This window comes from Dactylosporangium sp. NPDC005555, from assembly GCF_040605635.1.
Lineage (GTDB): Bacteria > Actinomycetota > Actinomycetes > Mycobacteriales > Micromonosporaceae > Dactylosporangium.
In genome coordinates this window covers 1-56,095 of sequence record NZ_JBEXDG010000015.1, presented here as the reverse complement: position 1 = coordinate 56,095, position 56,095 = coordinate 1, and the positions used below count along the sequence as shown (strand labels likewise).

Genomic DNA, 56,095 nt, shown 5'->3' with positions numbered 1-56,095 from the left:
AGCCGCCCAGCGTCAGCACCTGCCCGCGCAGCACGGAACGCTCCAGCATCAGCGTCCCGACCTCGCCGATCAGGGCCGCGGCGGCGCCCGCGACCGGCGTGAGCACCTCCATCCGCGCCGTGGGCTGGCCGTAGCGCGCGTCCGGCGAGCGCTGCAGGACGGCGACGGGCGCACCGTCGTACGTGAACAGCCGCAACCCGAACGACACCGCCTGCCGCGACGTGTCGGGGCCGGTGGCGATGCTGGCGTAGTCGACGGCGGCGGTCCCGAACTGCCCGTGGCGACCCGCGTTCTGCAGGATCTCGCTCAGCGACTGGTGCCGCCGCTGATCCCCGCCACCGACCCCGACGAGCTCGTGCCGCTCGGCCCGGCGCTGGATCTCCTCCAGGGCGATGTCGAGGTCGACGAACTGGTGCGGCGGCAGGTCCTCGGTGACGACGGGCAGCTGCCGCGGATCGGCGCCGAGATGCTGCTTCAGTACGGGGACGAGCTGCCCCTCGGCGTCCTGCCTGGCGCGGTGCTCGCTGACGACCTCTTCCAGGAACGCCTTGAATGCCGTGACGAAGTCCCCGGTGCGCTCATCCATCGCAGCCTCCCGATCGGGTTGCCGCACGGCGGCCCATTTGGACGATCAGGTCGCCGGTGATCTCGACCACCGGAGGCAAGGCGCGCAGGATGCGGTCGAAGACCTGTTCCTGCTGCGAGGCCAGGAGCTCGAGGTACGCCGAGACGGTGGAAAGATAGCCGACGAACTCGTCGGCGGTCATCGTCATGCGGCGCTCGATCACGGTCTGCCGGACGTCGTGGAACCATCCGGACCGTTGCATCTCCTTGCCCGGCCACTGCAGGGGATCCTCGGGTGGGGTGCCGTCCGGGGACGGGATGTCGTCGGTGTCCAGGAAAGGGGATCTGGCCGCTTGTACCGCGGCGACCACGGCCGGGTCGGCCAGCTGGACCGGGCCGCCGATCGACGCGAACACGCCGCCCGGCCGCAACAGGCCCGCCATGCGGGTCCACCGGCCCTCGGGCGCCGTCCAGTGCAGGGCCGCCGCGGCGAACACCAGGTCGTGGCGTTCACTCAGGGGTACGTCCTCGAAGGCCACCTGCATCGTCCTGACGTCCGCAGGCACATGACGGCTCAGCTCCGCGAGCATGGCAGGGTCAGGGTCGGTGGCCGTCACCCGCACGCCGGGCCGGGCGAAGAGGCGGGTCGCCTTGCCCGTCCCGGCGCCGATCTCCAGGACGGTCCGCGGTGGTTCGCCGGCGTACGACGTCACCAGGTCGACGATCTCGCCGGGGTAGCCCGGACGGAACCGCTCGTATGCCTCCGCCACCGCTCCGAACCGCAACGCTCTCACGCGCCTAGTATTGCCGGTCATGGGGCTTGCGGTGAGCGTCGGGAACCCGTGTGTCGGCTACGACGCGGAGGGCGAGGAGCACTACCGGCGGCAGTTCGCCGGGCTCGCCGCCGCGCTCGCGGCTTCGGGACACCGGTGGACACCGCCGGCCGGGCCGCCACCGTCGGGTCAGGCCCGGCGGTATGTGAGCAGCTTCCCGTACTCGTGCCTGCACTACCTGCGCCGCGCCTACGCCCTTGACGCCGAGGGCCAGCCGGTGACACCGGTCGTCGACGGCAACCTCAAGGACGCGGACGGGTTCGTCGACGATGCCTCCTCGTAGTTCCATCCTGAAGTTGCAGGTCAGGGTGCTGGGGTTGGTGGTGCTCGTACTGCCCGTCTGTTCGTCGCCGCGGTGATGAGTTCGGCGAACTCGCGATCACGCAGAGCCATCTGCAAGGCGGCGGTCATCATGCCCGCGGCGAGGGGCGAGGCGAGGTCGGCGGTCATGCGGAGGAGCGCAGTCCCGGCCGCGATCGCGACACCGAGCAGCGAGAAATCGAGGGCCGTGTCGGACGACGCGAAGGATGAAAGATTCTTTGGCTCTGATGTCGAAACGGCGCGCTGTCGCGCGAAGGACGGGTGCGGGCCGGAAAAGCCGGCCCACCACCAGGGGAGACCCGATGCGACGCATCATCGCTTCGACCTACACCACTGTCGACGGCTTCATCGACAACCCCCACGAGTGGTCGCTGGCATACAACGACCCGGCGGCCATGCGGTACGCCCTGGACCTGACGCTCAGCGCCGATGCGCTGATCCTGGGCCGCGGCACCTACGAGGGCATGGCGCAGGCGTGGCCCAACATGGGTGGCAACCCGTACGCCGACCACGTCAACGCCATGCACAAGTACGTCGCCGCTGCCCAGCCGGTCGACACCAGCGCCTGGAACCCGACGACCGTCATCGCCGGCGCCGAGCTGCTGACCGCTGTCAAGGCACTCAAGGAGAACGATGGCACCGACATCCTGATCTGGGGCAACGGCCGGTTGACCGATGCACTCGCGACGGCCGGCCTCCTCGACGAGTACAAGATCTGGACCTACCCGGTCCTCAAGGGCAGTGGCGAGCCGCTGTTCCGCGCCGAGAGCCGAACCGGCCTCCAGCACTTCGACACCACCACCTTCGAGTCCGGGGTGGTCGTATCGACCTACCACGTCACCACCGCCTGAACAGGAGCACCGAGATGAGCGACGACATGAGCCAGGACGTCACCGGTTACCTCGCCAAGACCAAGCCGTGGCAGCAGGACCTGTGCGCAACGCTGCGCCAGACCGTTCTCGACACCGTCCCCGGCGTCGAGGAGGTCATCCAGTACGGCAAGCCGCACTTCAACCTCGCCGGCCAGAACACCGCAGTGCTGCACGTGGCCGCCGCCAAGGTCTCGTTCATGGTGTTCGGCGCTGGTGAGGTCGACCCCGTGCCGGGCGTGCTGCGGTCGATGGGCAACGGCGACCGCAAGGTCGTCGACCTCGCCGAGGGCGACACGGTCGACACCGACTTCATCGCCGGCCTGCTGCGCCGGACCACCGGCCTGGACTGAGACCAGATCAACCGAGAGGATCTTTCTCATGCGTGTGATGGTGATGACCAAGGGCGATGCCGCCGACGAGGGCAACGGTGAGCCGACGACCGAGATGTTCGAGAAGATGCGGGTCTTCAACGAGCAACTCGTCAACGCCGGCATCATGCTCGGCGGCGAGGGACTCCAGTCCAGCGCCGCCGGGGCGAAGGTCGCGTTCTCGACAGCGGGCACGACAGTGGTCGACGGCCCGTTCACCGAGTCCAAAGAGGTGATCGCGGGCTACTGGATCTGGGAGGTCAGCTCGCTGGCCGAGGCGATCGAGTGGGCGAAGAGGTGTCCGTTCGACCCGTCCTACGGCGACTCGCAGATCCTGGAGATCCGGCCGTTGTTCGACATGGCCGACTTCGCCCAGACTGTCGACGCTGACGCGCTCGCCAAGAGCGAGCAGTTGCTCGACCCGACCTCGGACTGAACCGGACCCGGCCATGGACCTGCGCAAGTCGGTCGAGGCGCTGTGGCGGATCGAGGCGCCCCAGTTGATCGCGACACTCGCCCGCCGGATCGGGAGCCTCGACATCGCCGAGGATCTTGCGTCCGAGGCGTTCGTGTCGGCACTGGAGCAGTGGCCGGCTGACGGCATCCCGCCGAAGCCGGGTGCCTGGCTGATGAAGACCGCCTGGCACAAGGCGATCGACCGCGCCCGGCGCGAGGAGACGGCCCGCAAGAAGGCGCCGCTCCTCGTTGCCGGGCACGGGGGCGAACTGGCCGATGTCGCGGACGAGGCACTCGATCCGATCCCGGACGACCTGCTCACCATGGTGTTCACCACGTGCCATCCCTTGCTCTCACCCGAATCCCGGGTCGCGCTCACACTGAGGCTCTTCGGCGGACTGACGACCGACGAGGTCGCCCGTGCTTTCCTCGTGCCCACTGCGACGATCGGGCAGCGGATCTCACGCGCCAAGCGGACCCTGGCCGAGGCACGGGTGCCGATCGAGGCCCCGTCAGCCGAGGAACTCCCCGAACGCCTGCGCGCGGTGCTGGATGTGCTCTACGCGATCTTCAACGAGGGCTATTCGGCCTCCTCAGGCACGAACCTCGTCCGCGCCGACCTCGCCGTCGAGGCGATGCGGATGGGACGGGTCCTCGCAGGACTCTCCCCGACCGAGCCCGAAGTGTTCGGACTGGTCGCCCTCATGGAGCTGCAGGCCTCCCGCTTCCGGACCCGTGTCGACGCTGCCGGCATCCCGGCCCGGCTCGAGGACCAGGACCGCCGACGCTGGGACCGCACGCTGATCGAGCACGGCCTCAGCATGCTCGACCGCGCTTTCGACCTGGCCCGGCCCCTCGGCGTGTTTTCGCTTCAAGCCGCCATCTCCGCCTGCCACGCCCGCGCGGCGACGTTCGCAGTCACCGACTGGGTCGCCATCCTCGCGCTCTACGACGCCCTCACCCAGATCACCCGGTCACCCGTCGTGGAGCTCAACCGCGCGGTCGCCGTACTCCACGTCGACGGACCCGAAGCCGCACTCGCCACGACCCGACCACTGCTCGCCGACCGCCGGATGGCCGGCTACCACCTGCTGGGCGCGGTGCGCGGGGACATCCTCACCCGGCTCGGCCGCCACGCCGAGGCCGCAGCCGAGCTGGAACGCGCGGCCGAACTCGCACCGACCAAACAGGAACGGCAGCTCCTTCTCAGCCGCATGGCGCAGGCGCTCGCCCCCCGCAACGCCGGCGGCCAGTCCAGCGAGGAGCCGCCAGCGGAGTGAACCGGAAACGCGCCCGACAGCATCTCCTCGACGGGGCCGCCGACACCATCCGGTTCAGCCAGGACACCGACCCGGCCGTACTCGACGTCACCGACCACGAGGCATGGGCGTTCCCCGGGTACGGCACGAGCCCGAGCACCGCCCCGACGATCGCGTGGCTGCCGCACTCGGCGAGGGCTGCGACGTGCAGTTTCTGGTACGCCGACGCCTTCGGCCCCGACCCCATCCGGCCGAAGCGTTCCACGGGCACATAACCGCATCGGTCCATGAGGTCAGCGGCCGCGACGCTCCGGACGGCGCCTGGTCCGGCCCCATGACACGAGCCATGCCCGGTTGACGCGGTGCACCGCCCGGTCCCAGCGGTGGACGGGCGCGGGACCGTGGCGGCCGGCCGAGGGCCGTGCCAGCCGTGCCGCCGTCGGCGAGGGGCGGCAGGTGACCGCCGGGCCTGCCGGGACGGGTGCCGGCGGGGTCCACGAGCCCCGGTTCGAACACGTGCACTGCAGCCACTCAGTCATCCGGGTCCCATTCCACGAGCCGGTCGAAATGTCGGCGGTCGCCGTCGAGCTTCAGGTCGTCCAGCGGTATGCGGCCGTACAGGGCCAGGACCAGGTCACTGGCCGTGCCGTGCAGGGAGGCGTCCGGCGCGGAGAGGGGACCGAGCCGCACCCCGTCGGCGGCCAGTGACAGCTGCCAGGACGCACCCTCGGTGGTGCAGTAGGCGACGGCCGCGGGCTCGTACGGCCAGCGGTACGCCCCGGCGCAGCAGGTGGCCAGGAACTCGTCGACCCCGTCGAGCGCCACCGCGGCGGGCAGCGGCATCGGCGCGCCCAGGGTGAGCTGCGCGTCATACGTGTGCACCGCGACCTCCTGGAGCTGGTGCCGGGCGACCGCACCGCACGTCTGCGGCGACTCCGACGCCGCCCACCACGTCCAGCAGGCCCTGTCCGGTCCGGCCTGCCGCAGCTCGTCCAGGAGCGCTTGCGTCGAATCGGCCAGCCAGTCCGGCAACGCCTCGCACTCCACGGGAGCACCCTGCACGGTGGCCTTGCCTGTGGCGTCAGGTCCGGCGGCGACGGTGGCCGCCCACGCGAAGCGCCCCTCGCCCACATGCCGTGCCAGATCGAGCAGCGTCCACCCTGGGCACGTCGGCACCTGGACGTCGAAGCCGGGCGCGGCCGCGACGGCGGCGCGGAACGCGGTCGACCGTTCATCGATCAGCCGCAGCACCTCGGGGAACTCCACCTCGGCTGTCTACCACTGTGTTCCACCGACCGGACACCGATTTTCCCGCCGGCAAGCCGTACACCCGGCACGAGACCTGCCGGATCAGCGGCGCGTCAGGCCATCCCGTCGTCTTCCACTGATCGACCCCTGGCGATTCCAGGGCACATTCCGGCGCATCGGATCACGAGATCCGGCCGCACCGGCAGCGGATGTCCTCATCGAGTTCAGCGGCGAAACGGTGCCGCAGAGTATGGCCCAGCGCGAGAAGCGAGTCGGTCTGCTCGATGGTCAGCCGACGGCCCTCCCACACCAGTTGGGCGAGACCCTCGGTGTACTTGGGCGCAGGGGGGACCCGGTAGTGTCGACGTCGCACAGCAGCGCGAGGTCACCGGCGGGCAGACCGAGGAAGCGCTCGAACCCGCTGACGAGTTGCGGGTCGAGCGCCTTGCCCCCAAGGGCGATCTGGTTGATCGTCGGCCTCGACAGGTACGGACCGCCGGTGTGGCCCAGCAGCTCAGCCGCGGACGTGCCGTGGAAGTTGCGGCTGTGCAACAGCCTGCCGATGATCCCGGCCGCGCTGTCCCGTGGAAACGGCCGGAGCGGCGGCGGCAGCGGTCCGACCAGCGGTTGCTGCGGCATGGCCCTGGCCGCGGCCAGCAGGATCGGCCGGGCGGACGGCACATTGACGTAGTCCCAGGCGATTCGACCCGGGTCAGCCTTGGGATCCGTAGGAGTCAGATCAGCGGGCAGGTCCTGACCGGCCAGCGCGAAAACGTCGGCGGCATGCCAGCCCAGCTTGGCCGCCAGAAGCCGCAGCGCAGAAGGGGCGGTGACGGCACCGCCGCGCCGATCCGACAGTCGACGGAGGAGAACCTCCATACATCCTCCTCCACCCAACGTGATCATAACCGGCCGTGCGCTGCGTCATCACAGAGCCGCGGAGCAGGCGACGACCGCGACGGGCAGCGCGCGAGGACGTCGGGACTCTAGGATTTCCGCGGTGACCGTCGATGCTTCCGCCCCCGCGCCGGGGCTCGTCCGGCTGGCCAGGTGGGCGCCGGCCGTCTCCGGGCTCGCCCTGGCGCTGGTGCCGCTGCTCGGGGTCGTCGCTGCGACGTTCGCTCGTTCCGGTGTACGGGCAGCGCCGGGCGACCTGTGCGGCCTGGTGCCCGCCGGACTGCTGGGCCGGCTGGTGCCGACGCCTGGCGCGCCCCAGCGGGAGCCGTCGCGCGTCGATCTGGCCCGCTGCATGGTGTCGACGGACCGGCCGCAGCCGTCGGCCGGCTACGGCGCGCTCGTGCTGGAGGTCGAGCGCCACGGCGGCGCAACGCTGCAGAGCCCTGCGGACCGCGCGCAGGACTGGTACGCCGGCCTGAAACGCACCCGCCTCGAGGGCAGGGGCGTGAAGCCGCAACGCGTCGTCGACGTGCCCGGCCTCGGCGACGACGCCTACGTCACCACCGACGAGCCGTCAGCGGACCGCGACGGCGACCCGCGGGGTTTCGCCATCGCCACCGTCCTGGCCGGCGACACCGTCCTGACGGTCTCCTACACCGCGGAGCCGTCCACCGACGCCCTCGCGACGGCCGCCGCCGTCTCGGTCGCCCGCGCCGTGCTCGGCGGCGTGCGATGACCCGCCCGGCCATGACGCGCCGGCGGGCGTGGACGATCCTGACCGTCCACGCGGGGCTGGTCGCGCTCGCGGTCGTCCTTGCCGCGCTGCTCTGGCTCTGGACCCGCCCGGAGCGCGTCCCGGCGGCCCCGGCGGGCCCGGTCGCCGAGCTGACCGCGGATCCGTTCGTCAGCCCTCGCTGAATCGGACAGTGGCTGTACAGGGCCCCTCGACATGAGGAGTATACCGAGTATTATACCCGTCATGATATCGAGGAAGTCGAAGCGATGAGCATCCGGCACGCGTTGCTGGCGTTGCTCAGTGAGGGGCCCAAATACGGGCTCCAGCTGCGGGAAGAGTTCGAGGCGCGCACCGGTGAGGTGTGGCCGCTCAACGTCGGGCAGGTCTACACCACCCTGCAGCGGCTGGAGCGGGACGGTCTCGTGGAGTCGGACGACGACGGCGAGCCCGGGCCGCAGCGCGGGTTCCGGATCACCGACGACGGTGCCGACGAGCTGTCCGGCTGGCTGCGCACCCCGCCCAACCTGGAGTCGCCGCCCCGCGACGAGCTGGTCATCAAGGTCCTCGTCGCGATCCGGCTGCCCGGCGTCGACGTCCACGACGTCATCCAGACGCACCGGCGGTATCTGGTCGAGCTGATGCAGCAGTGGACCCGGCTCAAGGACGAGGAGGCCGACCTCGACCTCGGCCTGGCGCTCGTGGTGGACGCCGAGCTCTACCGGCTCGACTCGGTCGTCCAGTGGCTGGACACCGCCGACGGGCGGCTGAAGCGGGCCGCGCCGGAGCCGCCGCGACCAGTAAAAGGGCCGCAGATCAGAAGGAGAGCGGGGGTGCGGCGGTGAGCCCGGTGCTGGAGCTGCGGACCGTGTCCAAGACATACCTCGACGGCACCGACGAGGTGCACGCGCTGCGCGAGGTGGAGCTGGAGGTCGAGGCCGGCAAGATGGTCGCCGTGATGGGGCCCAGCGGCTCGGGCAAGAGCACGCTGCTGACCATCGCCGGCGCCCTCGAGACGGCGACCAGCGGCGAGGTCCTCGTCGCCGGGCAGCCGCTGAGCGCGATGTCCCGCGACGACCGGAGCCGGCTGCGGCGCCGCGCCATCGGCTACGTGTTCCAGGACTTCAACCTGCTGCCCGGCCTCACCGCGGCGGAGAACGTCACGCTGCCGCTGGAGCTCGACGGGGTCAAGGCCGGGAAGGCGCGCGGCGCCGGGCTGCGCGCGCTGGAGGACCTCGGCCTCGCCGACCGGGCGTCGCGCTTCCCCGACCAGCTCTCCGGTGGCGAGCGGCAGCGGGTCGCGATCGCCCGCGCGGTCGTCGGCGACCGGCGGCTGCTGCTCGCCGACGAGCCCACCGGCGCCCTCGACTCCGCGAACGGCGAGGCCGTCATGCGGATGCTGCTCGCCGCCTGCAAGCGTGGCCTGGCCGCGGTCGTCGTGACGCACGACGCGCAGCTCGCCTCGTGGGCCGACCGGGTCGTGTTCATCCGCGACGGGCGCATCGTCGACCGTACTGCGCCGCGGCCCGGACCCGAGTCGCTGCTCAGCGAGACCGGGGGGCCGACGCGGTGAGCGTCGCTGTTGACGACAGGCCGCTCGTGCTGGGCGGTGGCCACGGCGGGATGCCGGCACGCAGGGCCGTCGTGCGCTGGGCGTGGCGGCTGTTCCGCCGGGAGTGGCGCCAGCAGTCCCTCGTCCTGGTGCTGCTGACGACGGCCGTCGCGGCGACAACCGTCGGGCTCGGCCTCGCCGGTGCGGCGGCGGACCCGCAGGCCGCGACGTTCGGCACGGCGACGCTCCGGGCGTCCCTGGGCACCGCCGGCGGGGCCGCCGACGCCGACGTGGCCACGCTGCGGACCTCCTTCGGCACGGTCGAGGCGATCGACCACCAGAAGATCCCCGTGCCCGGCTCGGCGAACTCGGTGGACCTGCGTGCGCAGGATCCGCGCGGCCCGTACGGGCGGACCATGCTGCGACTGGTCAGCGGTCGCTACCCGCAGGGCCCCGGGGAGGTCGCGGTCACCGAGCCGCTCGCGAAGCTGTTCGGTCTGCGCATCGGCGGCACCTGGGACGCGGCCGGGCCGGGGCGCACGGTGGTCGGCCTGGTCGAGAACCCGCTGGACCTGCGGGAACGCTTCGCGCTCGTCGCCCCCGGGCAGCTCACGACGGCCGACCAGACAGTCGTGCTGATCCAGGCGACCCGGGCCGAGTTCGCCGCGCGGGCCAGGCCGTCCGGGATGTCGGTCGACCTCCGGGACGCGGGACAGGACCCGGGCAGCGTCCTCGTGCTCATGCTGACCACGGTCGGCCTGCTGTTCGTCGGGCTGCTCGCCGTCGCCGGGTTCACCGTCATGGCGCAGCGGCGCATGCGGTCGCTCGGCATGCTCGGCGCCATCGGTGCCAGTCACCGGCACATCCGGCTCGTCCTCGTCGCCAACGGCGCGGTCATCGGCGGTGTCGGCGCGCTCGGCGGTGCCGCCGCCGGGCTCGCCGCCTGGCTCGCGGCCAGCCCCCGGCTGGAGCCGCTGCTCGGGCACCGCATCGACCGGTTCGACCTGCCCTGGTCGTCGCTGGCGGCCGCGGTACTGCTGGCGTTCCTCACCGCGGTCTGCGCGGCGTGGTGGCCGGCCCGCGCCGCCGCGAAGGTCCCGGTCGTCGCCGCCCTGTCCGCGCGGCCCGTGCCGCCCCGGCCCTCGCACCGCTTCGCCGTGCCCGGGGCGGTGCTGCTCGCCGCCGGGCTCGGCGCGCTCGCCGTGTCGCACCAGACGAAGCCGCCGTACATCATCGGCGGCGTCCTCGGCACCGCGCTCGGGCTGCTTTTGCTCGCCCCGGTCGGCATCGCCGCCGCGGGCCGGGTGGCGCGGTCCGCCCCGCTCGCGCCACGGCTCGCGCTGCGGGACCTGGCCCGCTTCCGGGCCCGCTCCAGCGCGGCGCTGGCCGCGATCACCCTCGCCGTCGGCATCGCCGCCGCCATCGCGCTCGGCGCGTCCGTCAGCGTCGCCAAGGCGGCCGCGCCCGCCGGCGGCAACCTGCCCGCCGATCAGCTGATCGTGTGGCTCGGCAAGGCCGGGGTCAAGGGGCCGGTGCCGGAGCTCACCGCCGACCAGGCGGTCACCACCCGCCGGCAGGTCGACGCGATCGCCGCCGGGCTGAACGCCACGTCCGTGCTCCCGCTGCAGGTCGCCCTGGACCCGGACTCCCCCACCGAGCGCGGCAGGGAGCAGGGCCGCCTGGTGTCCCAGATGGGTCCGCCGCACACCAGCACGGTCGACGGGCGCACGATGACCGAATACCGCGGCGACGATTCCGACACGCTGTTCGTCGCGACCCCGGAACTGCTCGCCCACTACGGGATCGACCCGGCGGGCATCGCCCCGGACACCGACATCCTCACCCGCCGCGCCGACTACGACGGGTACGACCTTTTCACATCCAGGAACCTGACCTGGCGCCCGAAGGTCCAGCACGTGGACCTGCCCACCTTCCCGTCCCTGCCCGGTGCCCTCATCACCCCTCACGCATTGCAGACCCTGGGCTTCACCGCGATCCCCGGCGGCTGGCTGCTCAAGGTGCCACGGCCGATGACCCAGTCCCGGATCGACCGCGCCGGAGCGGCGGCACTCGCCGCCGGCCTCGAGGTGGAGACCCGTCCGACCGGCGCGGACATCACCCGCGTCGCGGCGTACGCCACCGGGGTCGGCATCGCCGTCGCGCTGGGCGTGCTCGCCATGACCGTCGGCCTGATCCGCAGCGAGACCGCCCGCGACCTGCGCACCCTCACCGCGGCCGGGGCGCGGCGCGGCACCCGCCGTTCGCTGACCGCGGCCACCGCCGGTTCGCTGGCGTCGCTGGGCGCGGTGATCGGCACCGGTGGCTCGTACCTGGCCATGCTCGCCTGGCACTTCCGTGCTCCGCACTGGCTCGGCCACCCACCGGCCGCCGCTCTCGCCGCGATCCTGGTCGGCCTGCCGGTGGTCGCGTACCTGGGCGCCTGGCTCCTCGCCGGGAAGGAGGTGTCCGCCCTGGCCCGCCAGCCGCTCGACTGACGTGCCGGCTCCGCGGCGATATCAGCCCTGCTCCCGCACGATCGCCGCCGGGTTCGGCCTCGACGACACGAGGCCGCACCCGGCGGCGGCGTCAGTCTCCGGTTCATCTACCTGCTGCTCTTCGACGACTTCGCCCGGCACGCCGGCCACGCCGACATCCTCCGCGAGCAGTTCGTCGCGCGGGGGCCGGGGATCGGCGCGTAATATCCTATTATCCAGATAGGATTGATAGCTTAATCTGGGACGCATAACGTCAGCTACGACGCGCCCCGGCACCTTGAATCGCTTACCCGGGGCCGACTCTGGACCTAATTCCTATTAAAGCGGTCGTTTGTGTGTAGATTACGGAAGGAGCGTCCGTGGCTGTCAGTCAGGTCAGTGCGCCGCCGGCGGCGCTGCGCGTCGCGGCCGGGCTGCGGCGGTTGCGGCCGCCCATCAGCGGGCGGTATCTCGGGGGGAGGTTGCTGACCGGGCTGATCGCGGTCTGGGGTGCGGTCACCCTGGTCTTCTTCGCGCTCTACTCGACCGGCAACCCGGCGGTCCTGCTCGTCCCGCCCGACGCGCCCCGCGACGAGATCGACCGGCTGACCAGGCTGATGGGCTACGACCAGCCGCTGCCGGTGCAGTACGCGAAGTTCCTCGGCAACGTCGCCACCGGGAAGTTCCCCGACTCGATCAGGTACGGGTCCGACCCGCTGCAGATCGCCCTGGCGAAGGTGCCGGGGAGTTTCGCGCTCGGGGTCACCGCGCTGCTGATCGGGGTGGTGCTCGGCGGGGTGCTCGGTTACGTGGCGGCGACGGCGAGGTCGCCGGTGGCGCGGCGGCTGCCGCTCGGGTTCGCGGTCGGGCTCGAGGCCATCCCGACGTTCTTCATCGGGATCCTGCTCATCATGGCGTTCGCGGTGCAGCTGCGCTGGTTCCCCGCCACCGCCGACGGCATCGGCGCCGCCGGGATCGTGCTGCCCGCGATCACGCTCGCCATCGCGTTCGTGCCCGTCATCGCCAGGGTGTTCCGGACCGCGCTGATCGACGTGCTGCAGGCCGAGCACATCCGCACCGCACGGGCGAAGGGGCTGCCCCGGCGCGTGATCGTGCTGCGGCACGTGGTCGCCAACGCCCTGGGCACGACGCTCAACGTCGTCGGGATCCAGGCGGGCGTCCTGCTCGGCGGCGCCGTGGTGACCGAGTCGGTCTTCAACTGGCCCGGCATCGGCCAGCTGTCCATCAACGCCGTGCAGAACCGCGACTACCCCCTCGTCATCGTCTGCGTGCTGGTCATCGCGGTCGGTTTCGTGCTCATCAACCTGCTCGTCGACATGCTCGCCGCCGTCATCGAACCGAGGTTGCGGTCATGACCGTCATCGACAAGCCCGCCGGCACCCGGACCAGACGCACCATCGGCGTCGCAGGGTGGATCGGCGCGGGAGTTCTCGCCGCCGTCGTGCTCGTCACGCTGTTCGCGCCGCTCCTCGTCGGCGACCCCCTGGAACAGGACTTCACCGTCATCCTGCGGGCGCCGTCGCACGCGCACCCGTTCGGCACCGACGACCTCGGCCGCGACGTGCTGACCCGCACCGTCTTCGGTGGGCGGACCGGCCTGGCGCTGACCGCCGTCGCGGCGGCCGTCGCCTCCGTGCTGGGGCTCTCCCTGGCGCTGCTCGGCGCGCTCTACGGCGGCTGGATCGACGGGCTGACCGCACGGCTCGCCGACATCCAGCTCGCCGTGCCGTCCATCGTCCTGGCGATCGTGGTGCTGTCGTTCATCGGCAACTCGTTCGTGCCGATCGTCGTCGTGCTCGTCCTCGGCTCGTGGGTGCTGACGTTCCGGGTCATCCGCGGGCACGCCCGGGCGGTCGTGCAGCAGCAGTACATCGAGGCGGCCCGGGTCGCCGGCGCCGGGCGCGGTGCGATCGCGTGGCGGCACCTGATCCCGAGCGTGCTGCCGCTGTTCTTCGTCGCGGTCACGCTCAGCGCGGCCTCGGCGCTGCTGCTGGAGTCCAGCCTGGGCTTCCTCGGGCTCGGCGTGCAACCGCCGGAGCCCGACTGGGGGCAGATGGTCGCCGCCGGCCGCGACACCCTGTCGACATCGCCCTGGATCGCCGTCTTCCCCGGCCTGGTCGTCGTGGTGACCGCCGTCGCCCTGCAGCTCCTCGGCGACGGCCTGGCGGAACGGTTCGTCGGCGGCCAGACCGTGCAGAGAGGAATCGCCAGGTGACCACGGCAACCGAGGCACCGAGCACAAGACGACAACCGACGAGCGTCGACACCGTCCTCGACATCCACGACCTCAGGCTCGCCGTCGATCACGGTGCGCCGCTCGTGCACGGCGTGGACCTGCGCGTGCCGGCGGGCCGCGCCGTCGGGCTGGTCGGCGAGTCCGGCTCGGGCAAGACACTGACCGCGCTCGCCGCGGCCGGGCTGCTCCCGCCCGCGATCCACGTCACCGGCGGCACGATCGCGGTCGCCGGCCGTCAGGTGCGGGACCTCACCGAACGGCAGGGCCGCGCCCACCTCGCCGCCCACGTCGGGGTCGTGTTCCAGAACCCGACGCCGTCACTCAACCCTCGGCTGCGGATCGTCAAGCAGCTCGTCGAGGCGCTGCCCGCCGGCACGCCCCGCGGCGAGCGCCGCGACCGGGTCGCCGAGCTGCTGCGCCTCGTGGGCATCGACGACATCCACAAGACCCTCGCCGCGTTCCCGCACGAACTGTCCGGCGGCCTCAACCAGCGGGTCGTCATCGCCATGGCCCTCGCCCGCTCGCCGCGGCTGCTCATCGCCGACGAGCCGACCACCGCCCTGGACGTGTCCGTGCAGAAGCAGGTGCTCGACCTCGTCGACGACCTGCGGGCGCGGCTCGGCCTCGCGGTGCTGCTCGTCAGCCACGACATCGGCATCATCTCCGACCGCACCGACGACGTGTACGTCATGGCCGACGGCGAGATCGTCGAGTCCGGCGCGACCGCCGAGGTCCTCGGAGCGCCGCGGCACGAGTACACGAGACAACTGCTGGCGGCGATGCCGGACCGGCTGGCACCGGCCCGCGCAGCGGCGAACGCCGACGACACGACGGAACTGCTCCGCGTGCACGAGGTCCGCCGGTCCTTCAAACAGCACGTGGCGCTCAAGAGCGTCGACCTGACCCTCCACAAAGGACAGGCGCTCGGGCTGGTCGGCGAATCCGGATCTGGAAAGACGACCCTCGCCCGGATCATCGTCGGCCTCGAACACGCCGACACCGGCACCGTCACGTTCGACGGCCTGCCGGTCCACCGGCAGACCCGCGAGCAGCGCCGACGCTGGCGCCGCGAGGTCCAGTACATCTTCCAGGACCCCTACAGCTCGCTCGACCCGCGGCTCACCGTCGCGCAGACCCTCCGCGAACCCCTGGAGCTCAACCATGTCGGCATCGCCCGCGGCCGGATCAGCGGCCGGATCGACGCGCTGCTGGACGAGGTCGAACTGCCCCGCGACTTCCGTGACCGGCTGCCGTCGCAGCTGTCCGGCGGTCAGCGCCAGCGGGTCGGCATCGCCCGGGCCCTGGCCAGCGAGCCTTCGCTGATCGTCGCCGACGAACCCGTGTCCGCGCTCGACCTGTCGGTCCAGGCCCGCATCCTGCGGCTGCTCGCCCGGCTGCGGGTCGAACGCGGCCTCACCTACCTGTTCATCTCCCACGACCTCGGCGTCGTGCGCCACCTGTGCGACGACGTCGTCGTGCTCCGCGCCGGCGAGATCGTCGAGCGGGGGCGGACCGACGAGGTCCTGCACAACCCCGCGCATCCCTACACCCGGTCGCTGCTCGACGCCGTCCCCGGCCGCGCCACCGCACCCCGCTCCCTCAAGTCCCTCAAGTCCCTCAAGGCAGGAACCCCGCAATGAAGGATCTCAGACGCACCCTGCTCGCCGTTTCCGCGTCGGTACTGGTAGCCCTCGCGAGCGCGTGCGCCGGCAGCGCCACCGCCGGTGACGCGGGGGCCGCACCCAAGGCCGGCGACGTGCTGCGGCTGGCGCTCTCCCGGCAGCTGACGAACATCAACCCGCACAAGGGCGGCTCCCCCGACAGCCAGGGCGCCGTCATCGGCTCGATCTACGAGTCGCTGACCCGCATCTCCCCCGACTTCAAGGTCACCCCAGGCCTGGCGACGGCGTGGAAGACCGTCGACGACCACACCTGGCAGTTCACGATCCGCACCGACGCCAGGTACTCCGACGGCACCGCGCTGACCGCCGACGACATCGTCTGGAACTTCCAGCAGCTGCTCGACCCCAACTACGCCGGCACGTCCGGCGCGCCGCTGCGCAAGTACCTCAAGTCGGTGGAGAAGACCGACGACGCCACGCTCACGTTCCGCCTGTCGCAGCCGACGCTGGACCTCCCGGGCCGGCTGTGGAACATCTACATCGTGTCGCCCGCGTTCGCGAAGACGCACAAGCTCGACACCGAGGCGCTCGGCAGCGGGCCGTACAAACTGGACACCCTCGACCTGGAGAACGGCGCGACGCTGTCGCTGAACCCCTCCTACGCCGGCACCGGACCGGCCTTCGCGAAGGTGAAGTACACGGTCCTCGCCTCCGAGGCGCAGCGCATCGCCGCACTCAAGACCGGTGAGCAGGACATCGTGCTCAACATCGCGCCGCTGTCGCTGGAGCAGTTCAAGGACTCCAAGACGTACACGACGATCCTCGGCGTCGGGCCGCAGCCGCTGGTCCTCGCCATCAACGAACGCAAGCCCGGCACGCCGCTGGCGAACGCGCAGGTCCGGCAGGCGCTCAACTACGCCACCGACAAGGAGTCCATCATCCACGGGCTGCTGAAGGACTCCGTGAAGCCGCTGCCCGGGCAGGTGCTCTTCGAGCCGTTCAACCGGGAGAACCCGAACCTCAAGGCGTACCCGTACGACCCGGAGAAGGCGAAGTCGCTGCTGGCCGCGGCCGGTTTCGGCGGCGGGATCACGATCAGCCTCGACGTCCCCGCCGGCACCTACGTCTCGGCGGAGAACGCGTCGCAGGCGATCGCCGCGCAGTGGGCCAAGGTCGGCGTCACCCTGAAGATCACCACCACGCCGTTCCCGGCCTGGCTGCAACGCCAGTACGGCAAGGACGACCAGGCCTCCGACCTCGTCTACATCATGTGGGGCAGCCAGTACCCCGGCGACACCACCGGCAACTTCGGCCCGTTCCGCAGCGACCACATCCAGAGCCACGTCGCCGCCCCGAAGTTCGACGCCCTCGGCGACAAGGCGCTGACCGCGACGGACGAGGCGACGAAGAACCAGTACCTCAACGAGGCCGCGCAGGTGTACTTCGACGAGGCGCACACGATCTTCCTCTACCCGTCGCCGTTCACCGCCGAGGTGTCCAAGGCGGTCACCTGGACCCCGAAACCCAACCGCTACCTGTACGCCCAGGAGGTCGGACGCGCATGACCGAACGGCAGCTCTTCCTCGGGGGATACGTCCTGTTCCCGAGCGGCCACTACGCGGGCGCGTGGCGGCACCCGTACTCCTCCCGTGACTGGCTCGGCCGCGGCTTCGTCCACGACCTGGCGCGCACCCTGGAGGCGGCGAAGTTCGACCTCGCGTTCGTGCCGGAGACGGTCAGCTACCGCGACGGTTTCGAACGGCACGGCCTGTCCAACGCGATCAAGCACGACCCCGCGCAGATCGCGGCGCAGATCGCCGCCGTCACCACCCACCTGGGCGTGGGCGTGACCCTGTCGACGAGCTTCAACGAGCCCTACAACCTGGCCAGGACGCTGCTGAGCCTCGACCACCTCAGCGGCGGCCGGGTGGCGTGGAACGTCATCCAGTCCAACGGTCCCGCGAACTACGCGAACTTCCCGCACGTGGAGCAGCTGTCCGGGCCGGAGCTCTACGACCGCGGCGACGAGTTCGTCGAGGCTGTCACGGCGCTGTGGCGGGCGTGGGACGGCGACGCGCTCGTGCAGGACCAGGAGACCGGTGTGTTCGTCGACACGGCCAAGGTCACCGCTCCTGACTACCGGGGCAAGTACCTGGCCGTGCGCGGGCCGCTGAACCTGCCGCCGAGCCCGCAGGGGCACCCGGTCATCATCCAGGCCGGCGACTCGCCGCGGGGCCGCCAGTTCGGGGCCCGCTGGGGCGACGTCATCTTCGCGATCGAGCGGACCCCGGCGGACCTGCGGGCCAAGAAGGACGACCTGAAGGCGAAGGCGCGGGCGCTCGGCCGCGACGCGGAGAAGATCCGGCTGTTCGCCGCCGTCCAGCCCATCATCGGCGAGACCACCGAGATCGCCCACGCCCGGCGGGACTTCCTGCGGACCCGGATCACCCCGGAGGCCGGCGTGGAGTTCTTCGCCCTGTTCTCCCGGCTCGACCTCAGCGGCGTCGACCTCGACGCGCCCTACCTGCGGGTCGTCGAGGAACGGGCGACCGAGGGGCAGGCGGAGAACCGGGCCGTCGTCCAGCTGACCGAACTGCTCGGCGCCCGCGCCGGCAGCATCACCATCGCCGACGCCGCGGTCGAGTTCTCCACCAGCGAGCTGACGCCGCAGATCGTCGGCACCGGCGAGGAGGTCGCCGAGCAGCTCGCCGACATCTTCGGCTCCGGCGCCGCCGACGGCTTCCTGATCACCCCGACGCACTTCCCCGGCTCGTTCGACGACTTCGGCCGGGCGGTCGTGCCGCACCTGCAGCGGCTCGGCGTGTTCCGCAAGGACTACACCGGCTCGACCCTGCGCGACCACCTGGGGATCGCATGACCGACCTCGTTCTTCGCAGCCGCTGCGGCACGAGCCTCGCGGCGACGTTCACACCCGGCACCGGCGACAGCGCGGTCGTCCTGCTGCACGGGTTCCTGTCCGACCGGCGGGCCGGCGGGCGCTTCGACCGGCTCGCCGACGCGTACTCGGCGCTCGGGCACGCGGTGCTGCGCTTCGACTTCAGCGGCTTCGGCGACTCCGGCGGCGACGTCGTGGACGCCGACCGGCTCCTGGAGGACGCGCACGCCGCGCTCGACCACCTCGACGGGCTCGGCTACACCCGGCAGATCCTGCACGGGCAGAGCCTCGGCTCGGGCGTGGCGCTGCGGGTCGCGCCGCAGCGGCCCCGGGTCGTCACGCTCGTGCTCACCGGCGCCCTGACCGGCGCCGGCAGCGGCGACGCGCCCTACCCGTTCCTCACCGGCGAGCAGGTCGCCGCCTGGCACCGCGACGAGGACGTCCACCTGCCGGTCGAGGGGTCGGCGGTGCGCACCCACGTCACCGTCAACCGGCGCCGGCCCAAGCTCGGCGCCACCGGCACCCAGGAGGAGCTGCTGACCGCGCTGGGGGTGCCGGCGCTCGTCGTACACGGGGACACCGGGGACCAGGAGCAGGCCCTCGCCGCGATCACGGCCCGCGGCGCGCACCTGCTGCCCGAGGGGTCGCAGGTCGTGGTCATCCCCGGCGCCACCCACACCTTCCACGAGAGCCAGGACGCCCTCGCCGAGCTCGCGACCGCCTGGGTGCGCTCGCGTGTCACCGTCGTCAACGTCGTCACTGTTGGAGCCGCCGCATGACCGCCGTCCTCAACCAGGATCTGACCGTCCTCTCCCAGGGGCTCACCGTGCCGAAGGGGTTCGGTGACACGACGCTGGTCGCCGCGACTCCCGGCGCGATCCGGCTGCTGGGTGGCATCCCGGCGCCCGAGGCCCTGCCCGTGGAGGACATCGGCCGGGCGTCCGCCGAGCTGTGGCAGGACCGCGACGCCGCGGTCGCCGGCCTGCAGTACTCGCAGTCGCACGGGTTCCTCGCGCTGCGCGGCTGGATCGCCGCCCGGGAGGGCGTCGACCCGCGCCGCATCGTCATCACCAACGGCGGCATGCACGGGCTCTCCCTGGCCGTGCTGACGGTCGTGGAGCGCGACGCCACCGTCGCCGTGGACGACCCGGTGTTCCCGCTCTTCCTGCGGGCGCTGGAGCTGTCCACGACGCGGACGCTGCCGGTGCCGGTCGTCGCCGACGGCTTCGACGTCGAGCACCTCGCCGCCCGGCTCGCGGCGAGCGATCGCATCGCCGCCGCCTACACGGTGCCGGACTTCCACAACCCGACGCAGGTGACGCTGTCGGCGCAGAAGCGCCGGGCGCTGATCGAGCTCGCCGAGCGGTACGGCTTCTACGTCATCGTCGACAACCCCTACCGCGAGCTGCGCTTCGCCGGCGAGGACCAGGGCGTCGCCGTGTTCAACGACTCGGACCGCTCGATCCACGTCAACACGTTCACGAAGACGCTCGGCCCCGGCTGGCGGCTCGGCTGGCTGGTGCTGCCCGACCACCTCGTCGACCCGGTGATCCGGCTGCGCAACCGCGTCGACGCGCACAGCGCCACGGTGACGCAGACCCTCATCGAACGGCTCGTCACCGGCGACCCGCAGTGGTTCGACCGGATCGTCGGCGCCGCGAACGCCCTGTACCGCGACCGCGCCCAGATCCTCGTCGACGAGCTGCACGCTCAGCTGCCGGGCGCGTTCTCGACCCATGCCCCGGAGGGCGGCCTGTTCCTGTGGCCACGCCTCACCGACGACACCGTCGACCCGGCGGCGCTGTACCAGCGCGCGGCCGCGAACGGCGTGGTCTACCAGCAGGGCGAGTTCTTCGCCGCGAGCCCTCAGCGCGAGTCGGCCCGGTATCTACGGTTCGCCTACGGCGACCGCACCCCGGACGAACTGCGCGAGGCGGTCCGCCGCCTGGCCCTGGCGTTCTGAGACGCCCACCCGCAGGCGCCGGCCCGGGCAGGTGCCACAGGTGAACAGGCACACGCTGCCTGGTCACCGAGCATCAGCCCGGCGGGCGCCGCCGAACACGGTCAGCTCTGCTGGAAGTTGACGGCGGTGTACCCGCAGGATGCGTGCAGGTGCAGGTAGAAGGCGCCTTCGCAGTACTCGGCGAGGTCTCCGCCGTACAGCAGGCCGATGTAGTCCATCGGCTGCTCGCAGCCGGGGCAGTCGAGGTGCTCGGCGTCCTGGATCCAGCCGGGGTGGCCGCCGAGCGTCGAGCCGCCCCACGACCCGGCGCACCACGTCGTCGCCGGCTCTCCGGTACAGCTGCGGCGGCCACAACAGGTCGAGGTCGAGCAGCAGCCCGTGATGCGGCACCAGCCGCTCCGGCGCGGCGGCGGCGATCGCGGCCAGCTCCTCGACAGCACCCTCGCGGATCAGCCCCTCGATCATCCGGGCATCCTACCCAGCGTTGATCATCCGGCCGGGCCTGTGCCGGACCGCGGCTGTCGGATCAAGGCCGGTGCGTTGCCCGCGCCGGCGTGCGGCCCTACCGTCTGCCCCATGCGGTGGCCACGGCACATCCTGACGGCCTGCCTGGCGTTCGCCGGGGCCCTCGTCCCGCTCGGCCCTGCCTCGGCGGCGCCCTGCACGGTGAACGAGTACGACACCACCAACAACCGCACCTCGATCACCTTCGACGTCCGGTATCTGGCGTGACGGCAGCCCAGCGGGATCAACGCATCCGGTCCAACCGCAGTACCGTCCGTTACGTCCGGTGACGCCCGACCTAAGATCTGCGGATGCCTGCTGAACGGTTCCGCGTCGCCGCCGCTGTGTACGGAATCCTCCGTGACGACGACGGCCGGGTGGTGCTGCTGCGGCGGGCCGGGACGAGCTTCCGGCACGGCCAGCTCAGCCTGCCCGCCGGGCACCTCGAGGGCGGTGAGGACGCGGTCGCGGGGCTCGTGCGGGAGCTGCGGGAGGAGCTGCGCGTCGAGGCCGCTCCGCACAGCTGCCGCCTCGCGCTGCTGCTGCACTCCGCACCCGAGGACGCCGACGACAGCGAGTACTTCCACCTGTTCTTCACCGTCGGGCGCTGGTCCGGCGAACCGGTCATCGGCGAGCCCGCCAAGTGCAGTGAGCTGCGCTGGGCCGACCCGGCCGCCCTGCCGCCCGACGTCGTCGACTACGTCGCCGACGCCCTCGCGGCCGTCGCCCGCGGCGAAACCCTCGCCCTGCGAGGCTGGCACTGAGCGGCCATGGCCCTGGCTGAGCGTCAGACGAGTCCGGCCTCATAGGCGGCGATCACCAGGTGGACCCGGTCGCGGGCGCCGATCTTGGCGAACAGGCGGGCGACGTGGGCCTTGGCGTGCCGCAGTCGTTCGCCACCTGGCGGCGTGGGCGGCGGCCGCCGCGGTGCTCTCCCTGCTCACGATCCGCCGTCGCGACGTGTGACAGCTCGACCTGTGGGCCGGTGGGCCGGGAGTCAGCGTGCGGCGGCCTCCGTCAGGGCGGCCGCGAGGAGGGCCCGGGCGGTGCGCCGCACGGTCTCGCCGGCCTCCTGCCTGCTCTGCCCGGCGATGTCGACCAGCCAGATCAGCGTCTCGATGCCGGTGGCGGAGCGGACGGCGATCGCGAGCGCGTGCACGTCGATGCCGGATCCGTTGCGGCGCAACGGCTCCAGGGCATGCTCGAGCCAGCCGATCGCCCGGCCCTGCCGCAGCGCCGGCCTGTCACCGCGAGGCTCGTCGAGGGACAGTCGCAGCGAGGTGCGCAACTGAGGCTCCCAGTCCAGGTTGTACTGCGTGAATGCCGCCATGAACGCGTCGAGCCGGGCGTAGGGCTCCACCGGCGCGTTTTGTCCGAGCAGGGTGTCCGGCGAGATCTGCGGGTGGGCGGCCATGAGCAGCGAGCGTTGGTTGGGGAAGTAGCGGTAGGCGGTGGTCCGCGACACGCCCGCCCGCTCGGCTGCGTCCTCGACCTGCGGCGTCGAGCCCTGCGCGAGCAGCTCCCGGGTCGCCTCGACGAGCACCTGCCTGGTCCGCGACTTCTGCCGCGTCCGTCCGGTCGTCTCATATGGTATCGCCATTGCCATGATGGTACCGTAGTCCCATAAAGCTCGCCGAGGAGGGTGCCATGATCGGCCAGGATCCCGTCGTCACCGACCCGGAGCTCTACAGCGTGCTGTTCGAGAACGATCGGGTGCGGGTGCTGCAATACCGCGACCACCCTGGCGACCGGACGCACCCGCACCGCCACCCGGACAGCGTGATGGTCACCCTCAGCACGTTCCAGCGCCGCGTTTCCAGCGGTGACCGCCGGGCCGACATCGAGCTCCCCGCCGCCCACGCCCGCTGGCTCGGCGCCCAGGAGCACACCGGCGAGAACATCGGCACGACCGACACGCACGCCGTCTTCATCGAGCTCAAGGAGCCCTCGCCCGTCCCGCCGGTGACCGCCCCGCTCGGCCCGACCCTGCGGTAGCGGGGTCCGTGTCGCGGCGCCGCCGGCCGCGAAACGCATCGCGCCGGCGAGGTCTCGTCAGGCGATGAGCAGGCGGAGACCGAGCTCGGCCGCGTCGAGGGAGACGAGCTCGGCGTTGCGTTCGGCCCACCGGCCCGAGAAGAGGTCGTCGTGGAGCGCGGCCACCGCCCGCTGCTCGGCCTGCGGCCCGACCCTGGTCCACACCGACACCGCGCGGCGCACCTGTTCGTCCAGGTACGCCTCCGGCCGGCGCCAGTGCGCCTCGAAGAAACCGTCGGCGCAGTCCCACGGGATGAGCACCGGCTCCAGGCGGGCGCCGATCGCGCGGGCCAGCTGGTCCACCGGGGGCCGGTCGGCGACCAGACCGGCAACCTCGGGCAGGTAGTCGCGGGTGAGCCAGAACCGGTGCAGCCACCCGGCTTCGCCGGCGTCGTGCGTGAACACCACCACCCGCCGGGCCACCCGTCGCATCTCGCGCAGCCCGGCGATCGGATCGTGCCAGTGATGGATGGTGCTGAAGGCCATCGCGGCGTCGAAGGACCCGTCCTCGAACGGGAGGCTCTCCGCCGCGGCGGCCAGACACGGCGCCGAGCCCGCGGGGCGCTGCGCCCGCATGACCGCGGACGGCTCGACCGCCGTGACGTCACGGTCCGGGGGTTCGTAGGAGCCGGTGCCGGCCCCGACGTTCAGCACCGTCCGCGCGTCACCGAGCGCGTCCCAGACCCGCGCGGCGATCCGCGGCTCGGTGCGCCGCGTCGCCGGGTAGGCGGATCCGATGGCGTCGTACAGCTGCGCGCCGAACATCTGCAGCTGCTCCTCCGGCGTCGTCCTGATCCCCATCGCTCGTGCCTCCAGTTCCCTGTCGATGGCCGTGACCATGGCGGCAGCGCGGTCGCGCTGGTCCAGCAGCAGGCCGCGCAACCGGCGCAGGCGCGCCACCGCGTCGGTGGCCGGGTCGTCGACCAGATCCGCGATCTCGCGCAGCCCGAAGCCCAGCCGCCGGTACGCGAGCACCTCCCGCAGCCGGTCCACGTCGCCCGCCGAGTAGGCCCGGTATCCGGCCGCGGTCCGCGTGGACGGCCGCACGAGGCCGATCTCGTCGTAGTGATGCAACGTGCGGACGGTCACGCCGGCCAGCTCGGCCGTGCGTCCCACGGTCAGGTTGTCCTCCACCCCACCGACTATGTGGCATGACGCCGCGTGAGGGACAACCCGCTTCGTTGCCGGTGCCGTTCGACGCCGAGGGGGAGGTCACGTCGGTGGTCGTGAAGACATCCGGCGTCGGCCAGACTCCGGCGACGACGGCGACGCCGACGTTCAGCGACTTCGGCGGTGCGGAGGATCGGGAGGGCGGCCGGCGCCCGTTGGCGGGTGGGCGCCGGCCGTGGCTTCTCAGGTGGTGATGCGGAACGTGGCGTCGGCGCGGCCGGTGGCGTCGGTGATCGGGTCGAGGCGCAGCAGGTAGTTGCTGTGGCGGATGTACCGGTCGGGGAAGTTGTACGACTGCAACGACGTCCACGCGCTGTTGGCCAGGCCAGCGACCTGCCGGAAGGTGGCGTCGCCGGCGAAGGTGGCGCTGCCGTCGTCGGCGGCGAGCTGGAAGTCGTAGCTGTAGTGGCGCAGGTAGTGGCCGGGGAAGTTCACGGACTGGAAGGAGACGGTGCCGGAGCCGGTCAGGCCGGGCACGACCCGGAACTGCGAGTCCGCGAGAGGGCTCACGTTCGCGTCGATGCGGACGTCGTAGTTGCTGTGCCGCACGTACCGGTCCTGGAAGTTGTAGGACTGGATGCGGTTGATCGTGCTGGTGCTGGGCCAGCGGTTCAGGACGCGGGTCTCCTCGGCGGCGGTGAGGTTGAGGATCGCGCCGTGGCGCTTCTTCGTGCCACCCATGGCGTAGGAGCCGGACGCCGCGAGCTGGTAGGCGGACGGGCTGGACGGGTTGCCGGTCAGCACCGGCATATAGCCGCGGCCCGAGGCGTACTGGTCGAGGTAGAGCGCCCACGAGGTGCCGGTGTTGAACCTGACCCACATGGGGCCTTCGACCTGTGCGCCGGTGAGGCCGATGCCCGACAGGTTGCCCAGCGTCGTCCACGTGCCGAGGATCGAGTTGCTGCCCTCGATGGTGATCTGGCCGTCGCCGGACGTGCGGACGTAGCGGTAGCCGCCGACGCCGGCCGGCACCTCGACGATCTGCGTGTCGATGATCTCCTGGCTGCCCGGCCGCGTGATGTACGGCTGCGGCGTCGTGATCGTGCGGAAGTTCGACGTGCGGGCGGAGTAGATGCGGTGCTTCGTGGCGCCGTTCAGTGGCACGTTCGTGGCCCAGTAGAGGACGTAGTCGCCGGTGGCCGGGTTCCAGATCGCCTCGGGCGCCCAGGCGTTGCGGCCGTCGGGGATCGCGCCGGCGACGTTGAGCAGCCACGGCGCGGACCAGGTGACGAGGTCGGTGGACTCCCACACGACGAGGTTGCGGCTGCCGTTGTTGATGGACGTGGACCAGTCCTGGCCGCAGCCGATGCACAGGTCCGTCGCGATGATCCAGTACCGGTCCCCGGCGGGCGAGCGGACCAGTGCGGGGTCGCGCACGCCGCGGGTGCCCACATTGGACTGCAGGACGGGGCCGCCGTTGTTGAGGTCGGTCCAGCGCAGGCCGTCCTTGCTGTGCGCGAGGTGGATCTGCTGGGCGGTGGACGACTCGCCGGTGAAGTGGGCCATCAGGTAGCCGGTGAACGGGTCCAGCGCGGCGGCAGGCTGGGGAAGGGCGAACAGCAGGCCCGCGGCGAACAGGACCGCGACGGCCCGGCTGAGCAATGCGCGCATGACGCTCCTACAGGGTGGGGATGACGGCGCGGACAGCGCCGTCGGCATCAGCGGCTGGAACGAGGCATCCGCCGCGAACGCCGGCAGCGCCCGCTTCACGACGTGACCTTGAACGTCGCATCCTGACGGTCGGACGCGCTCGAAGCGCCGCTGAGCGGGTCGATGCGCAGCAGGTAGTTGGCGTGGCGCAGGTAGCGGTCGGGGAAGTTGTACGACCGGAACGACGACCACGTCGGGTCGGCGAGACCCGCGACGCGGGTGAACGTGGCGTCGGCGCGGAAGGCGGCGGTGTTGTCGTTGGCGTCGAGGCGGACCTCGTAGTTGAAGTGGCGCAGGTAGTGGGTCGGGAAGTTCACCGACTGGAACGACACGCCCGCGCTGTCGGCGAGGCCGGGGACCATCTTCCACAGCTGGTCCTGGTAGGGGTCGAACGGGTACGCGTCGAGCCGGGCGACGTTGTCGGCGTGCCGCACGTACCGGTCGGGGAAGTTCGACGACTTGAGCCGCACCCAGGCCGGCAGGCCCCACCGGGAGACGAGGCCGTTGTACTCCGCGGCGGTGACGCCCACGATCGAGCCGTGCTTGGCGTTCAGCGGGGGCGTGTAGTCGCGCTGGTTGAGCACGGTCCAGGCGCCGCCGCCGACGTTGCTCGTCGACCAGGCGTAGTAGTCGTTGTTGACGGGGCTGAACGAGTCGCCCCACAGCCACCACCCGGCGCCGCTGTTGCTCCTGACGAGCATCGGCGCCTCCATGGCGTTTCCTTGGCGGAGGCCGCCGGTGTACGTGGTGAAGCTGCCGGCCGCACCGGTGGACGAGCGGGCGCCGTAGGTCAGCCCGTTGCCGAGGTTCTTGTAGTACAGGTAGAAGGTGGAGCCGTCCACGACGACGTCGCCGTCGAGCACGGCGAAGCCGGGGCTGAAGTAGACCTGGTTGGCGCTGACAGTGCGGAAGTCCGAAGTGTAGTTGACCATGAACACGTCGCTGCCGTTGTTGGCGGAGTAGACGATGCCGTACTGGCCGCGCGCGGCGTCCCAGAACGCGGTCGGCGCCCACGTGTGCGTCGCGAGGTTGTGCATCTTCACCCGCCGGTAGCCGGTGAAGCTGGTCAGGTTCGCCGAGTCCCACACATGCAGGTACTGGTTGTTCTGCCCGAAGTCGGTGCCGTTGAGGTCGGTGGCGAGGATGACGAACGTGCCGTCCTGCTTGCGCAGGATGAACGGGTCGCGCAGGCCGAGCGTGCCGGCGGTCGGGGTGACGACGGGGTTGTTCTGGTTCAACGGCGCCCAGTTGAGCCCGTCGGTGCTCACCGCGACGTGCAGGCCGTAGTTGGCGCCGCTCTGGTTGGGCGTCTCGGTGAAGTAGACGAAGACGTAGGCGGCGTTGGCCGCGGCGGCGGCCGAGGGCGTCGCGGCGACCCCGACCGCGGCGGCCGCCACTGAGAGCCCCGAGAGCCCGGTGAGCTGGACGAAGGTGCGTCGACGAAGGTGCACGATGGCAGACCTCTCCCGCAGGATGTGAGCGCTCACAAGTTGAGTCTGACTGAACCCCGCGCGCGCGGCGGCACGGGCGACTCGTGCGAGCAGGAACGACGAAAAGGGTGTCATCGACGGCCGAGTTGGCGGAACGACCGTCGATGCGTGATGCTTGCAGCAGATGTTAGCGATAACACATCGACTGTCAACCCCCGGCCGGGGCGCTCAGCAGTCGCGCCACACCGCCAGCTGGGCGCCGAGGTCGTCGTGGCGGACCGTGCCGATCAGCGTGTGGCCGTCGGGGCCGACCCAGTCGATGACGCTCGGCGCGGGGTCCGGCATCGGCATCGGCAGCACGAAGGGCACGCCGTCGCGCCACACGGCAGGGCGGCCCGTGCCGTCGATCGCGCCGGCGGTCACGCCCGACGCGCCGACCGCCATCGGGTTCACCATCCTGTCGAGCGCCTCGACGGCGCCGGTGTGCAAGTTCCACCGCACGCCACGGCTGGGGTGGGCCGGGTCGTCGACCAGCTTCCCGTCCTGCTCGACCCCTTCAGCCTCGGCCCAGCCGAGCACCCACCCGCCCGACACCGCTCTCGCGCCGGCCTTCAGGTAGCCCGCCGGCACCGCGAGGGCCGTCTCGGCGCCGTCCGCCGCCCAGCGGAACCCGTGCGGGAGGTCGCCCGCGTTGCCGACCACGACGCCGTCGTCGGTGATGCCGACCGCCTTGGTCGAGCGGGTGCCGACGGTCAGCAGCGTCGCGGTGGGCGCGCCGGCCGGCCACAGCACCGCCCGCTCACCGCCGGCCTTGAGCCCGGCAGTACCGACGACGTCGCCACGCGCGTTGATCCCGGTGGCGGACGTGAAGGCAGCGGTGCCGGGCGTCGGCAGCGCGACCACCTTGCCGTCGCGGATCACGACCGCCTGCTGGCCGGAGACCCCGGCCGTGCGGCGCGTCCCGGCGATCACGCCGGAGGCGTTGACGCCCGCGACCGTGACGTCCTTCGCGGCGGTCAGGAGCTGCGGCTGCCCGCCGTCGGTCCACAGCATCGTCCCCATCTCCTCGGCGTTGTGGTTGGGGACCGCGACCACCAGCCGGCCCGCCGGGTCCACGGCGCGGATGTCGAGCCCGTTGGCGCCCGGCGGCAACGGCAGCGGCGACGACGCGCAGGCGCTCGGCGCCACCGTCGACGCCGCGGCCGGCCCGGCCGGCACGGCGGCCTTCCGGCTGTCACAGCCTGTGAGCACCGTCAGCAGCGCCACTGCGGCCAGCACCTGTCGGCTCCTGCCCATGCGTGTCGTCTCCTCTTCCTCGCTTGCCATCAACAGGTCCAGCGGGTGTTGTCGAACTCGTCGTGCTTGTCGCCCTCGACCATGCCGGCCACGATCGTTCTGCCGTCGGCGGTGATGCCCGCGCGCCACACCGCCGGACGCGCCGGGTCCAGCAGCGGCAGCGACGTGACGCCGCCGTCGTGCCAGAGGGCAAGCCCCGACGAGTGTTCCGTGGCTCTGCCGAGCACGGTCCCGCCGGCGCTGACGGCGTACGGCGTGAACAGCCCCAACGGCTCGACGGCACCGGTCCGCAGATTCCACCGCGCGTGCCACGGTCCGAGCTCGTCCGGGTCACGGGGGCGGGTCAGCGGCGCCGCGCCGGCCGCCCAGTCGCCGCCGCCCGTGGTGGCGGACCCGGCCGTGCCCTTCGCCAGCGGCGCGCCGCTGCCGCCGTCGACGCTCCACCGGTACGCGACGGTCGCGCCGTCGGACGCCCTGGCCGTGCCGACGACCACACCGTCGTCGGTGACGCCGGCGACCTGCGCCGTGCGGCCCTCGCCGGCGGACGGCTCGACGAACCCGCCGCCGGCCGGCCAGATCAGCCCGACTCCCCCGCTGTCGCCGAGCATCGCGTAGCCGACGGCGTCGCCGCGGGCGTTGACGGCGAACACGTCGCTCGACGTCGCGCCCGCCGGCAGCGGCAGCTGCGCGACCGTGCCGTCGCGGAACCGGGCCGCGCGCCGTTCACCGCCGGCGCCGCGGGTGCTGCCGACGGCGGTGCCGTCGCGGTTGACGGCGTTCGGCGAGAACTCCGCCGCCGCGGCCGGTCGGCTCGGCACGCCGTCCTTCCACAGGACCAGGCCGGTCACGGACTGCGCGGACCCGTAGCCGCCGACCATGAACCGCCCGGTCGGGTCGATCGCGTGGACCGCCCACTGCCCGGCGGACAGGCCCGGCGGGGCCGGCACCGCGGCGGCCACACACCGCAGCGGCGCCACCGACCGGCTCGGCAGGACCGGTGGCTGGGTCGGGGTCACCGCGGGCGGCCCGCCGTCCGGCCGCCGCAGCGGCGACGCGAACGCCACCCCGGCGATCAGCGCGACCGCGACCGCGACCCCGGCGACCAGCCGGATCCGCCCGCGCCTGACCCGCCGCCGGGCGGTGACGAGCACGTCGTCGGCGAGCAGTCGCACCGGCGGCACCTCCCGCTCCGCGTGGGACCGCAGCACCTCTTCGGGGTTCACGCGGGCCTCCTCATCGGCAGTCCGGCGCACGGCGACGCGGGGTTCACGCGGGCCTCCTCATCGGCAGTCCGGCGCGCGGCGACGCCTCGAACAGCTCGCGCAGCGTCCGCAGCGCCGTCGACGTCTGCGCCTTGACCGTGCCTTCGGAGCGGCCCAGTACCGTGGCGACCTCGGCGACCGACATATCGCACAGGAACCGCAGCGCCACCACGATCCGCTGCCGCTCAGGGAGCCGGCGCAGCGCCTGACCGACGAACAGCCGCTCGTCGACCTGCCCGATCGCCGCCTCGACCGCGGTGTCCGGCGGCGTGTCACGCAGGAACACCCGCGTCCACGGGCGGCGCTGGTCGCTCAGACAGGCCCGGACCACCATCGAGTGGACGTACGCGTCGAGGTTGTCGACCTCACCGCGTCTGCCCCAGCGCTTGTACAGCGTGGTCAGCGCGTTCTGCACGGCGTCCTCGGCCCGGTCCCGGTCGCCCAGGACCAGCCACGCGACCCGGTGCAGGCGAGGCAACTGCGCCCGTACGTAGTCGACGTACTCGTGCTCCTCGTCGACCCGCACCCGCGTCGTCCCCCTCCGGTGGCCCACGTTCCACCCCGGTAGACGCAAGCGGTGGCCACGGAGGTTTAGACGACTTTTCAGCAGCGGATCACAGGCCGGGCAGCGTCTGCTCGGCGTCGTACACCGGCCAGCCGTCCTCGCCGCGGCGGACCCCTTCGGTCAGCCGGTGCGGCTGCCGCGCGCCGGCGTCGAGCAGGTGCTCCACCACCGCGCCGCGCATGACGAGCGCGTCCGCGACGAGCATCCGGTGACAGTGCCACCACAGCGTCTCGGCACAGAGCACCGCCGGCAGGTCGGTCGCCGCTCCGCCGATCAGCTCGTCGACGGCGGCACGGAACGCCGGGGTGTCCATGTGGTCGGCGTACGCGGCGAACTGCGCGCTGCGCAGCGCGGTGTGCCGGGTGCCCGGACCGGCACCGCGCCGGCCACCGAGCGTCTCGCCGCGCCAGGTGTACCGCAGCCCGGCGCCGGTCACCGCTTCCGCGAGCGCGTCCCGGCCGAACTGCGGATGCCGCCGCGACCCCGGAAACCGCCGCACGTCGACCACCGTGCCGACGCCGGCGCCGGTCAGGATGTCCAGCAGCGCCCCGATCGGCCGCGCCCCGTGCCCGACCGTCCAGATCCGCACCGGATCGCTTCCAGTCCTGTCCACCGAGGGCAGGCTACCCCGGCCCGGGGTGATCGATGAGGCGGCCGATGCCGAGCACGGGCAGGACGGTCAGCAGGAACGCGACCGTCGCGGCCGCGGCGAGGAAGCCGACGTCACGGTTTCCGGCGTGCGGCGACTGCACGGCGACGACCGGCATGCCGAACGCGCCGATCCGCGACCCGAACTGGGGCATGGTCTGCCCCAGCCAGAACCGGCCGAAGGGTGTCACCGGGGGGCGCGGCCCCACGCCGAGATCATGGGTGAGGTGGCGAGGTCGAGGAGGCCGGCCTCGATGTTGGCGAGATGGGCGTCGATCTCGGCGTCGGTGGCGAGGCCGGCGACGGTCAGGTGCCGGCGGATCTGGCGGACCGTGGCGTGCTCGAGGGCGGCGCAGGCGGGCCCGGTGACCGGGAAGTACGCGTCGGCGGCGACGTCGGTGAGGCCCGCGGCGCGCAGGAGTGCCGGCAGCGTGCGGCCGTAGCCGAGGTCGACGCCGCGGGCGGCCATCAGGGTGCGGAAGTCGTGCTTGAGCTTGTTGGCCAGGCGCTGCGCCGGGCCGGACTCGTCCGGGCAGACGAGAGGCTGCAGCGCCGGGTCGGCCTCTTCGATCAGCAGCCAGCCGCCTGGTCGCACCGACGACGCCATCGCGGCAAGGGCACGGTCACGCTGCGGGACGTGGACGAGGACCAGGCGGGCGTGCACGAGGTCGAACCGCTCCTGCGGCGGCGGGTCGACGCCCACGTCGTGGCGGGCGACCTCATACCCGGCGCCGCCCGTGGTCCAGGAGACGTCGATGTCGGTGGCGAGCACGTGGCCGGTGGGACCGACCCGCCCGGCGAGCCACGCCGGCACGCTCGTGCCGCCGGCGCCGACCTCCCAGCACCGCCAGCCGGCACCGATCCCGAGGGCGTCGATGTGCCGGAACGTCGACGCGTCGAACAGGGCCGCGAGGGCGCCGAACCGGGCGCCGGCCTCCTGCTGCCGGTTGTCGAGCAGGTATCCGCCTTCATCGCTCACCACAGCATCATCGCAGCAGGAGCCCCGCATCGGTCGGGTGCCGGCAGCCGCTGTCGTCTGCGAGGCCGGGTCGGTGCCACCGCTCGCGCACGTGACGGTCCGGGCGGCAGCGGCGTGGCCCCGAGATGTCCGGGCCGTGCGAGAACGAGGTCCGGGCGGTCGCCGGTGACCTCGTCCCCCCGACACCGTCAAGGCCGGGCCGCACCACACGCAGCGGCGCTGGACCCGAGGCCGGCTCCGGTCAAGGGATCAGGGCGACCTTGCCGCCGGGGTGGCCGGTGCGGACGAGGTCGAGCGCGGCGAGGGCCTCGGTGAGCGGGAACGTCCTGGCGACCGGGACGACCAGCTGTCCGGCGGCGGCGAGGGACAGCAGCCTGGCGCGGACGCCGTCGCGGAAGGCGGCGCTGGCCGGCTGGTTGCCGCCGATCGCCGGGATGCCCGCCGCCATGGACGCCTCCGAGGCGACGATCGTCACGGACCGGCCGCTCGGCATGGCGTGCGCGGAGGCGATGGCGTCGTCGGTACCGACGGTGTCGATGACGGCGTCGATGCCCTGCGGCGCGGCGGCGGCGACGCGGTCCTCGAGGCCGGGACCGTGCGCGACCGGGACGGCGCCGAAGTCGCGCAGCAGCTGGAAGTTGTGCGGGCTCGCCGTGCCGATGACGGTGGCGCCGAGCAGCCGGGCCTGTTGCAGGACGCTGACGCCGACCGCGCCGGACGCGCCGTGCACGAGGATCGTCTCGCCTGCCGCCACGCCGGTGACGTGCAGGGTCTCGGCGGCGGTCGTGCCGGCGAGCAGCAGGTTCGCGGCGGCGGGAAAGTCGAGCGCCGCGGGCTTGCCGAAGACGTCCTTCGCGGGCACCGTGACCTGGGAGGCGTAGCCGCCGCTGATGCGGAACGCGACGACCTCGTCGCCGACGGAGCCGACCGGTGCGTCCGGCGCGTCCGGCGCGTCCGGCGCGTCCGGCGTGCCGGGGCCGACGGCGCTGAGGACGCCGGCCACCTCGAAGCCGATCGGCAGCGGCAACGGGCGGTCGGGGCCGCGGGCGGCGTCGAGGTGCTTGTAGTCGGCCGGGTTGACGCCGGCGGCCCGCACGTCGATCGTCACCTCGCCCGGGCCGGGCGGTGGGACGTCGGTCTCGACCAGGACGAGCGGCCCGCCGAACTGGGGCGCGATCCATCTGACTGCCACGGCCGCACCCTACCCAGCGTCCGACGGACTACGCAGCACCGAGAACAGCACCTCGCGGCGCAGTTCGAAGCCCATCGACAGGTACAGGCCGACGGCGCCGGCGTTGTCGCGGGCGGCGTGCATGAAGGGGGTCTCGCCGCGGTCGCGGATGTTGTGGGCGACCGCGCGGACCAGGGTCGTCGCCAGGCCCTCGCCGCGGTGCGCCGGGTCCGTGCAGACGGCGCTGATCTCCGTGAAGCCCGTGGGGTGGAGCCGTTCACCGGCCATCGCGACCAGCGCCCCTTCGCGGCGCACGCCGAGGTAGGTGCCGAGCTCGTGCGTGCGGGGCTCGAACGGACCGGGCCGCGTGCGGGACACGAGGTCCAGCATCTCCGGGACGTCCGCGGCGCCGAGCGTGACGAGGCCGTCGCCGGGACGCGACTCCAGCGCACCGGTGGCGATGAGCTGGACGCCGGGCACGGCGAGCTCGACCTGCCAGCCGTCCGGCGGCGTGAACGGGTCACCCGACAGCATCGCGGCCCCGCCCGGTCCGACGAGCGCGAGGACGTCGGCCCAGACCCGCTCGTCCACGACGGGCGGCACGGCCATGATGGGCGAGACGCCGACCGGGTACCGCAGCGCCCTTCCGGGGCCTTCGGCGAAGCGGGCGTGCGGGCCGGTGAGCGACGCCCACGCCGCCTGGTCGAGCAGATGGATGTCCGTCGACACCCGCGGGCGGAGATCCGATGCCGTGCTCATGTGCGTCCTCTGCTCAGGGTGAAACACTGGTCTGGTCTGGTGCCGTCGACGGCGAGGTCGGCGAGGACCCGCCCGATCGCCGGGGCGAACTTGAAACCGTGGCCGGAGAATCCGGTGGCCACGACGACCGGGCCGTGCCGGTCCAGGACGAAGGTCGCGTCGGGTGTCGTGGTGTACGTGCAGCTGATCGGCTCGAACTCGTCGGCGTCGACGCCGGGCAGCCAGCGGCGGACGTACTCGCGGAGCGCGGCCAGCTGGGTGGGTTCCGGGGTGAAGTCGCGGTGGTCGGGGTCGACCTCGGGGCCGACGCCGTGGAAGCCGACCTTGATGCCCTCGCCGGGGGTGGCGAGCCCGTAGATCCCGCCGTGGAACTGGCCGGCCGCGGCCGACCCGGGCGCGAACCGGTGACCGAAGCTCGGCCACCCGTCCGCGGACGCGTCTCCGCCGGAACTCGGCCGGCCGGCGGCGGGCGCTCGAAGGGCGAAGTGCGCCGGTTGCTCCTGCGTGACCCGCAGCGGCGGCAGCGGCGCGAGGTGGCCGACGAGCTCGGCCGCCCAGGCGTTGACCGCCGCCACGACCCGGCGGGCGCGGTACGTGCCGGCGTCGGTGTGGACGAGGACCGCGTCGTCACCGAGGACCTCGATCGCCGTCACGGGTGTCGAGTGCCGCACGAGTGCGCCTTCCTTCCGCGCCGCGGCCTGGAAGGCGGCGACCGACCGGTCGGCGGACAGGCGTCCGCTGTCCGGATGGAAGAGCGCCGGGGTCGTGAACCGCATACCCGGCCAACGGTCCGCGGCGGCCTCGGGCGGGAGCCAGCTGTGCGGTACACCCGCCGCGGCCAGACCATCGGCGAGGTCGTGCAGCAACGGGTGGTCGCCGTGGTCGACGCCGCCGGTGACGGTCAGCAGCCGCTCGCCGGTGACGTCCTCCAGCTCGCGCCACAGGTCGCGGGCCTCCCGGGCGAGGCCGATGTGCACGGGGTCGGGGTAGGACAGCCGGAAGATCCGGGACGCGCCGTGCGACGCGCCGTTGGTGTGGCCCGCCTCGAACCGCTCGAGCAGCGCGACGTCGGCCCCGCGGCGGGCGAGCCGCCAGGCCGCGGCCGAGCCCATCGCCCCGCCGCCGACCACGACGACGTCGACCGGGGTCGCCGGTGTGCCGGATGCCATCGCCTCAGCCCAGGATCCGCGCGGCGCCGAAGCCGCTCGCCAGCGCGGACCCGGCGGCGAACCGGCCGGGTGAGAACTGCTCCAGTCGCGGGTCGGGGTCGCCGGCGAGCAGCCTGGCGACATGATCTCCCCACACCGGTGCCAGTTTGAAGCCGTGCCCGCTGGTGCCGGCGTCGACGTACACCCGGTCGCTCACCTGTCCGGTGACCGGCTGCCAGTCCGGGCTGACGTCGTACAGCGACGCCCAGCCGCGATCCGCGACCGCCCGCCCCCGGACCGGTGTCCGCTGCGCGGCGCGGGTGGCGAGCCAGTCGATCTCCGCGGCGGTGACATCCGTGGCGAAGTCGTCCGGGTCGGTGGGGGTGGCCGGGGCGAGCGGGCCGAGCAGGAACCGGTCCGCGCCGGACGGCCGGGAGTAGTAGCCGCGCTGGACGTCGATCAGCACGTACGGCACAGCCAGCGGAACATCGTCCGGCTGGTGGATGAGGCCGGCGACGACGTGACGCTCGGCGGTCAGCGGCAGCGCGGCACCGACCTGCGCGAGCAGCGGCCCGGTCCACGGTCCCGCGGCGACCAGCAGGCGGCCGACCTCGTGCCGGGTGCCGTCACCGAGCAGGACGACGACCCTCCGGCCGTCGTCGGTGATCTTGACGACCTCGGCGTGCTCCAGCAGCGTCGCGCCGTGCCGTTCGGCCGCGGCCGCGTAGCCGAGTGCGGTGCCGTGCGGGTCGGCGTGGCCCGCGCGCTCCTCCCACACGCCGATCGCGGTCCCGTCGAGGTTCAGGTCGGGGAAGCGCGCCGCCAGGTCCGCCGGCGTCAGCACCTCGTGGTCGGCCCCGGTCTTCCGCACGTCGTCGATGTCGTCGGCACCGTGCAGGTACAGCCCACCCGTCCGGACGAAGCCGCTGTCACCACCGACCTGTGCGGCGAAGTCGGCGAGCACCGCCGTGCTGTCCCGGGCGACCTCGGCCAGGAACCGGTTCGTGTAGTAGGACCGGACGACACCGCTGGCCCGGCCGGTCGGGCCGCCGGCCCGGGTGCCACGCTCGAACACGACCGTCGGCACGCCCCGCCTGGCCAGGTGATACGCGGCCGCGACCCCGTGCACCCCGGCGCCGACGATCCCAACACTGTCCTCACTCACGGAACTAATCCTATCGCTTGAGTAGGAAATGCGCTACGCTGCATCGTATGGCGTTCGCAGGAGAGCTCAAGCACCGGTTCCTCGCCGGGCAGGCCGTCACCCGCGTCACGAACCGGGTGATCGGGATCAGCCACCGCATCATCGGGTTCGGTCTCGCGCCGGCCGCACTGGACCTGTACTGCCGGCCCGACTTCCACGACACCTCGACCTGGGTGGAGATGGCGCCGGAGCTGCGGCTCCGCGAGATCTCCCGGCAGGCCTGACCGTCATGGAGACCAGCCGCCCCTTCGACGAGGTCATCCACCACGGCACATTCACCACCCCCTGACCACGCCGTCGACGACGTGGTCCCACGAGGTGCGCCTGGTTCAGCCGGCCTGGTACCGGAGCTTGGTGGGGCTGACGACCAGGTTGAGCTCGGTGATCCGGCCGGCGTCGAGCTCGACGCCGAGCACGCCGAGCAGGGTGCCGTCGAGTTCGAGGGCGAACCCTTCGCCGGAGGCGAGGCGCAGCGGGCGGGCGTGCACCCCGGCGTACCGGCGACCGAGGCCGGACAGCAGGGTCAGCACGCGGTCCGGGCCGTGCACCGGGACGCGGGCGGCGGTGACCTCGCCGCCGCCGTCGGAGCGCAGGACGACGCGCGGGTCGAGCAGCGGGATCAGGTCGGTGAGGTCACCGTCGGCGGTGGCCTTGAGGAACGCTTCCATGACCCGCCGGTGCTCGGCGGCCGGGACGGGCGTGCGGGGCGGGGCCTCGGCGCGGACGCGGCGGCGGGCGCGGGACGCGAGCTGCCGGCACGCCGCGGGGGTGCGGCCGACGACGGTGGCGAGGCGGTCGAAGTCCATGCCGAACACGTCGTGCAGCACGAGCGTCACCCGTTCGGCCGGTGACAGGCTCTCCATGACGAGCAGGACGGCGGTGCGCACCGACTCGCGCAGCGCGACCGTGTCGCCGAGGTCGGTGTCGTCGTAGCCGGCCAGGGGCTCGGGCAGCCATGTCCCGGCGTAGGTCTCGCGGCGTACCCTGGCCGACCCCAGCTGGTCGAGGCAGATCCGTGACGTGACGGTGGTCAGCCACGCCCGTTCGTGCTCCAGGTCGCCGACGCCGCTGGTGTACCGCCGCAGCAACGCCTCCTGGACGGCGTCCTCAGCGTCGGCGGCGCTGCCCAGCAGCCGGTATGCGACCGCGAACAGGTAGCGGCGGTGCTGCTCGCCCTCGTCCATGTCACATGATTGTGGCGTATGTCGTCTCCCTGTCATGCAGAGGATCACCGTAGTCGGCGGCGGGTTCGCCGGCCTTGTCGCCGCCATCACCTGCGCCGAGGCCGGGGCGGCCGTCACGCTCCTGGAGGCGCACCACACGCTGGGCGGGCGGGCCCGGGCCACCACCGGGCCGTACGTCGCGCACGACGGCCCGCACGTGCTCTACCGCGACGGCCCGTGGTGGCGGTGGCTCGCCCAGCGCGGCCTGATCGGCGCGGCGCGCGGGGTGCCGGCGCGGGGACTGACCGGGTTCCGGTTCCGCCACGGCGGCCGGCTGCGTCGCACCCCACCGGCGGCGCTGCTGCCCGTCCTGGCCCGGCGGCGCCGCACCGCCCCCGTCGACCGCGACTTCTTCTCGTGGATCCGTGACCAGCACGGGGACGCGGCGGCGTCGGCCGCGTCGAACCTGATGGGTGTGGCGACGTTCGACGCCGATCCGGGCCGGCTCTCCGCGGCGTTCGTGTGGCCCCGGCTGCTGCGGGTGTTCGCGCCGAGCCCGCCCGCGCGGTACGTCAGCGGCGGCTGGAACGGGCTCGTCGACCGGCTGTCCGCCCACGCCCGCGCGGCCGGCGTGGCGATCGAGACCGGCGCCCGGGTGACCGAACTGCCACCCCCGCCGGTGATCGTGGCAACGTCCCTGGACGCGGCCGGCCGCCTGCTGGGCACCGCCCTGCCGCACGTGGAGAGCGGCCGGACGGTGCTCCTCGACGTCGCGGTCCACGCCCTGCGGGGTGACGCGTTCGTCGTGTCGGACCTGGACGAGGCGGGGTGGCTGGAGCGGTACACGCTGCCCGACCCGACCCTGGCCCCGCCGGGCGAGTCCCTGATCCAGGCCCAGCTGCCGCTGCGTCCCTCGGAGAGCAAGGCCTCCGGCCTCGCCCGCCTGTCGGCGCTGACCGACGCGGCCCTGCCGGGCCGGCTCGCCCGGACCACCTGGAGCCGCGACGGCGTCGCCAACCGCCGCACCGGCGCCCTGGATCTCCCCGGCCAGACCTGGCACGACCGACCGGCCATCGCCCGCGGCGACGGCGTCTACCTCGCCGGCGACATGGTCGCCGCCCCGGGCCTGCTCAGCGAGGTCTCCTTCCACAGCGCGACCACCGCCGCGACCGCCGCCCTCCGGTGACGGGTCCACCGGCCCCGGCGGCGCGTATGCCGTGCTCGCCGGGTTCGTCGCCGCCCGCGGCGCGCTCAAGCCGGGGATGGACGTCGAGCAGGCCCGCGACATCGCCTTCATCGTCACGAACGTGGAGAGTTACCTGCAGTTCACCGACGTCTGCGGATGGATACCGCGGCAGGAGCGGACTGCCTGCTGGCTCGGGCGCCGGAAAAAGTTTGAGCAGGCTGTCGGATCGGGCCGGGCGTGTTCGTTGCAGGGATGAGCGTCGCCCATGAGGGGCGCGCCGCAGCACAGGAGATGATCTGAGGATGCAGTACCTGGTTTCCGTGATCTTCGAGGCCGACGACACCCTGGCCACGCCGGAGGAGATGGCCGCCATCGACGTGTTCAACGAGCGGGTCACCGCCGAGGGCCACTGGGTCTTCGCCGGCGGCCTCGCGGCGCCCACCGCGGCGACCGTCGTCGACAACCGGGGCGACGGGGCACTCTTCACCGACGGGCCGTTCGTGGAGGCGAAGGAGTATCTCGCCGGCTTCTGGGTCTTCGAGGCGCCCGACCTCGACGTGGCGCTCAAGCTCGCCGCCGACGGGTCGAAGGCCTGCAACCGCAAGGTCGAGGTGCGCCCGTTCCTGTGAGCGCCGCCGATGCACGGGACGCGATCGTCCGGGCCCACCACGAGGAGTGGGCACGGGTGGTCGCCGCCCTCACCAGACGCTTCGGCGACCTCGACGTCGCCGAGGAGGCCGCCGCCGACGCGTTCGCGACGGCCGTCGAGCGGTGGCCTGCCGACGGCGTACCGCCGAACGCCGGCGCCTGGCTCACCACCACCGCGAACCGCAAGGCCATCGACCGGCTCCGGCGCGAGGGCAAGCGCGACGAGAAGCACAAGGAGGCTCAGATGCTGCGCGACGACGACCCTCCCGAGCCGACCGGCCCCATCGACGACGAGCGCCTCCGCCTGATCTTCACCTGCTGCCACCCCGCGCTGGCGACGGAGACCCGTGTGGCGCTGACGCTGCGCATGGTCGGCGGCCTCACCGTGGCCGAGATCGCCCGGTCCTTCCTGGTCCAGGAGACCGCCATGGGCCAGCGGATCACCCGGGCCAAATCCAAGATCAAGGCGGCGCGAATCCCGTACCGCGTCCCGTCCTCGGACGACCTCCCGGCCCGCGTCTGCGCCGTCCTCGCCGTCCTCTTCCTCATCTTCAACGAGGGCTACCTGGCCACCGGCCCCGACACCGACCCCGTCCGCCCCGGCCTGACCGCCGAGGCGATCCGCCTCGCCCGCCTGATCCGCGCCCTGCTGCCGCACGACGGCGAGGCGGCCGGCCTGCTGGCGCTGATGCTCCTCATCGACGCCCGCCGCACCGCCCGTGTCTCGGCGACCGGCGAGCTGGTCACCCTCGCCGAACAGGACCGCGGCGCCTGGGACACCGCGCTCATCGCCGAGGGCCACCGCCTGGTCCGCGAGCGTCTCCGCTCCGGCGAACCGCCGGGCCGCTACCAGATCCTCGCCGCGATCAACGCCGTGCACACCTCCGCCCGCGACGTCCGCGACACCGACTGGTCACAGGTCGTCGCCCTGTACGACCAGCTCGTCCACCTCGACGCCTCGCCGATCGTCGCCCTGAACCGGGCGATAGCGGTCGCCGAACTCGACGGCCCCGAGGTGGCCCTGGCCGCGGTCGACCGCCTGTCGGACCGGCTGGCCGGCTACCACGCCTACCACGCGACCCGCGCCGACCTCCTGCGCCGCCTCGGCCTCGGCCGGCAGTCCCGCCTGGCGTACGACCAGGCGATCGCCCTGGCCGGCAACACCGCCGAGACCGCCTACCTCACCCGCCGCCGCGACCAGCTGGGACAGGCAGGGCCGGGCGATCCCCGGCAGCCCTGACCGCCGCGGCCCCCTCGAAGACCGTTGCGTCACTGGAGGTCGAGGACGACCTTGATGTCGTCGGGGTGCGACTCGAGGGCGTCCGCGAACCGCGCCAGGGGGACGCGGCGGGTGATGAGGCGGGCGAGCCAGGCAGGGTCGGCGGCGAGAAGGGCGTCGGCGGCCGCGGCGTAGTGGGACAGGTTGGCGTTGACGGAGCCGACGACGGCGTCGTTCTCCAGGACGATCTCGCGGTTGAGGGCGCCGGCATCGACCGTGATCCTCCGGCCGGCCGGGGAGACGCCGGTGAGGCAGACGACGCCGTAGGCGGCGGTGCCGGCCATCGCCTCGAAGACGACGCTGGACACGCCGGTGGCCTCGATGATGACGTCCGGTTTCGCCTTGGCGGCCACGTCGGTGACGCTGCTGCTGTGGTACCGCGCGCCGAGCGCCTCGGCGGCGTCCTTCTTCGGGCCGGACGTGACCTTGTCGAGGACGTGGACCTCCAGGCCGCGTCGCACGCCCAGCATCGCGGCGAGCAGGCCGATGGGGCCGGCGCCGGTGATGAGGGCCCGGCGCGGCTCGAACCAGGAACGGGCGCCCACCTTCTCGACCTGCTCCCAGGCTTTCGCGACCACGGTGGTGGGCTCCATCAGTACACCTGCCGCATCCAGACGAGCGTCCAGCTTCACGGCATAGCCGGTCTCGACGGTCCACAGCCGACTGCCGTAGCCGTCGAGGTGTTTGATACCGCGCTCGGTGTATCGGCCGTTGCGGCACATGTCGAACGCGCCGTGTGCGCAGGCGCCGCACGGGACCGGGTCGGGGCGGCGGACCACGCCGACGACCAGGTCGCCGGGGGTGAACTCGCTGCCGGCGGGGGCTTCGCGGACCCGGCCGAGCGACTCGTGGCCGAGGACGAGGTGGTCCCGGCCCGGGGGCGCCCAGCCGTAGCCGCCGGCGGCGATCTCCCGGTCGGTGCCGCAGACACCCAGCGCGACGCCCTCGACGAGGAGCTCGCCCGCGGCGGGTGCGGGATCGGGCAGTTCACGGATAGCGGCAGAGCCGGCCTTACCGGGTTCGACGGTCAGCGCGCGCATCGGGACACCTCCACGAAGGAGGGGCTACCCGTTCGCGCCCGCGCGGTAACGGCGGGTGCTGGCCGAGCCCGAACTTCGGCTCGACGCGCTCCTCGACCGAGGAACTCCACGACACCCGCCGATGAATCGGGTCAACCGTACCGGAGAGGGCGACCGGCACCCGTAACCGTGGGTGCTGACTTCCGGCGGCATCTCGGGTACTGTCCGCGTGGCATTCTGCACCGGTCACGGCCGCCACCCCCGCGCAGATCCGGCCGAAGTGCGAATCGCCGCCGAGGAGGGCAGGGACCATGACGCAGCACCAGATGCGACCGTATGACGAACGTCTCGCGAACGGTCACGCGACGTTGAACAACACCGCGGAGCAGCAGGCTCCCCGCCCCGACATGAACGTCCAGCACCAGGCGCTCCAGGTCCTGACGATGGCGCAGCGCACCGCCGAGGAGCACCTCGACGGCGCCCGCCGGGAGGCGGAGCAGATCCGCGCCGCGGCCCACGCCGAGGCGGCGCAGATCGTCTCGAAGACCCAGGCCCGCGCCGACGCGCTGCACGCCGAGGCGGAGAAGTTCATCGCCGAGGCGCGCGCCCAGGCCGAGAGCATCGCCCAGTCGGCGGAGGCGTTCGCCGCCGAGACGGAGCAGAACGCCAACGACATCCTCGCCGAGGCCCAGGCCCGCTCGGAGAAGATCGTCCAGCAGGCCCGCGCCAACGCCCACGACATCAAGCAGCGCGCCGAGCAGATCTACGAGGACGTGGTCGGCGGCCTCACCGCGAAGCGTCAGGCGCTGCAGCAGCAGATCGAGGCGCTGGAGCGCTTCGATCACGAGTACCGGTCGCGGCTCACCTCGTTCATGCAGCAGCAGATGCGCGCCCTCTGGGTCAGCCAGCCGCAGGTCGAGGCGGAGATCGAGGAGGCCGAGGCGGTCCCCGGCGAGCTCATGGCCGCCCCGCGCCACGAGCAGGACGCCGAGGACGAGGCCTAGGTCTCCACGCCGTCCGCCGGAAACGGGGTTGTCCGGCTCGTCCCGTAAACGTGCCAGAAGAAGTCGTTCATGACCGCCGCATTTCGCGCGTGGCGGGTGAGCAGGGCCGTCAGCGTCTCCGGGACGCCGACGGGCCGCGCACCCGCCGCGCACCCGCGGATGTAGTCGTGCCGCTCGGCGGTGCCGGTGATCCCGGCCACGTTGGCGACGATCCAGTTGACCAGTTCCCTCGACGCGTAGCCGGTGTCATGGTTCGCGTGGTGTACGACGAAGGCCCGCTCCTGCGCGGACAGGTCGAACCGCGCCGACGTGGCCAGGCCGAGGTCCGCCAGGTAGAGGCGGCGGCCGTCGGTCAGGATGTTGCGGAAGTGCGCGTCGAGGTGCAGCAGGCCGTTGCCGTTCATGAAGGCGACGGCCTCACGCAGCTGCCGCTCGACGCCCAGGCAGGCTTCGGGGTCCTGCTCGGCCAGCCAGGTGTCCAGGCGGTGCGGGACGTACTCGGCGAACAGCACCAGGCTCGCCGACGCCTCCGCCAGGGCCCGCAGGCGCCGGCGGACCGCGGGCGAGCCGTCCCAGTAGTCGACGACCCGCTCGATGTCGGCGTGCTCCTCGGTCGGCGGCGCCGCGCCGGGCAGCACCCGCCAGTGGTACAGCAGCGGGAACGCCTCGCTCCGCCCGGTGAGCACCCAGTTCGTCGTCATGGTGTTCGCGGCGAGCTCCCGCCAGGCGCCGAAGCCGCCGGCGGCGTGCGCCACCACGCTGTACTGGCAGACCACGGGCAGCTCGAAGAAGTTGGCGGTGGATCTGACGTGCCGCGGGTCGCGCTCCAGGTCGGTCAGCGGGATCCGCTTCACGAAGACGGGCACACCGTCGACGTCCAGCACCGCTGACGCGCCGCCGACGCCGACGCCGAGCGGCCGGGCCTCGTCCACGAGCCGGCCGAGCCGGCGATCGTCGAGCAGGGCGAGCGCCGTGGAAACCTCGCCGTATCTGACCAGTCTCACGCTCACAGGGTATCCAGGCGCGGATCATCCGCGGATCGGCCGGTCGAGGATGTAGACATCGGTGGGGGCGCTCCGACGTCTCAGGTGCGCGACGGGACGGCCGTCGTCCGAGCTGGGAGGTTCCGATGAAGTACGTGATCCTGATCCACTCCAACCCGCAGCCCTGGGGCCACCCGACGAGCGACTACCTCGCCGCCCACCAGGCCCTGCCCGACGAGGTCCGCAAGCGGCTGAACGCCGAGTTCGAGCAGGTGATGGGCGAGTTGCAGGCCAACGGCGAGCTGCTCGGCGGCGAGGCGCTCGGCGACCCGGCCGGCGCCCGGCTGTACCGGTGGCGCGACGGCGAACCCCTGGCCGTCGACGGGCCGTATTCGGAGGCGAAGGAGCACCTGGCCGGGTTCTTCCTGATCGACGTCGACAGCAAGGCCCGCGCCGAGGAGGTCGCCGCCCGGTTCTCCGGCCCTGACGAGACGGTGGAGCTGCGCCCGCTGATGTGGCCCGGCGGCGACGACCAGTGAACGTTCCCGGCGACGGGCGGCGCGCCCCGGCGGTCCATGGCGCTCCCGATGGTTGAGGACGTGTGGCGTCGGGAGGCGCCGCACGTCCTCGGGGCGCTGCTGCGCAAGTACGGCGACCTCGGCGACTGCGAGGAGGCGCTGCAGGACGCCGCCGAGGCGGCCACCGCCCAGTGGCCGGTCGAAGGGATGCCCGACTCGCCACGCGCCTGGCTGATCACGGTCGCGTCGCGGCGGCTCATCGACCAGGTCCGCGCGGACTCGGCCCGGGTCCGCCGCGAGACCCTCGACGCGGCGGCCCGTCCGGATGCCGCACCGGATGCCGCGTCGGGCGACACCTCGGGTGACGCTGACGACACGCTGCGGCTGTTCTTCCTCTGCTGCCATCCCGCACTGACCCGCCCGTCGCAGGTCGCGCTCTGCCTACGCTCCGTGGCCGGCCTCGGCGTGGAGCAGATCGCGGCGGCGTACCTCGTCCCGGCCCGGACGATGACGCAGCGCCTCACCCGTGCCCGCACGGCGCTGCGCCAGGCGGGTGCGCGGTTCGACATGCCGTCGGAGCGGGACCTGCCCGGCCGGGTCGCCGCGGTCATCGACGTGTGCCACCTGGTGTTCACCGAGGGGTACGCGCGGACGTCGGGTGCCGCGCTGCTCGACGTCCGGCTCGCCGAGGAGGCGATCCGGCTCGTCCGGCAACTGCACGCCGCACTGCCCGACCACGCTGAGGTCGCCGGGGCCCTGGCCCTCATGCTGCTCACCCACGCCCGGTCCCCCGCCCGCGTCGACCGGGCCGGCGACCTCGTGCCGCTCGCCGCACAGGACCGCTCACTGTGGCAGCGTGCCGCGATCACCGAGGGTGTCGGCCTGCTGGAACTGACCCTCCCCCGAGGCCACGTGGGCAGGTTCCAGCTCCAGGCCGCGATCGCCGCGGTCCATGCGGAGGCCGCGACCTACGAGGAGACCGACTGGCTGCAGATCAGCGTGCTCTACGACATGCTGAGCCGGGTCGCGCCTGGCCCGGCCGTCACGCTGAACCACGCGGTCGCCGTCGCCATGGCCCACGACCCCGCCGCCGGCCTCGCCATGCTGGAGCCGCTGCTGACCGACCCGGCCATGCAACGCCACCACAGGCTGCACGCGGTGCGCGCCCACCTGCTCGACCTCAACGGCGACCCCGCCGCCGCGCAGGAGCACTACCGGACCGCCGCCCGCCTCACGACCAGCCTCCCCGAACAGCGCTACCTCAACCGGAAACTGACCCGGTGACCGCCCCCTGCTCGACGGGCCGCTACACGCTAGAGACCGTGAACTGTCAGGGTCTGGGGTCACGGCGGTGGCTGCTCGTCTCTGCGTAGTCGATTCAAGAGCATTGTCCACAGCGGACTGCGCGGAGCTTGCTCGTCAGTTCTTCCTCGCTGTCACCATCGCGAAGGTGAGCAACTCGCCGGCGTCGGCGGCGAGTAGGTCGATCACCGCCTGGCGATTGTGTTGTGGGCCGGCCCAGTCGCCTGTGTGCTCGGCCACCGCCTGTGTCCATAGCAGCCAGTCCCGCCAGCCATCTTCCTGCAGTCGTGCCGATGTGACGGTCACGAGTTCGGTGACTTCCCACTGAAAGCGCCACCACTCGGCGGTGTGCCAGGCGATCGGCTCCCAGCCGAACAGTTCCTTGATGCGCTCCGGGATCGCCCCGAGTTCCCGGACCTCCTGGGTCATTCCCGGCGTCGCCACGCCGAGTTGGCCGCCAGGCCGCAGGAACCCCACGAGGTATGGCAGATACCAGTCAGAGGTGCCGAAATACTCGAAGGCGTCGATACTTACGATGGCGTCGAAGCTGTCCTTCCCGAACGGCAGGTTGTGCGCCTCGGCCCGCACGGCGGTCACCTGGCCGGAAACGCCGGCGTCAGCGAACACGGCCGCTGCCTCATCCGGCGCGATCCACCAATCGGCCGCCACGACCTGGACACCGTACTCACGGGCCAGGAACACGGACGTCGCTCCCTTGCCGGAGCCCAGGTCCAGGACCTGCATTCCCGGGCGCAGGTCAAGATCCCGGGCCAGGTTCTCCAGCAGCCACAACGGGTTCGGCCCCATGTCCAGGTCGAGCAGCCAGGCCGGGTCGTACCGGGACGAGCGCGGATACCGACCTTGGCGGGCAAGCTCACCGATAGCTGTCACGGGCGCCGATTGAAGCTGGTCACAAGCAGGCATGCAACCCATTTCACTCACCCTGCCGACAAGGACCTGCAGGCGTCGATGCCCAGGCACGCCGTGCACCGACGGCCTGTCCAACAGCAAGGTGTCGCGACGGCACCTACCTGCGCCGTAACCCCGACGGCACCCTTGACCGGCACCGCTCCCCCACCGGCGACCACGTCACGTGAGCCGAGCCGCCCCGATCACGGGCCTGTGGCACGGCGAGCGGTACACGCGGAGGTCACGACCTACCGGAAGACCGACCGGATGCGGATCAGCCTGCGCCACCACATGCTGACCCGGTCATGACGCTCGCGCCGACAGCAGGCCGAACAGCTCTTTGACGGGCGCCGGCGCGTCTGCGGGCGGCGCGGCGAACCCGGCATCGAGGAGGCGGAATCCCGCCAGGTTGAGGAAGGCGAACGTGTCGGTGTGCGTGTCTGCGTGGTGCAGCCTGATCCGCCAGCCGAAGTGCCACCCGCGCGAATAGAGGACACCGAGGTGGTGGAGCTGTGCCAGTGGGATCCGGCGCTGCCGCACCACGTTGTGCAGCTCGACCTCGGTCGCGTGGACGATCACGTGCTGCCGCGTCGCGGCCAGGAGGAGCAGCCCGCACGGGATCGAGGCGTACCACAGGGGTGGAAACGCGAAGAAGCCGACAAGCGCGAAGCCGACGAAGCCGGTCCCGTAGTACGCGATCGCCTGCCAGTTCCGGTACGTCCGAGGTTCACCTGTCGTCACGCCGTCCATCATGATCGAGGCCGTCGATCCCTGACAACGCCCGCGGTCAGGGCGCCGTCGTGAGGCGGGTGATGGCGGCGACGGTGCGGCCGGCGAAGACGTCTCGGATGCGCAGTTCGACGCCGGCCTCGCGGGCCCTGGTGACGAGCTGGATGGACAGGATGCTGTCGCCGCCGAGGGCGAAGAAGTCGTCGTCGACGCCGACGTCGCGGACGCCGAGCACCGCCTCGAACACCGCGCACAGCTGCCGCTCCGCGGAGGTGCCGAGGGCGGCGGAGCGGCCGCTGCCGGTGATCTCCGGCATCGGCAGCGCGGCCCGGTCGATCTTGCCGTTGACGGTGACGGGCATCGTGTCGAGGAGCACGAACGCGGCCGGCACGAGGTGTTCGGGCAGCCGGGCCACCAGGTGGGCGCGCAGCTCGGCGGTCGTGACGGCGGCCCTCGGCACCACGTAGCCGACGAGCCGCTTCACCCCGGGCGTATGTTCGCGCACGTCGAGGGCAGCCTGCCCCACGGCGGGGTGGCCGGCCAGGGCCGCCTCGATCTCGCCGAGCTCGATGCGGAAGCCGCGGATCTTCACCTGGCTGTCGCTGCGGCCGACGAAGTCGACCCGGCCGTCGGCCGTCCATCGCACGACGTCGCCGGTGCGGTACATGCGGCTGCCGGCGGGACCGAAGGGGTCCGGCAGGAAGCGTTCGGCGGTCAGGCCGCCACGGCGAAGGTAGCCGCGGGCGACCTGGGTGCCGCCGATGTACAGTTCGCCGTCGACGCCGGGCGGCACCGGGCGCAGCCAGCGGTCCAGGACGTACGAGCGCCCGTTGGCGATGCCGCGGCCGATGAGCGGCCGGTCGGAGTCGCGGATGCGGGCGACGAGCGCGTCGACGGTGCATTCGGTGGGCCCGTAGAAGTTGTACGTCTCGGTGCCCTCGAAGCGCTGCATCCGCTCCCACAGCGGCTGCGGGATGGCCTCGCCGCCGACGCCGAGGATGGTGAGCGGGAGCCGGCCGGCGTCGAGCAGGCCGGCGGCGATGAGCTGCTCCAGGTGCGACGGCGCGACCTCGATGAAGTCGATCTCCCGGTCGCGGATGAACGTCGTCAGCGACACCGGGTCGCGGCGGATCTCCTCGGTCACCAGGTGCAGGTGGTGGCCGCCGAGGAGGCCGAGCATCGGCTGCCACGAGGCGTCGAACGCGAACGACCAGTTGTGCCCGACCCGTAGCTTGCGCCCGCCGAGCCGTCGCGAGGCGGGGGTGAGCACGTCGCGGTCGTGGCTGGCGAACAGGTTCACCACGTTCTGGTGCGGGACGAGGACGCCCTTGGGCTGTCCTGTGGAGCCGGACGTGTAGATGACGTAGGCGGCGTTGCCGTTGCCCAGCGCCGGCGCGGTGAACGGGCCGTCCCCGAAGGCGAGCGAGTCTTCGACCAGGCAGGTGCGGGTGCCGGGGGGCAGCGCCGCCGCGTGCGAGGCGTCGGTGACGACGAGGACCGGTTCCGCGTCGTTCAGCATGTACGAGACGCGGTCGGCCGGGTAGTCGGGGTCGATCGGCAGGTACGCGGCACCGGACTTCAGGACCGCCCAGATCGCGACGATGATGTCGGCCTCGCGGGGCAGCATCAGGGCGACGGTCCGCTCGGGTGCCGCCCCGCGCTCGGCGAGGAGCCTGGCGAGCCGGTTGGCCCGCGCGTCCAGCTGCGCGTAGGTGAGGGTCTCGTCCCGTACCGTCAACGCCGGCGCGGAAGGGGTCACCGTCGCCCAATGGGTCAGGATCGCGGGCAGCGTCGACGCGGCGACGGGCAGGGTGTCGTCGTTCCACTCCCGCAGCACGGTGTGCAGCTCGTCGGGCAGCAGCACGTCGGTGCGGCCGACGGGGGCGCCGGGGTCGGCGAGGGCCTGGCCGATGATCCCGACGAGCCGGGCGAGGGTCCGTTCGGCGGTGGCCTTGTCGAACAGGTCGGGGCGGTATTCGAGGGTGAGGTGCAGTCCCCCGTCGTCGCCCGCGACGAGGGTCAGCGGGTAGTGGGTCGCGTCGTGCTGCTCGACGGCGCCGATCTTCAGCCCGGCGACCGTTTCCCGCGCCGCGAGGGCGTCCTCGTCGACGGGGTAGCTCTCGAAGACGGTGAGCGTGTCGAACAGTTCGCCGATGCCGTGCGCCCGCTGGATGTCGGCGAGCCCGAGGTGGTGGTGGTCGAGGAGGGCGGCCTGCTCGGCCTGGACGCGGGCGAGGAACCCGGCCCACGGCTCGCCGGCGCGGATCCGGACCCGGACGGGGACGGTGTTGATGAACAGGCCGATCATGTCCTCGACGCCGTCGAGGTCGGCGGGGCGGCCGGAGACGGTGGCGCCGAAGACGACGTCGTCGCGGCCGGTGAGCCGGCTGAGCAGCACGCCCCAGGCGGCCTGGACGAGGGTGTTGACGGTGACGCCGAGCCGTCGGCCGGCCGCACCGACGGCGGTGGCGAGGGTCTCGGGGACGGCGGCGTCGAGGTAGCCGGGGGTGATGCCGTCGCGGGTGGCGTCCGGCGGCACGATCCGGGTGGCGTCGGTGACACCGGCGAGCGCGTCCCGCCACGCGGCGGTGGCCGCGGTCCGGTCCTGCGCGGCGAGCCACGCGAGGTGGTCGCGGTAGGGCCGGGACGGCGGCGGGGTCTGCCCCGCGTACAGGGCGAGCAGGTCCCGCACGAGCAGCGGCCCGGACCAGCCGTCGAGCAGGATGTGGTGCTCGGTGCTGATCAGCCGGTGCCGGTCCGGGCCGAGGGTGGCGAGCGTCCACCGCAACAGCGGCGGCGCGGCGAGGTCGAAGCGGTCCTCGCGGGCGTGGGCGAGGACGCGGGCGGTGGCGGCGGCGAGGTCGTCCTCGCCGGTGAGGTCGACGGTGTCCCAGCGGGGCTCGACGGCCGTCGGGATGATCTGGACGGGCGTGCCGGACGCGGTGGTGCCGAAGCCGGCCCGCAGGTTGGGGTGCAGGTCGAACAGCCGCGCCGCCGCCCGCTCCAGCCGGTCCGGGTCGAGGGGGCCGGTGAGGTCGACGGCCTGCTGGACGGTGTAGACGTCGATGGCCGTCTCGTCCAGCGACGACAGGAAGTACAGGCCTTCCTGCAGCGGCGACAGCGACCACAGGTCGTGCGCGTCGTGGTCGAGCGCGGCGATGTCGGCGGCGGTGATCGCGACGAGGTCGAAGTCCGACGGGGTGCGGCCGCCCGCGCCGGCGGCGACGGCGGCGGTGATCGCGTCGAGCGCGGCGAACCAGTCGGCGGCGATGGCGCGCACGTCGTCGTCGGTGAGCACCCCGGCCGGGTAGCTCAGGTCCACCGACAGCGTGGTGTCGAGGACGCTGACGTTGATCTCGAGCGCGTAGGTGACGGGGGCGCCGGGGTCGGCGTCGCCGCCGATGCCGTTGACGGGCATCCACTCGTCGGTGGTGTCGTCGCCGGCGCCGAACCGGCCGAGGTAGTTGAACAGCACCTGCGGCTGCCGCCGGGGGCCGTCGGGACGCAGCAGCCCGTAGCCGATGCCGTTGTTCGGCACCGTACGAAGCTGTTCCTTGACGTGCTTCACCGACTGGGCGGGGTCGTCGCCGGGGGTGAGCCGGACCGGGTATTCGCTGGTGAACCAGCCGACGGTGCCGGTCAGGTCGGCACCGGGGACGAGCTGCTCCTCGCGGCCGTGGCCTTCCAGCCCGATCCGGACGCTGCCGAGGCGCCCCTGCAGCGCCGTGGCCAGACCGGCGAGGAGGACGTCCTGGACGCCGGCGTGGAAGGCGGCGGGCACGTCGGTGAGCAGGGCGCCGGCGGGCCGGTCGACGGTGAGCACGCTGGTCGTGGCGACGGTGTCGGTGGCCGGGTCGACGGTGCGGACGCCGAGCGGGGCCTCGGAGCCTTCCTCGGCCTGTGCCCAGTACTCGGCTTCGGCGTCGGTGAGCGTCACCTGGCGCAGCGCGGCGGCCCAGGTCCGGAAGGGGGTGCCGCGGCTGGTGAGCGCGGGGGTCTCGCCGCGGTGCGCGGCCTCCCACGCGGTCCGCAGGTCCTCGACGATGATCCGCCAGGAGACGCCGTCGACGACGAGGTGGTGGGCGACGACGAGGATCTCGTCGCCGGGAAGGCGGACCACGTCGAGCATGACGCCGGCGGCGGGGTCGAGCCGTCCGGCAGCGGCGTCGTGTTCGGTCCTGGCGTCGCCGGTGCCGGTGTGGACGCGCGTCGTGACGCTGCCGCCGGCGGGCACGTCGAGGTGGCTGCCGGTCCATCGGGCGCGGAGCAGGTCGTGGTGGTCGAGCAGCGCCTGGACGGCGACGGTGAGCTCGGCGGTGGTCGCGGCGGCCGGGACGCGCAGCAGCACCGACTGGCTGAGTCGGTCGAACGGGCCGCGCAGCCACCCGATGACCGGCGTGACGGGGACGGGCCCGGTGGCGTCGCCGGCGATGCCCGTGGCACCGTCGAGCGGGGTGGCGACGCGGGCGAGAGCGGCGACGGTCCGGTGCTCGAACACCTGCCGCGGCGTGATCCTCAGCCCGGCGGCGCGGGTGCGGGCGACGAGCTGGATGGACACGATGCTGTCCCCGCCGAGAGCGAAGAAGCTGTCCTCGACGCCGACCGCCGGGAGGCCGAGGACCTGCGCGTACAGGCCCGCGAGGACCGCTTCGACGGCGTTGCGGGGCGCGAGCGCCCCGGCCATCGCCGCGAAGTCGGGTGCGGGCAGCGCTTTGCGGTCGACCTTCCCGGCGGTGGTGGACGGCAGCACGTCGAGGACGACGAACGCGGCGGGGACCATGTGCTCCGGCAGGCTCGCGGCGGCGGTCTGTTTGAGCGCGGCGATGTCGAGGCCGTCGCCGGCGAGGTACGCGACGAGTTGTTTGATGCCCGGGGTGTCCTCGCGGGCGGTGACGGCGACCTGGACGACGCCGGGATGCTGGGCGAGGACGGTTTCGATCTCGCCGAGCTCGATCCGGAACCCACGGATCTTCACCTGGTCGTCGGACCGGCCGACGTATTCGAGGGCGCCGCCGGCGGTCCAGCGCACGACGTCGCCGGTGCGGTACATGCGATCCCCCGGCCCGCCGAACGGGTCGGCGACGAACCGCTCCGCCGTCAAGCCCGGCCGGCCGAGGTAGCCCCGGGCGAGCGGCGCACCGGCGAGGTACAGCTCCCCCGCGACACCGACCGGGACCTGCCGCAGCACGCCGTCCAGAACATGAGCGCGGGTGTTCGCGATGGGACGGCCGACGAGCGGCGTTGCGCTGTCACCGATCCAGGCCATCAGCGTGTCGACGGTCGCCTCGGTCGGGCCGTAGAAGTTGACGCCGTCGACGCCGCCGGCGTCGCGCAGCGCGGTCCACAGGGCGGCGCCGATGGCCTCTCCGCCGACCATGAGCAGCGCGGGCGGGTCGTCGAGGAGGCCTTCGGCGACGAGCCGGTCGGCAAGGGACGGGGTGACGTCGAGGAAGTCGATGTCGTTGCGGGCGACGTGGTCGACGAACAGGGCCGGGTCGCGGCGGGTCTCGTCGTCGAACAGGTGCAGCTCGTGCCCGGCGACGAGCCACAGCACGCCCTCCCAGGACGTGTCGAACGACAGCGACGCGGACAGGCCCGCCCGGATGCGGCGGGGCGTGAACCGGTCGAACAGCACCCGCCGGTGGTGTTCGAAGAAGTTGAGCAGCGCCGCGTGTTCGACGACGACGCCCTTGGGTCTGCCGGTCGAGCCGGACGTGTACAGCACGTATGCCGCCTGGCACGGCGACACGGCCGGCAGTTCGACGAGCGGTACATCACCCGCCGCCGGAACCTCGCGCAGCACCACGGACGCGTCGGCGTCGGCGAGCATGAACGCGATCCGGTCGGCCGGCAGGTCCACGTCCACCGGCAGATACACCGCACCGGCACGCAGCACGGCCAGCCACGCGACGACCGAGTCCATGCTCCGCGGCAAAACCACCGCGACGACACGCTCGGGACCGGCGCCCATCCCGACCAGGCGACGGGCGAGGACATCGACCCGGTCGGCCAGCTCCCCGTACGTCAGCGACTCGGACCCGAAGACCACGGCCGGCAGATCGGCGGAAGCGGCGACCCGCTCCAGGAACACGTCCACGAGCGTGCCGGCGCCGACCGGGTGGCCGGTGGCGTTCCAGGACGCGAGGTCGCCCGCCTCACCCGGCAGCAGCACGTCCACAGTGGACAGCATCGCCGACGGGTCGGTGGCGAGGGAGCGGAGCAGGGTTTCGAGGCGGTCGAGGAGCCGGTCGGCGGCGGCGGCGTCGAACAGGTCGGTGCGGTATTCGAGGCCGAGCTCGAGGGCGTCGTCCGGCACGACGGTGAGGGTGAGCGGGTAGTGGGTCGCGTCGAGGTTGCCGACGGCGGAGATCCGCAGCCCGGCGGCCCGCTGCGTGGAGTCGAGGGCCTCGGTGTCGACGGGGTAGCTCTCGAAGACGGTGAGCGTGTCGAAGAGCTCGCCGACGCCGGTCATCCGCTGCAGTTCGGTGAGGCCGAGGTACTGGTGGTCCAGCAGCGCCGCCTGCTCGCCCTGGACGCGGCGCAGCAGCGTCAGCCACGTGTCGTCGCGCCGGACGCGGACCCGGACGGGGAGGGTGTTGATGAACAGGCCGACCATGTCCTCGACGCCGGTGAGCTGCGCGGGGCGGCCGGAGACGGTGGCGCCGAAGACGACGTCGTCGCGGCCGGTGAGCCGGCCGAGGAGCACGCCCCACAGGACCTGCACGACGGTGCTGAGCGTGACGTCGTGCCCGCGGGCGATGGCGGTGACCGCGGCGGTGACGCCGGCCGGGAGGACCCGCTCGGTGAGGCCCGGCAGCTGTGACAGGGCGGGGGCGCCGGGGGCGACGAGGGTCGGCTCGTCGACGCCGTCGAGGGCGGCCTGCCAGGCGGCGCGGGTCGCGTCGCGGTCCTGGTCGCGCAGCCACGCGAGGTGGTCCCGGTAGGGCCGCACGGCCGGCAGCGGGGTGCCCGCGTAGGCGTCGAGGAGGTCCCGGACGACGAGCGGGCCGGACCAGCCGTCGAGGAGGATGTGGTGGCTGCTGATGATGAGCCGGTGCGCGTCGGCGGCGAGGCGGACCAGGGTGTACCGCAGCAGCGGCGGCGAGGCGAGGTCGAATCGGCGCTGCCGGTCGGCGTGGGCGAGGTCCTCGAACGCGGCCTGCCGGTCGGTGGCGCCGGTCAGGTCGACCTCGTCCCACGGCACGTCGGTGGTCGCCGGGACGACCTGCACGGCGGCGCCGCCGGCGGTGGTGGTGAAGCCGGCGCGGAGGTTGGGGTGCCGGGCGAAGACCGTCGCGGCGGCGGCGCGGAGCCGGTCGGTGTCGACGGGCCCGGTGAGGTCGAGGATCTGCTGGACGGTGTACACGTCGACGTCGGCGTCGTCGAACGACGACAGGAAGTACAGGCCCTCCTGCAGCGGCGACAGCGACCACACGTCGGCGCCGGGGTGGGTGGCGTCGACCGCGGCGATGTCCGCGGGCCGCAGGCGCACGAGGTCGAAGTCCGACGGGGTGCGCCCGCCGGCGCCGGCCGCGACGGCGGCCGCGATCGCGTCGAGGGCGGCGAGCCAGCCGGCGGCGATCGCCTCGACCTCGGCGTCGGTGAGGACACCGGCCGGGTACGCGAGGTGCGCGGTGAGCGCCGGCCCGGCGGGGGTGTCCAGTGTGGACACGTTGATGTCGAGGGCGTGGGTGAGCGGGGCGCCTGCGTCGGCGTCGCCGCCGATCCCGTCGAGCGGGACCCAGTCGGTGTCGTCGCCGGCGCCGAAGCGGCCGAGGTAGTTGAACAGGACCTGCGGCTGCTGGTGCGCGGCGAACTCGGCGGCGGTGGCCGGGTTGACGTGGCGCAGCAGACCGTAGCCGAGCCCGGCGGCGGGAATCGACCGCAGGTGTTCTTTCACGGCCGCCACGGAAGCGCCGGCGGTGAGCCGGATCGGGTGTTCGGCGGTGAACCAGCCGACGGTGCGGGTCAGGTCGGCGCCGGGCACGAGGTCCTCCTCACGGCCGTGCCCTTCCAGGCCGACCCTGCCGGGCAGGACGGCGGCGAGACCGGCGAGGAGGACGTCCTGGACGCCGGCGTGGAAGGCCCGCGGGACGGTCTCCAGCAGGGGCAGGGTCCGCTCGGGCGGGAGTTCGACGGTGACGGCGCGGCTGGTGGCGACGGTGTCGCGGGCCGGGTCGAGCGCGCGGGCGCCGAGAGGTGCCTCCGTGCCCGCGGCGATCGACCGCCACAGGTCGACCTCGGCGGCGGGCCGGTCGGCGGCCCTGCCGAGCCCGGCCGCCCACTGCGGGAACGGGGTGCTGCCGGGCGCGACGGCGGGTTCGCGGCCGGCGGCGACGGCCTGCCACGCGGCGGCGAGGTCGGCGGCGAGGATGCGCCAGGAGACGCCGTCGACGACGAGGTGGTGCGCGACGAGCGTGAGCCGGCCGGGGGCGGCGGGGCCGGCGTCGAGCCAGACGGCCTGCACCATGCGGCCCTCGGCGGGCGCGAGCCGGGCGGTGGCGGCGGCCGTCTCGGCGGCGGCGAGCGCGTCGAGGGCGGCGGCGGTGACGCCGGCTGCCGGGACCCGGTGGATGACGTCGGCGGCGCGGGGTCCGGCGCCGCCGGGGATGGCCAGGGCCTGTCCGGTCCAGGTGGCGCGGAGCATCGGGTGGGCGTCGAGGACCGCCTGGAGCGTCTGGGCGAGGGTCGCGGCGGTCAGCGAGGCCGGGGCCCGCAGCTGCACCGACTGGCTGTACTGATCGAGGGGCGCGTCCTGCTCGGCGAGCCAGGCGACGATCGGGGTGAGCGGGACGGGCCCGGTGACGTCGGCCGGTGCGGCGGCGGGTTCGGTGAGCGGGGTGGCGACACGAGCGAGGGCGGCGACGGTCCGGTGCTCGAACACCTGCCGCGGCGTGATCCTCAGCCCGGCGGCGCGGGTGCGGGCGACGAGCTGGATGGACACGATACTGTCCCCGCCCAGGGCGAAGAAGCTGTCCTCCACGCCGACCGCCGGGAGGCCGAGAACCTGCGCGTACAAGCCCGCGAGGACCTCTTCGATCGCGGTGCGCGGGGCGACGGCACCGGCCATCGCGGCGAAGTCGGGTGCGGGCAGTGCTTTGCGGTCGACCTTCCCGGCGGTGGTCGACGGCAGCACGTCGAGGACGACGAACGCGGCCGGGACCATGTGCTCCGGCAGGCTCGCGGCGGCGGTCTCCTTCAGTGCTCTTGCGGTGAGGCC

55 protein-coding genes and 2 pseudogenes (1 of these 57 cut by a window edge) are annotated in these 56,095 nt (G+C 72.8%); 30 read left to right on the top strand and 27 right to left on the bottom strand.

From position 1 onward, the window contains the following. On the bottom strand, window positions 1–586 hold the 5' end (the start) of the coding sequence (locus ABZS58_RS19080; protein ID WP_354783118.1) for an ATP-binding protein. The gene continues 872 nt to the left of window position 1, outside the view; the window shows 586 of its 1,458 coding nt (coding positions 1–586); it begins with the start codon at window positions 584–586; its stop codon lies off the left edge, out of view. Further along, window positions 579–1,358: a class I SAM-dependent methyltransferase gene (locus ABZS58_RS19075; protein ID WP_354783116.1), complete on the bottom strand. Its 780-nt coding sequence runs from the start codon at window positions 1,356–1,358 to the stop codon at window positions 579–581. Before ABZS58_RS19075 ends, ABZS58_RS19080 begins: the two co-directional genes overlap by 8 nt. A 19-nt stretch (window positions 1,359–1,377) precedes the next feature. Here ABZS58_RS19075 and ABZS58_RS19070 point away from each other — a divergent pair, with 19 nt between their 5' ends. Beyond that, window positions 1,378–1,680, top strand: coding sequence for a hypothetical protein (locus tag ABZS58_RS19070; RefSeq protein ID WP_354783114.1), 303 nt, complete (start codon window positions 1,378–1,380; stop codon window positions 1,678–1,680). A gap of 20 nt (window positions 1,681–1,700) precedes the next feature. On the opposite strand, the gene ABZS58_RS19065 is transcribed toward ABZS58_RS19070, so the two are convergent. Beyond that, window positions 1,701–1,847, bottom strand: a complete 147-nt coding sequence (locus tag ABZS58_RS19065) for a hypothetical protein (RefSeq protein ID WP_354783112.1) — start codon at window positions 1,845–1,847, stop codon at window positions 1,701–1,703. A gap of 173 nt (window positions 1,848–2,020) precedes the next feature. Between ABZS58_RS19065 and ABZS58_RS19060 the strand changes: the two genes are divergently transcribed. From ABZS58_RS19060 to ABZS58_RS19040, 5 genes are read left to right on the top strand one after another with little or no spacing between them, the layout of a single operon-like run. Beyond that, window positions 2,021–2,569, top strand: coding sequence for a dihydrofolate reductase family protein (locus tag ABZS58_RS19060; RefSeq protein ID WP_354783110.1), 549 nt, complete (start codon window positions 2,021–2,023; stop codon window positions 2,567–2,569). Window positions 2,570–2,583: 14 nt separating this feature from the next. Then, entirely contained in the window at window positions 2,584–2,940 is a 357-nt protein-coding gene (locus ABZS58_RS19055; protein WP_354783108.1) for a DUF1801 domain-containing protein, read from the top strand. Between the two features lie 28 nt (window positions 2,941–2,968). Next, entirely contained in the window at window positions 2,969–3,394 is a 426-nt protein-coding gene (locus ABZS58_RS19050; protein WP_354783106.1) for a YciI family protein, read from the top strand. A gap of 13 nt (window positions 3,395–3,407) precedes the next feature. Continuing rightward, entirely contained in the window at window positions 3,408–4,694 is a 1,287-nt protein-coding gene (locus tag ABZS58_RS19045; RefSeq protein WP_354783104.1) for an RNA polymerase sigma factor, read from the top strand. Beyond that, on the top strand, window positions 4,691–4,948 hold the full coding sequence (locus ABZS58_RS19040; protein WP_354783102.1) for a hypothetical protein: 258 nt from the start codon (window positions 4,691–4,693) through the stop codon (window positions 4,946–4,948). Before ABZS58_RS19045 ends, ABZS58_RS19040 begins: the two co-directional genes overlap by 4 nt. A 256-nt stretch (window positions 4,949–5,204) precedes the next feature. On the opposite strand, the gene ABZS58_RS19035 is transcribed toward ABZS58_RS19040, so the two are convergent. Both ABZS58_RS19035 and ABZS58_RS19030 read right to left on the bottom strand, forming a co-directional pair. Continuing rightward, a complete protein-coding gene (locus ABZS58_RS19035) occupies window positions 5,205–5,939 on the bottom strand; it encodes a maleylpyruvate isomerase family mycothiol-dependent enzyme (RefSeq protein WP_354783100.1) in 735 nt (244 codons plus the stop codon). A gap of 270 nt (window positions 5,940–6,209) precedes the next feature. Then, on the bottom strand, window positions 6,210–6,800 hold the full coding sequence (locus tag ABZS58_RS19030) for a hypothetical protein (protein ID WP_354783098.1): 591 nt from the start codon (window positions 6,798–6,800) through the stop codon (window positions 6,210–6,212). Between the two features lie 121 nt (window positions 6,801–6,921). Between ABZS58_RS19030 and ABZS58_RS19025 the strand changes: the two genes are divergently transcribed. The 13 genes from ABZS58_RS19025 (at window position 6,922) to ABZS58_RS18965 (ending at window position 20,315) form a co-directional block, all read left to right on the top strand. Beyond that, window positions 6,922–7,554: a hypothetical protein gene (locus ABZS58_RS19025; RefSeq protein WP_354783096.1), complete on the top strand. Its 633-nt coding sequence runs from the start codon at window positions 6,922–6,924 to the stop codon at window positions 7,552–7,554. 11 nt (window positions 7,555–7,565) lie between these two features. Continuing rightward, on the top strand, window positions 7,566–7,736 hold the full coding sequence (locus ABZS58_RS19020) for a hypothetical protein (RefSeq protein ID WP_354783095.1): 171 nt from the start codon (window positions 7,566–7,568) through the stop codon (window positions 7,734–7,736). An 84-nt stretch (window positions 7,737–7,820) separates the two neighbouring features. After that, window positions 7,821–8,396: a PadR family transcriptional regulator gene (locus ABZS58_RS19015; RefSeq protein ID WP_354783093.1), complete on the top strand. Its 576-nt coding sequence runs from the start codon at window positions 7,821–7,823 to the stop codon at window positions 8,394–8,396. After that, window positions 8,393–9,124, top strand: coding sequence for an ABC transporter ATP-binding protein (locus ABZS58_RS19010; protein ID WP_354783091.1), 732 nt, complete (start codon window positions 8,393–8,395; stop codon window positions 9,122–9,124). Before ABZS58_RS19015 ends, ABZS58_RS19010 begins: the two co-directional genes overlap by 4 nt. Beyond that, on the top strand, window positions 9,121–11,598 hold the full coding sequence (locus ABZS58_RS19005) for an FtsX-like permease family protein (RefSeq protein ID WP_354783089.1): 2,478 nt from the start codon (window positions 9,121–9,123) through the stop codon (window positions 11,596–11,598). Before ABZS58_RS19010 ends, ABZS58_RS19005 begins: the two co-directional genes overlap by 4 nt. A gap of 18 nt (window positions 11,599–11,616) precedes the next feature. After that, a complete protein-coding gene (locus tag ABZS58_RS19000; protein WP_354783329.1) occupies window positions 11,617–11,802 on the top strand; it encodes a DUF664 domain-containing protein in 186 nt (61 codons plus the stop codon). Window positions 11,803–11,957: 155 nt separating this feature from the next. After that, entirely contained in the window at window positions 11,958–12,953 is a 996-nt protein-coding gene (locus ABZS58_RS18995) for an ABC transporter permease (RefSeq protein ID WP_354783087.1), read from the top strand. Beyond that, window positions 12,950–13,813, top strand: a complete 864-nt coding sequence (locus ABZS58_RS18990; protein WP_354783085.1) for an ABC transporter permease — start codon at window positions 12,950–12,952, stop codon at window positions 13,811–13,813. The genes ABZS58_RS18995 and ABZS58_RS18990 overlap by 4 nt, the downstream gene beginning before the upstream one ends. After that, window positions 13,810–15,474: an ABC transporter ATP-binding protein gene (locus tag ABZS58_RS18985; RefSeq protein WP_354783083.1), complete on the top strand. Its 1,665-nt coding sequence runs from the start codon at window positions 13,810–13,812 to the stop codon at window positions 15,472–15,474. The genes ABZS58_RS18990 and ABZS58_RS18985 overlap by 4 nt, the downstream gene beginning before the upstream one ends. Beyond that, on the top strand, window positions 15,471–17,021 hold the full coding sequence (locus ABZS58_RS18980) for an ABC transporter substrate-binding protein (RefSeq protein WP_354783081.1): 1,551 nt from the start codon (window positions 15,471–15,473) through the stop codon (window positions 17,019–17,021). Before ABZS58_RS18985 ends, ABZS58_RS18980 begins: the two co-directional genes overlap by 4 nt. Continuing rightward, window positions 17,018–18,334: an NtaA/DmoA family FMN-dependent monooxygenase gene (locus ABZS58_RS18975; protein WP_354783079.1), complete on the top strand. Its 1,317-nt coding sequence runs from the start codon at window positions 17,018–17,020 to the stop codon at window positions 18,332–18,334. Before ABZS58_RS18980 ends, ABZS58_RS18975 begins: the two co-directional genes overlap by 4 nt. Next, window positions 18,331–19,131, top strand: coding sequence for an alpha/beta fold hydrolase (locus ABZS58_RS18970; protein WP_354783077.1), 801 nt, complete (start codon window positions 18,331–18,333; stop codon window positions 19,129–19,131). The genes ABZS58_RS18975 and ABZS58_RS18970 overlap by 4 nt, the downstream gene beginning before the upstream one ends. Beyond that, window positions 19,128–20,315 carry a PLP-dependent aminotransferase family protein gene (locus tag ABZS58_RS18965; RefSeq protein WP_354783075.1) on the top strand — a complete coding sequence of 396 codons (1,188 nt, stop codon included), beginning with the start codon at window positions 19,128–19,130 and terminating at the stop codon, window positions 20,313–20,315. The genes ABZS58_RS18970 and ABZS58_RS18965 overlap by 4 nt, the downstream gene beginning before the upstream one ends. Before the next feature lie 101 nt (window positions 20,316–20,416). Here the strand turns inward: ABZS58_RS18965 and ABZS58_RS18960 are convergent, their stop codons facing one another. After that, the gene (locus tag ABZS58_RS18960; RefSeq protein WP_354783073.1) at window positions 20,417–20,755 is read right to left on the bottom strand and encodes a hypothetical protein; all 339 of its coding nucleotides are present in this window, start codon (window positions 20,753–20,755) and stop codon (window positions 20,417–20,419) included. A 136-nt stretch (window positions 20,756–20,891) separates the two neighbouring features. Between ABZS58_RS18960 and ABZS58_RS18955 the strand changes: the two genes are divergently transcribed. Next, window positions 20,892–21,047: a hypothetical protein gene (locus ABZS58_RS18955; RefSeq protein ID WP_354783071.1), complete on the top strand. Its 156-nt coding sequence runs from the start codon at window positions 20,892–20,894 to the stop codon at window positions 21,045–21,047. 83 nt (window positions 21,048–21,130) lie between these two features. Further along, window positions 21,131–21,583 (top strand): NUDIX domain-containing protein, encoded by a 453-nt coding sequence (locus ABZS58_RS18950; protein WP_354783069.1) that lies wholly within the window; start codon window positions 21,131–21,133, stop codon window positions 21,581–21,583. A gap of 23 nt (window positions 21,584–21,606) precedes the next feature. On the opposite strand, the pseudogene ABZS58_RS18945 reads toward ABZS58_RS18950, so the two are convergent. Beyond that, window positions 21,607–21,696: pseudogene (locus ABZS58_RS18945) on the bottom strand (DNA-binding response regulator); the annotation flags it as partial. A 120-nt stretch (window positions 21,697–21,816) separates the two neighbouring features. Next, window positions 21,817–22,419: a TetR/AcrR family transcriptional regulator gene (locus ABZS58_RS18940; RefSeq protein WP_354783067.1), complete on the bottom strand. Its 603-nt coding sequence runs from the start codon at window positions 22,417–22,419 to the stop codon at window positions 21,817–21,819. Between the two features lie 47 nt (window positions 22,420–22,466). On the opposite strand from ABZS58_RS18940, the gene ABZS58_RS18935 reads away from it, so the two are divergent. Beyond that, window positions 22,467–22,814, top strand: a complete 348-nt coding sequence (locus ABZS58_RS18935; protein WP_354783065.1) for a cytoplasmic protein — start codon at window positions 22,467–22,469, stop codon at window positions 22,812–22,814. A gap of 57 nt (window positions 22,815–22,871) precedes the next feature. Here ABZS58_RS18935 and ABZS58_RS18930 read toward each other — a convergent pair whose 3' ends face one another. The 13 genes from ABZS58_RS18930 to ABZS58_RS18870 form a co-directional block, all read right to left on the bottom strand. Then, the gene (locus ABZS58_RS18930; RefSeq protein ID WP_354783063.1) at window positions 22,872–23,987 is read right to left on the bottom strand and encodes a MerR family transcriptional regulator; all 1,116 of its coding nucleotides are present in this window, start codon (window positions 23,985–23,987) and stop codon (window positions 22,872–22,874) included. Window positions 23,988–24,206: 219 nt separating this feature from the next. Then, window positions 24,207–25,634, bottom strand: coding sequence for a glycoside hydrolase family 43 protein (locus ABZS58_RS18925; protein ID WP_354783061.1), 1,428 nt, complete (start codon window positions 25,632–25,634; stop codon window positions 24,207–24,209). A 95-nt stretch (window positions 25,635–25,729) separates the two neighbouring features. After that, on the bottom strand, window positions 25,730–27,124 hold the full coding sequence (locus ABZS58_RS18920; protein ID WP_354783059.1) for a glycoside hydrolase family 43 protein: 1,395 nt from the start codon (window positions 27,122–27,124) through the stop codon (window positions 25,730–25,732). Window positions 27,125–27,331: 207 nt separating this feature from the next. Next, window positions 27,332–28,399 (bottom strand): hypothetical protein, encoded by a 1,068-nt coding sequence (locus ABZS58_RS18915; protein ID WP_354783058.1) that lies wholly within the window; start codon window positions 28,397–28,399, stop codon window positions 27,332–27,334. Window positions 28,400–28,428: 29 nt separating this feature from the next. After that, window positions 28,429–29,622, bottom strand: coding sequence for a hypothetical protein (locus ABZS58_RS18910; RefSeq protein ID WP_354783056.1), 1,194 nt, complete (start codon window positions 29,620–29,622; stop codon window positions 28,429–28,431). A 43-nt stretch (window positions 29,623–29,665) separates the two neighbouring features. Then, entirely contained in the window at window positions 29,666–30,214 is a 549-nt protein-coding gene (locus ABZS58_RS18905; RefSeq protein WP_354783054.1) for a SigE family RNA polymerase sigma factor, read from the bottom strand. A 61-nt stretch (window positions 30,215–30,275) separates the two neighbouring features. Beyond that, window positions 30,276–30,839: a DUF488 domain-containing protein gene (locus tag ABZS58_RS18900; protein WP_354783052.1), complete on the bottom strand. Its 564-nt coding sequence runs from the start codon at window positions 30,837–30,839 to the stop codon at window positions 30,276–30,278. A 10-nt stretch (window positions 30,840–30,849) separates the two neighbouring features. Continuing rightward, window positions 30,850–31,083, bottom strand: a complete 234-nt coding sequence (locus ABZS58_RS18895; RefSeq protein WP_354783050.1) for a hypothetical protein — start codon at window positions 31,081–31,083, stop codon at window positions 30,850–30,852. Next, complete coding sequence (locus tag ABZS58_RS18890; RefSeq protein ID WP_354783048.1) at window positions 31,062–31,853, bottom strand: methyltransferase domain-containing protein; 792 nt, start codon at window positions 31,851–31,853, stop codon at window positions 31,062–31,064. The genes ABZS58_RS18895 and ABZS58_RS18890 overlap by 22 nt, the downstream gene beginning before the upstream one ends. Before the next feature lie 241 nt (window positions 31,854–32,094). Next, complete coding sequence (locus ABZS58_RS18885) at window positions 32,095–33,045, bottom strand: NADP-dependent oxidoreductase (protein ID WP_354783046.1); 951 nt, start codon at window positions 33,043–33,045, stop codon at window positions 32,095–32,097. 9 nt (window positions 33,046–33,054) lie between these two features. Further along, window positions 33,055–33,783 (bottom strand): GNAT family N-acetyltransferase, encoded by a 729-nt coding sequence (locus ABZS58_RS18880; protein ID WP_354783044.1) that lies wholly within the window; start codon window positions 33,781–33,783, stop codon window positions 33,055–33,057. Beyond that, window positions 33,780–34,952, bottom strand: a complete 1,173-nt coding sequence (locus ABZS58_RS18875) for an FAD-dependent oxidoreductase (protein WP_354783042.1) — start codon at window positions 34,950–34,952, stop codon at window positions 33,780–33,782. Before ABZS58_RS18875 ends, ABZS58_RS18880 begins: the two co-directional genes overlap by 4 nt. 4 nt (window positions 34,953–34,956) lie before the next feature. Continuing rightward, the gene (locus ABZS58_RS18870) at window positions 34,957–36,096 is read right to left on the bottom strand and encodes an FAD-dependent oxidoreductase (RefSeq protein ID WP_354783040.1); all 1,140 of its coding nucleotides are present in this window, start codon (window positions 36,094–36,096) and stop codon (window positions 34,957–34,959) included. Window positions 36,097–36,143: 47 nt separating this feature from the next. Between ABZS58_RS18870 and ABZS58_RS18865 the strand changes: the two genes are divergently transcribed. Beyond that, window positions 36,144–36,359: a hypothetical protein gene (locus ABZS58_RS18865; protein WP_354783038.1), complete on the top strand. Its 216-nt coding sequence runs from the start codon at window positions 36,144–36,146 to the stop codon at window positions 36,357–36,359. Between the two features lie 105 nt (window positions 36,360–36,464). Here the strand turns inward: ABZS58_RS18865 and sigJ are convergent, their stop codons facing one another. Next, entirely contained in the window at window positions 36,465–37,319 is an 855-nt protein-coding gene (gene sigJ / locus ABZS58_RS18860; protein WP_354783036.1) for an RNA polymerase sigma factor SigJ, read from the bottom strand. Window positions 37,320–37,368: 49 nt separating this feature from the next. Between sigJ and ABZS58_RS18855 the strand changes: the two are divergent. The 4 genes and pseudogenes from ABZS58_RS18855 to ABZS58_RS18840 all read left to right on the top strand — a co-directional run. After that, a pseudogene (locus ABZS58_RS18855) lies at window positions 37,369–38,484 on the top strand (FAD-dependent oxidoreductase); the annotation flags it as partial. A 31-nt stretch (window positions 38,485–38,515) separates the two neighbouring features. After that, a complete protein-coding gene (locus ABZS58_RS18850) occupies window positions 38,516–38,740 on the top strand; it encodes a hypothetical protein (protein WP_354783034.1) in 225 nt (74 codons plus the stop codon). A gap of 46 nt (window positions 38,741–38,786) precedes the next feature. Further along, entirely contained in the window at window positions 38,787–39,113 is a 327-nt protein-coding gene (locus tag ABZS58_RS18845) for a YciI family protein (RefSeq protein WP_354783032.1), read from the top strand. Next, window positions 39,110–40,372, top strand: a complete 1,263-nt coding sequence (locus tag ABZS58_RS18840) for a sigma-70 family RNA polymerase sigma factor (protein ID WP_354783030.1) — start codon at window positions 39,110–39,112, stop codon at window positions 40,370–40,372. The genes ABZS58_RS18845 and ABZS58_RS18840 overlap by 4 nt, the downstream gene beginning before the upstream one ends. Before the next feature lie 29 nt (window positions 40,373–40,401). On the opposite strand, the gene ABZS58_RS18835 is transcribed toward ABZS58_RS18840, so the two are convergent. Further along, the gene (locus ABZS58_RS18835; RefSeq protein WP_354783028.1) at window positions 40,402–41,451 is read right to left on the bottom strand and encodes a glucose 1-dehydrogenase; all 1,050 of its coding nucleotides are present in this window, start codon (window positions 41,449–41,451) and stop codon (window positions 40,402–40,404) included. Window positions 41,452–41,741: 290 nt separating this feature from the next. On the opposite strand from ABZS58_RS18835, the gene ABZS58_RS18830 reads away from it, so the two are divergent. Continuing rightward, the gene (locus tag ABZS58_RS18830; RefSeq protein WP_354783026.1) at window positions 41,742–42,434 is read left to right on the top strand and encodes a hypothetical protein; all 693 of its coding nucleotides are present in this window, start codon (window positions 41,742–41,744) and stop codon (window positions 42,432–42,434) included. Here ABZS58_RS18830 and ABZS58_RS18825 read toward each other — a convergent pair. Then, window positions 42,431–43,438, bottom strand: a complete 1,008-nt coding sequence (locus ABZS58_RS18825) for a serine/threonine protein phosphatase (protein WP_354783024.1) — start codon at window positions 43,436–43,438, stop codon at window positions 42,431–42,433. The two genes, ABZS58_RS18830 and ABZS58_RS18825, sit on opposite strands and share 4 nt — an antisense overlap. Window positions 43,439–43,563: 125 nt before the next feature. Here ABZS58_RS18825 and ABZS58_RS18820 point away from each other — a divergent pair, with 125 nt between their 5' ends. Together ABZS58_RS18820 and ABZS58_RS18815 are read left to right on the top strand one after the other, a co-directional pair. Continuing rightward, window positions 43,564–43,956, top strand: coding sequence for a YciI family protein (locus tag ABZS58_RS18820; protein ID WP_354783022.1), 393 nt, complete (start codon window positions 43,564–43,566; stop codon window positions 43,954–43,956). Window positions 43,957–44,016: 60 nt separating this feature from the next. After that, window positions 44,017–45,219, top strand: coding sequence for a DUF6596 domain-containing protein (locus tag ABZS58_RS18815; RefSeq protein WP_354783020.1), 1,203 nt, complete (start codon window positions 44,017–44,019; stop codon window positions 45,217–45,219). Between the two features lie 135 nt (window positions 45,220–45,354). On the opposite strand, the gene ABZS58_RS18810 is transcribed toward ABZS58_RS18815, so the two are convergent. The 3 genes from ABZS58_RS18810 to ABZS58_RS18800 all read right to left on the bottom strand — a co-directional run bounded on the left by ABZS58_RS18810 (window position 45,355) and on the right by ABZS58_RS18800 (window position 56,041). Continuing rightward, a complete protein-coding gene (locus tag ABZS58_RS18810; RefSeq protein WP_354783019.1) occupies window positions 45,355–46,128 on the bottom strand; it encodes a methyltransferase domain-containing protein in 774 nt (257 codons plus the stop codon). 321 nt (window positions 46,129–46,449) lie between these two features. Continuing rightward, a complete protein-coding gene (locus ABZS58_RS18805; RefSeq protein WP_354783017.1) occupies window positions 46,450–46,887 on the bottom strand; it encodes a hypothetical protein in 438 nt (145 codons plus the stop codon). 46 nt (window positions 46,888–46,933) lie between these two features. Further along, window positions 46,934–56,041, bottom strand: a complete 9,108-nt coding sequence (locus ABZS58_RS18800) for an amino acid adenylation domain-containing protein (RefSeq protein ID WP_354783015.1) — start codon at window positions 56,039–56,041, stop codon at window positions 46,934–46,936. Window positions 56,042–56,095 lie beyond the last annotated feature (54 nt).

Excerpts from the sequence above, each read along its gene's own strand:
- ABZS58_RS18835 (WP_354783028.1), bottom strand. The coding sequence starts at position 41,451 with ATGCGCGCGCTGACCGTCGAACCCGGTAAGGCCGGCTCTGCCGCTATC.
- ABZS58_RS18980 (WP_354783081.1), top strand. The coding sequence starts at position 15,471 with ATGAAGGATCTCAGACGCACCCTGCTCGCCGTTTCCGCGTCGGTACTG.
- ABZS58_RS19045 (WP_354783104.1), top strand. The coding sequence starts at position 3,408 with ATGGACCTGCGCAAGTCGGTCGAGGCGCTGTGGCGGATCGAGGCGCCC.
- ABZS58_RS19055 (WP_354783108.1), top strand. The coding sequence starts at position 2,584 with ATGAGCGACGACATGAGCCAGGACGTCACCGGTTACCTCGCCAAGACC.
- ABZS58_RS18970 (WP_354783077.1), top strand. The coding sequence starts at position 18,331 with ATGACCGACCTCGTTCTTCGCAGCCGCTGCGGCACGAGCCTCGCGGCG.
- ABZS58_RS18925 (WP_354783061.1), bottom strand. The coding sequence starts at position 25,634 with ATGCGCGCATTGCTCAGCCGGGCCGTCGCGGTCCTGTTCGCCGCGGGC.
- ABZS58_RS19015 (WP_354783093.1), top strand. The coding sequence starts at position 7,821 with ATGAGCATCCGGCACGCGTTGCTGGCGTTGCTCAGTGAGGGGCCCAAA.
- ABZS58_RS18800 (WP_354783015.1), bottom strand. The coding sequence starts at position 56,041 with ATGGTCCCGGCCGCGTTCGTCGTCCTCGACGTGCTGCCGTCGACCACC.
- ABZS58_RS18915 (WP_354783058.1), bottom strand. The coding sequence starts at position 28,399 with ATGGGCAGGAGCCGACAGGTGCTGGCCGCAGTGGCGCTGCTGACGGTG.
- ABZS58_RS19050 (WP_354783106.1), top strand. The coding sequence starts at position 2,969 with ATGCGTGTGATGGTGATGACCAAGGGCGATGCCGCCGACGAGGGCAAC.
- ABZS58_RS18975 (WP_354783079.1), top strand. The coding sequence starts at position 17,018 with ATGACCGAACGGCAGCTCTTCCTCGGGGGATACGTCCTGTTCCCGAGC.
- ABZS58_RS18865 (WP_354783038.1), top strand. The coding sequence starts at position 36,144 with ATGGCGTTCGCAGGAGAGCTCAAGCACCGGTTCCTCGCCGGGCAGGCC.
- ABZS58_RS18940 (WP_354783067.1), bottom strand. The coding sequence starts at position 22,419 with ATGGCGATACCATATGAGACGACCGGACGGACGCGGCAGAAGTCGCGG.
- ABZS58_RS19070 (WP_354783114.1), top strand. The coding sequence starts at position 1,378 with ATGGGGCTTGCGGTGAGCGTCGGGAACCCGTGTGTCGGCTACGACGCG.
- ABZS58_RS18950 (WP_354783069.1), top strand. The coding sequence starts at position 21,131 with ATGCCTGCTGAACGGTTCCGCGTCGCCGCCGCTGTGTACGGAATCCTC.
- ABZS58_RS18965 (WP_354783075.1), top strand. The coding sequence starts at position 19,128 with ATGACCGCCGTCCTCAACCAGGATCTGACCGTCCTCTCCCAGGGGCTC.
- ABZS58_RS19030 (WP_354783098.1), bottom strand. The coding sequence starts at position 6,800 with ATGGAGGTTCTCCTCCGTCGACTGTCGGATCGGCGCGGCGGTGCCGTC.
- ABZS58_RS18955 (WP_354783071.1), top strand. The coding sequence starts at position 20,892 with ATGCGGTGGCCACGGCACATCCTGACGGCCTGCCTGGCGTTCGCCGGG.
- sigJ (WP_354783036.1), bottom strand. The coding sequence starts at position 37,319 with ATGGACGAGGGCGAGCAGCACCGCCGCTACCTGTTCGCGGTCGCATAC.
- ABZS58_RS18830 (WP_354783026.1), top strand. The coding sequence starts at position 41,742 with ATGACGCAGCACCAGATGCGACCGTATGACGAACGTCTCGCGAACGGT.
- ABZS58_RS18880 (WP_354783044.1), bottom strand. The coding sequence starts at position 33,783 with ATGAGCACGGCATCGGATCTCCGCCCGCGGGTGTCGACGGACATCCAT.
- ABZS58_RS19060 (WP_354783110.1), top strand. The coding sequence starts at position 2,021 with ATGCGACGCATCATCGCTTCGACCTACACCACTGTCGACGGCTTCATC.
- ABZS58_RS19065 (WP_354783112.1), bottom strand. The coding sequence starts at position 1,847 with ATGACCGCCGACCTCGCCTCGCCCCTCGCCGCGGGCATGATGACCGCC.
- ABZS58_RS18990 (WP_354783085.1), top strand. The coding sequence starts at position 12,950 with ATGACCGTCATCGACAAGCCCGCCGGCACCCGGACCAGACGCACCATC.
- ABZS58_RS18820 (WP_354783022.1), top strand. The coding sequence starts at position 43,564 with ATGAAGTACGTGATCCTGATCCACTCCAACCCGCAGCCCTGGGGCCAC.
- ABZS58_RS18935 (WP_354783065.1), top strand. The coding sequence starts at position 22,467 with ATGATCGGCCAGGATCCCGTCGTCACCGACCCGGAGCTCTACAGCGTG.
- ABZS58_RS19020 (WP_354783095.1), top strand. The coding sequence starts at position 7,566 with ATGACGCGCCGGCGGGCGTGGACGATCCTGACCGTCCACGCGGGGCTG.
- ABZS58_RS18845 (WP_354783032.1), top strand. The coding sequence starts at position 38,787 with ATGCAGTACCTGGTTTCCGTGATCTTCGAGGCCGACGACACCCTGGCC.
- ABZS58_RS18875 (WP_354783042.1), bottom strand. The coding sequence starts at position 34,952 with ATGGCATCCGGCACACCGGCGACCCCGGTCGACGTCGTCGTGGTCGGC.